At 61.0% G+C, this 54,827-nt stretch carries 61 protein-coding genes, 1 tRNA gene and 1 pseudogene; 12 read left to right on the top strand and 51 right to left on the bottom strand.

Annotated features, from left to right (window positions below):
* The first annotated feature begins 168 nt into the window (after positions 1 to 168).
* A tRNA-Arg gene (locus ACIQ2A_RS04425) sits at positions 169 to 245 on the top strand.
* Here ACIQ2A_RS04425 and ACIQ2A_RS04430 read toward each other — a convergent pair.
* Positions 216 to 389 carry a hypothetical protein gene (locus ACIQ2A_RS04430; protein ID WP_398476182.1) on the bottom strand — a complete coding sequence of 58 codons (174 nt, stop codon included), beginning with the start codon at positions 387 to 389 and terminating at the stop codon, positions 216 to 218. The two genes, ACIQ2A_RS04425 and ACIQ2A_RS04430, sit on opposite strands and share 30 nt — an antisense overlap.
* Positions 390 to 717: 328 nt before the next feature.
* The gene (locus ACIQ2A_RS04435) at positions 718 to 1,053 is read right to left on the bottom strand and encodes a hypothetical protein (protein WP_398476184.1); all 336 of its coding nucleotides are present in this window, start codon (positions 1,051 to 1,053) and stop codon (positions 718 to 720) included.
* Positions 1,054 to 1,620: 567 nt separating this feature from the next.
* Here ACIQ2A_RS04435 and ACIQ2A_RS04440 point away from each other — a divergent pair.
* The gene (locus ACIQ2A_RS04440) at positions 1,621 to 2,412 is read left to right on the top strand and encodes a hypothetical protein (protein WP_398476186.1); all 792 of its coding nucleotides are present in this window, start codon (positions 1,621 to 1,623) and stop codon (positions 2,410 to 2,412) included.
* 857 nt (positions 2,413 to 3,269) lie between these two features.
* Positions 3,270 to 3,983, top strand: a complete 714-nt coding sequence (locus tag ACIQ2A_RS04445) for a response regulator transcription factor (RefSeq protein WP_398476350.1) — start codon at positions 3,270 to 3,272, stop codon at positions 3,981 to 3,983.
* 181 nt (positions 3,984 to 4,164) lie between these two features.
* On the opposite strand, the gene ACIQ2A_RS04450 is transcribed toward ACIQ2A_RS04445, so the two are convergent.
* From ACIQ2A_RS04450 to motA, 36 genes are all read right to left on the bottom strand, one after another.
* Positions 4,165 to 4,617: a hypothetical protein gene (locus ACIQ2A_RS04450; protein WP_398476188.1), complete on the bottom strand. Its 453-nt coding sequence runs from the start codon at positions 4,615 to 4,617 to the stop codon at positions 4,165 to 4,167.
* Complete coding sequence (locus ACIQ2A_RS04455; RefSeq protein WP_398476190.1) at positions 4,614 to 5,093, bottom strand: hypothetical protein; 480 nt, start codon at positions 5,091 to 5,093, stop codon at positions 4,614 to 4,616. The genes ACIQ2A_RS04450 and ACIQ2A_RS04455 overlap by 4 nt, the downstream gene beginning before the upstream one ends.
* Positions 5,094 to 5,126: 33 nt before the next feature.
* Positions 5,127 to 5,582 (bottom strand): rod-binding protein, encoded by a 456-nt coding sequence (locus ACIQ2A_RS04460; RefSeq protein WP_398476353.1) that lies wholly within the window; start codon positions 5,580 to 5,582, stop codon positions 5,127 to 5,129.
* Positions 5,583 to 5,609: 27 nt separating this feature from the next.
* The gene (locus ACIQ2A_RS04465) at positions 5,610 to 6,005 is read right to left on the bottom strand and encodes a hypothetical protein (protein ID WP_398476192.1); all 396 of its coding nucleotides are present in this window, start codon (positions 6,003 to 6,005) and stop codon (positions 5,610 to 5,612) included.
* Positions 6,006 to 6,008: 3 nt separating this feature from the next.
* Positions 6,009 to 6,755, bottom strand: a complete 747-nt coding sequence (gene fliR, locus ACIQ2A_RS04470; protein ID WP_398476194.1) for a flagellar biosynthesis protein FliR — start codon at positions 6,753 to 6,755, stop codon at positions 6,009 to 6,011.
* Complete coding sequence (flhA, locus tag ACIQ2A_RS04475) at positions 6,752 to 8,839, bottom strand: flagellar biosynthesis protein FlhA (RefSeq protein ID WP_398476196.1); 2,088 nt, start codon at positions 8,837 to 8,839, stop codon at positions 6,752 to 6,754. Before flhA ends, fliR begins: the two co-directional genes overlap by 4 nt.
* A 75-nt stretch (positions 8,840 to 8,914) precedes the next feature.
* On the bottom strand, positions 8,915 to 9,181 hold the full coding sequence (fliQ, locus tag ACIQ2A_RS04480) for a flagellar biosynthesis protein FliQ (RefSeq protein ID WP_398476198.1): 267 nt from the start codon (positions 9,179 to 9,181) through the stop codon (positions 8,915 to 8,917).
* Positions 9,182 to 9,184: 3 nt separating this feature from the next.
* On the bottom strand, positions 9,185 to 9,598 hold the full coding sequence (gene flgD / locus ACIQ2A_RS04485) for a flagellar hook assembly protein FlgD (RefSeq protein WP_398476200.1): 414 nt from the start codon (positions 9,596 to 9,598) through the stop codon (positions 9,185 to 9,187).
* A 16-nt stretch (positions 9,599 to 9,614) separates the two neighbouring features.
* Positions 9,615 to 10,025, bottom strand: a complete 411-nt coding sequence (flbT, locus tag ACIQ2A_RS04490; protein WP_398476355.1) for a flagellar biosynthesis repressor FlbT — start codon at positions 10,023 to 10,025, stop codon at positions 9,615 to 9,617.
* An 8-nt stretch (positions 10,026 to 10,033) separates the two neighbouring features.
* A complete protein-coding gene (gene flaF / locus ACIQ2A_RS04495; protein WP_398476202.1) occupies positions 10,034 to 10,381 on the bottom strand; it encodes a flagellar biosynthesis regulator FlaF in 348 nt (115 codons plus the stop codon).
* A gap of 40 nt (positions 10,382 to 10,421) precedes the next feature.
* Entirely contained in the window at positions 10,422 to 11,465 is a 1,044-nt protein-coding gene (locus ACIQ2A_RS04500; protein WP_398476204.1) for a flagellar hook-associated family protein, read from the bottom strand.
* Positions 11,466 to 11,470: 5 nt separating this feature from the next.
* Complete coding sequence (flgK, locus tag ACIQ2A_RS04505; RefSeq protein WP_398476206.1) at positions 11,471 to 12,940, bottom strand: flagellar hook-associated protein FlgK; 1,470 nt, start codon at positions 12,938 to 12,940, stop codon at positions 11,471 to 11,473.
* Positions 12,941 to 12,972: 32 nt separating this feature from the next.
* A complete protein-coding gene (locus tag ACIQ2A_RS04510; protein ID WP_398476208.1) occupies positions 12,973 to 14,217 on the bottom strand; it encodes a flagellar hook protein FlgE in 1,245 nt (414 codons plus the stop codon).
* 3 nt (positions 14,218 to 14,220) lie between these two features.
* The gene (locus ACIQ2A_RS04515; RefSeq protein ID WP_398476210.1) at positions 14,221 to 14,901 is read right to left on the bottom strand and encodes a transglycosylase SLT domain-containing protein; all 681 of its coding nucleotides are present in this window, start codon (positions 14,899 to 14,901) and stop codon (positions 14,221 to 14,223) included.
* Positions 14,819 to 16,060 carry a flagellar hook-length control protein FliK gene (locus ACIQ2A_RS04520; protein WP_398476212.1) on the bottom strand — a complete coding sequence of 414 codons (1,242 nt, stop codon included), beginning with the start codon at positions 16,058 to 16,060 and terminating at the stop codon, positions 14,819 to 14,821. The genes ACIQ2A_RS04515 and ACIQ2A_RS04520 overlap by 83 nt, the downstream gene beginning before the upstream one ends.
* A complete protein-coding gene (locus ACIQ2A_RS04525; protein ID WP_398476214.1) occupies positions 16,057 to 17,241 on the bottom strand; it encodes a chemotaxis protein in 1,185 nt (394 codons plus the stop codon). The genes ACIQ2A_RS04520 and ACIQ2A_RS04525 overlap by 4 nt, the downstream gene beginning before the upstream one ends.
* Positions 17,238 to 18,551, bottom strand: coding sequence for a MotB family protein (locus ACIQ2A_RS04530; protein ID WP_398476216.1), 1,314 nt, complete (start codon positions 18,549 to 18,551; stop codon positions 17,238 to 17,240). The genes ACIQ2A_RS04525 and ACIQ2A_RS04530 overlap by 4 nt, the downstream gene beginning before the upstream one ends.
* Before the next feature lies 1 nt (position 18,552).
* Positions 18,553 to 19,236: a hypothetical protein gene (locus tag ACIQ2A_RS04535; RefSeq protein WP_398476218.1), complete on the bottom strand. Its 684-nt coding sequence runs from the start codon at positions 19,234 to 19,236 to the stop codon at positions 18,553 to 18,555.
* Positions 19,233 to 20,876: a flagellar basal-body MS-ring/collar protein FliF gene (gene fliF / locus ACIQ2A_RS04540; RefSeq protein WP_398476220.1), complete on the bottom strand. Its 1,644-nt coding sequence runs from the start codon at positions 20,874 to 20,876 to the stop codon at positions 19,233 to 19,235. Before fliF ends, ACIQ2A_RS04535 begins: the two co-directional genes overlap by 4 nt.
* Before the next feature lie 130 nt (positions 20,877 to 21,006).
* The gene (locus ACIQ2A_RS04545) at positions 21,007 to 22,305 is read right to left on the bottom strand and encodes a flagellin (protein ID WP_398476222.1); all 1,299 of its coding nucleotides are present in this window, start codon (positions 22,303 to 22,305) and stop codon (positions 21,007 to 21,009) included.
* Between the two features lie 224 nt (positions 22,306 to 22,529).
* Entirely contained in the window at positions 22,530 to 23,264 is a 735-nt protein-coding gene (gene fliP, locus ACIQ2A_RS04550) for a flagellar type III secretion system pore protein FliP (protein WP_398476224.1), read from the bottom strand.
* Complete coding sequence (locus ACIQ2A_RS04555) at positions 23,261 to 23,743, bottom strand: flagellar basal body-associated FliL family protein (protein WP_398476226.1); 483 nt, start codon at positions 23,741 to 23,743, stop codon at positions 23,261 to 23,263. Before ACIQ2A_RS04555 ends, fliP begins: the two co-directional genes overlap by 4 nt.
* Before the next feature lie 12 nt (positions 23,744 to 23,755).
* The gene (gene flgH, locus ACIQ2A_RS04560) at positions 23,756 to 24,451 is read right to left on the bottom strand and encodes a flagellar basal body L-ring protein FlgH (protein ID WP_398476358.1); all 696 of its coding nucleotides are present in this window, start codon (positions 24,449 to 24,451) and stop codon (positions 23,756 to 23,758) included.
* Between the two features lie 5 nt (positions 24,452 to 24,456).
* Entirely contained in the window at positions 24,457 to 25,134 is a 678-nt protein-coding gene (locus ACIQ2A_RS04565; RefSeq protein WP_398476228.1) for a MotE family protein, read from the bottom strand.
* Positions 25,135 to 25,201: 67 nt separating this feature from the next.
* On the bottom strand, positions 25,202 to 26,302 hold the full coding sequence (flgI, locus tag ACIQ2A_RS04570) for a flagellar basal body P-ring protein FlgI (RefSeq protein WP_398476360.1): 1,101 nt from the start codon (positions 26,300 to 26,302) through the stop codon (positions 25,202 to 25,204).
* Positions 26,302 to 26,766 (bottom strand): flagellar basal body P-ring formation chaperone FlgA, encoded by a 465-nt coding sequence (flgA, locus tag ACIQ2A_RS04575; protein WP_398476230.1) that lies wholly within the window; start codon positions 26,764 to 26,766, stop codon positions 26,302 to 26,304. Before flgA ends, flgI begins: the two co-directional genes overlap by 1 nt.
* Before the next feature lie 24 nt (positions 26,767 to 26,790).
* The gene (gene flgG, locus ACIQ2A_RS04580; RefSeq protein ID WP_398476232.1) at positions 26,791 to 27,579 is read right to left on the bottom strand and encodes a flagellar basal-body rod protein FlgG; all 789 of its coding nucleotides are present in this window, start codon (positions 27,577 to 27,579) and stop codon (positions 26,791 to 26,793) included.
* Positions 27,580 to 27,588: 9 nt separating this feature from the next.
* Entirely contained in the window at positions 27,589 to 27,915 is a 327-nt protein-coding gene (locus ACIQ2A_RS04585) for a flagellar hook-basal body complex protein FliE (protein WP_398476234.1), read from the bottom strand.
* Between the two features lie 2 nt (positions 27,916 to 27,917).
* Positions 27,918 to 28,334, bottom strand: coding sequence for a flagellar basal body rod protein FlgC (gene flgC / locus ACIQ2A_RS04590; RefSeq protein WP_398476236.1), 417 nt, complete (start codon positions 28,332 to 28,334; stop codon positions 27,918 to 27,920).
* 11 nt (positions 28,335 to 28,345) lie between these two features.
* Positions 28,346 to 28,723 (bottom strand): flagellar basal body rod protein FlgB, encoded by a 378-nt coding sequence (gene flgB, locus ACIQ2A_RS04595; RefSeq protein WP_398476238.1) that lies wholly within the window; start codon positions 28,721 to 28,723, stop codon positions 28,346 to 28,348.
* An 85-nt stretch (positions 28,724 to 28,808) separates the two neighbouring features.
* Positions 28,809 to 29,888 carry a flagellar biosynthesis protein FlhB gene (flhB, locus tag ACIQ2A_RS04600; RefSeq protein WP_398476241.1) on the bottom strand — a complete coding sequence of 360 codons (1,080 nt, stop codon included), beginning with the start codon at positions 29,886 to 29,888 and terminating at the stop codon, positions 28,809 to 28,811.
* Positions 29,889 to 29,900: 12 nt separating this feature from the next.
* Positions 29,901 to 30,935, bottom strand: a complete 1,035-nt coding sequence (locus tag ACIQ2A_RS04605) for a flagellar motor switch protein FliG (protein WP_398476243.1) — start codon at positions 30,933 to 30,935, stop codon at positions 29,901 to 29,903.
* Positions 30,936 to 30,947: 12 nt separating this feature from the next.
* Positions 30,948 to 31,337, bottom strand: a complete 390-nt coding sequence (gene fliN / locus ACIQ2A_RS04610; RefSeq protein WP_398476245.1) for a flagellar motor switch protein FliN — start codon at positions 31,335 to 31,337, stop codon at positions 30,948 to 30,950.
* Between the two features lie 35 nt (positions 31,338 to 31,372).
* On the bottom strand, positions 31,373 to 31,651 hold the full coding sequence (locus ACIQ2A_RS04615; protein ID WP_398476247.1) for a hypothetical protein: 279 nt from the start codon (positions 31,649 to 31,651) through the stop codon (positions 31,373 to 31,375).
* The gene (locus ACIQ2A_RS04620; protein ID WP_398476249.1) at positions 31,632 to 32,564 is read right to left on the bottom strand and encodes a FliM/FliN family flagellar motor switch protein; all 933 of its coding nucleotides are present in this window, start codon (positions 32,562 to 32,564) and stop codon (positions 31,632 to 31,634) included. Before ACIQ2A_RS04620 ends, ACIQ2A_RS04615 begins: the two co-directional genes overlap by 20 nt.
* Positions 32,564 to 33,469, bottom strand: a complete 906-nt coding sequence (motA, locus tag ACIQ2A_RS04625) for a flagellar motor stator protein MotA (protein WP_398476251.1) — start codon at positions 33,467 to 33,469, stop codon at positions 32,564 to 32,566. The genes ACIQ2A_RS04620 and motA overlap by 1 nt, the downstream gene beginning before the upstream one ends.
* Before the next feature lie 148 nt (positions 33,470 to 33,617).
* On the opposite strand from motA, the gene flgF reads away from it, so the two are divergent.
* The 3 genes from flgF to ACIQ2A_RS04640 all read left to right on the top strand — a co-directional run bounded on the left by flgF (position 33,618) and on the right by ACIQ2A_RS04640 (position 39,110).
* Complete coding sequence (gene flgF, locus ACIQ2A_RS04630) at positions 33,618 to 34,391, top strand: flagellar basal-body rod protein FlgF (protein ID WP_398476253.1); 774 nt, start codon at positions 33,618 to 33,620, stop codon at positions 34,389 to 34,391.
* Positions 34,392 to 34,418: 27 nt separating this feature from the next.
* A complete protein-coding gene (fliI, locus tag ACIQ2A_RS04635) occupies positions 34,419 to 35,750 on the top strand; it encodes a flagellar protein export ATPase FliI (RefSeq protein ID WP_398476255.1) in 1,332 nt (443 codons plus the stop codon).
* A 141-nt stretch (positions 35,751 to 35,891) separates the two neighbouring features.
* A complete protein-coding gene (locus ACIQ2A_RS04640; protein WP_398476258.1) occupies positions 35,892 to 39,110 on the top strand; it encodes a tetratricopeptide repeat protein in 3,219 nt (1,072 codons plus the stop codon).
* 179 nt (positions 39,111 to 39,289) lie between these two features.
* On the opposite strand, the gene ACIQ2A_RS04645 is transcribed toward ACIQ2A_RS04640, so the two are convergent.
* Positions 39,290 to 39,742, bottom strand: coding sequence for a DUF4174 domain-containing protein (locus ACIQ2A_RS04645; protein ID WP_398476260.1), 453 nt, complete (start codon positions 39,740 to 39,742; stop codon positions 39,290 to 39,292).
* A 229-nt stretch (positions 39,743 to 39,971) separates the two neighbouring features.
* Here ACIQ2A_RS04645 and ACIQ2A_RS04650 point away from each other — a divergent pair, with 229 nt between their 5' ends.
* Positions 39,972 to 40,190, top strand: coding sequence for a hypothetical protein (locus tag ACIQ2A_RS04650; protein ID WP_398476262.1), 219 nt, complete (start codon positions 39,972 to 39,974; stop codon positions 40,188 to 40,190).
* 23 nt (positions 40,191 to 40,213) lie between these two features.
* Here ACIQ2A_RS04650 and ACIQ2A_RS04655 read toward each other — a convergent pair whose 3' ends face one another.
* Together ACIQ2A_RS04655 and ACIQ2A_RS04660 are read right to left on the bottom strand one after the other, a co-directional pair.
* Positions 40,214 to 41,365: a diguanylate cyclase domain-containing protein gene (locus ACIQ2A_RS04655; RefSeq protein ID WP_398476264.1), complete on the bottom strand. Its 1,152-nt coding sequence runs from the start codon at positions 41,363 to 41,365 to the stop codon at positions 40,214 to 40,216.
* A gap of 163 nt (positions 41,366 to 41,528) precedes the next feature.
* Entirely contained in the window at positions 41,529 to 41,858 is a 330-nt protein-coding gene (locus ACIQ2A_RS04660) for a GCG_CRPN prefix-to-repeats domain-containing protein (RefSeq protein WP_398476267.1), read from the bottom strand.
* Positions 41,859 to 42,204: 346 nt separating this feature from the next.
* Here ACIQ2A_RS04660 and ACIQ2A_RS04665 point away from each other — a divergent pair.
* Positions 42,205 to 42,876: pseudogene (locus ACIQ2A_RS04665) on the top strand (spermidine synthase); the annotation flags it as partial.
* A gap of 299 nt (positions 42,877 to 43,175) precedes the next feature.
* Here ACIQ2A_RS04665 and ACIQ2A_RS04670 read toward each other — a convergent pair.
* Positions 43,176 to 44,171 (bottom strand): Bug family tripartite tricarboxylate transporter substrate binding protein, encoded by a 996-nt coding sequence (locus tag ACIQ2A_RS04670; protein ID WP_398476269.1) that lies wholly within the window; start codon positions 44,169 to 44,171, stop codon positions 43,176 to 43,178.
* Between the two features lie 226 nt (positions 44,172 to 44,397).
* Between ACIQ2A_RS04670 and ACIQ2A_RS04675 the strand changes: the two genes are divergently transcribed.
* A complete protein-coding gene (locus ACIQ2A_RS04675; RefSeq protein ID WP_398476271.1) occupies positions 44,398 to 45,975 on the top strand; it encodes an AMP-binding protein in 1,578 nt (525 codons plus the stop codon).
* A 123-nt stretch (positions 45,976 to 46,098) separates the two neighbouring features.
* On the opposite strand, the gene ACIQ2A_RS04680 is transcribed toward ACIQ2A_RS04675, so the two are convergent.
* On the bottom strand, positions 46,099 to 47,190 hold the full coding sequence (locus tag ACIQ2A_RS04680) for an HD-GYP domain-containing protein (RefSeq protein WP_398476273.1): 1,092 nt from the start codon (positions 47,188 to 47,190) through the stop codon (positions 46,099 to 46,101).
* Between the two features lie 216 nt (positions 47,191 to 47,406).
* Here ACIQ2A_RS04680 and ACIQ2A_RS04685 point away from each other — a divergent pair, with 216 nt between their 5' ends.
* Positions 47,407 to 47,766 carry a hypothetical protein gene (locus tag ACIQ2A_RS04685; protein ID WP_398476275.1) on the top strand — a complete coding sequence of 120 codons (360 nt, stop codon included), beginning with the start codon at positions 47,407 to 47,409 and terminating at the stop codon, positions 47,764 to 47,766.
* Between the two features lie 114 nt (positions 47,767 to 47,880).
* Here ACIQ2A_RS04685 and ACIQ2A_RS04690 read toward each other — a convergent pair whose 3' ends face one another.
* From ACIQ2A_RS04690 to ACIQ2A_RS04700, 3 genes are read right to left on the bottom strand one after another with little or no spacing between them, the layout of a single operon-like run.
* On the bottom strand, positions 47,881 to 48,558 hold the full coding sequence (locus tag ACIQ2A_RS04690) for a class I SAM-dependent methyltransferase (protein WP_398476277.1): 678 nt from the start codon (positions 48,556 to 48,558) through the stop codon (positions 47,881 to 47,883).
* A 3-nt stretch (positions 48,559 to 48,561) separates the two neighbouring features.
* Positions 48,562 to 49,455, bottom strand: coding sequence for an NAD(P)/FAD-dependent oxidoreductase (locus ACIQ2A_RS04695; protein WP_398476279.1), 894 nt, complete (start codon positions 49,453 to 49,455; stop codon positions 48,562 to 48,564).
* Positions 49,445 to 49,909 (bottom strand): Rrf2 family transcriptional regulator, encoded by a 465-nt coding sequence (locus ACIQ2A_RS04700; protein WP_398476281.1) that lies wholly within the window; start codon positions 49,907 to 49,909, stop codon positions 49,445 to 49,447. The genes ACIQ2A_RS04695 and ACIQ2A_RS04700 overlap by 11 nt, the downstream gene beginning before the upstream one ends.
* A 248-nt stretch (positions 49,910 to 50,157) precedes the next feature.
* Between ACIQ2A_RS04700 and ACIQ2A_RS04705 the strand changes: the two genes are divergently transcribed.
* On the top strand, positions 50,158 to 50,829 hold the full coding sequence (locus ACIQ2A_RS04705; RefSeq protein WP_398476283.1) for a dienelactone hydrolase family protein: 672 nt from the start codon (positions 50,158 to 50,160) through the stop codon (positions 50,827 to 50,829).
* Between the two features lie 161 nt (positions 50,830 to 50,990).
* On the opposite strand, the gene ACIQ2A_RS04710 is transcribed toward ACIQ2A_RS04705, so the two are convergent.
* The 5 genes from ACIQ2A_RS04710 to ACIQ2A_RS04730 all read right to left on the bottom strand — a co-directional run bounded on the left by ACIQ2A_RS04710 (position 50,991) and on the right by ACIQ2A_RS04730 (position 54,480).
* Positions 50,991 to 51,995, bottom strand: a complete 1,005-nt coding sequence (locus ACIQ2A_RS04710; RefSeq protein ID WP_398476285.1) for a Bug family tripartite tricarboxylate transporter substrate binding protein — start codon at positions 51,993 to 51,995, stop codon at positions 50,991 to 50,993.
* 283 nt (positions 51,996 to 52,278) lie between these two features.
* Entirely contained in the window at positions 52,279 to 52,929 is a 651-nt protein-coding gene (locus ACIQ2A_RS04715) for a polysaccharide biosynthesis/export family protein (protein ID WP_398476287.1), read from the bottom strand.
* A gap of 129 nt (positions 52,930 to 53,058) precedes the next feature.
* Positions 53,059 to 53,715, bottom strand: coding sequence for a peptide-methionine (S)-S-oxide reductase MsrA (gene msrA / locus ACIQ2A_RS04720; RefSeq protein WP_398476289.1), 657 nt, complete (start codon positions 53,713 to 53,715; stop codon positions 53,059 to 53,061).
* Positions 53,716 to 53,819: 104 nt separating this feature from the next.
* Complete coding sequence (locus ACIQ2A_RS04725; RefSeq protein WP_398476291.1) at positions 53,820 to 54,134, bottom strand: hypothetical protein; 315 nt, start codon at positions 54,132 to 54,134, stop codon at positions 53,820 to 53,822.
* A gap of 88 nt (positions 54,135 to 54,222) precedes the next feature.
* On the bottom strand, positions 54,223 to 54,480 hold the full coding sequence (locus ACIQ2A_RS04730) for a hypothetical protein (protein ID WP_398476293.1): 258 nt from the start codon (positions 54,478 to 54,480) through the stop codon (positions 54,223 to 54,225).
* On the opposite strand from ACIQ2A_RS04730, the gene rpsT reads away from it, so the two are divergent.
* Entirely contained in the window at positions 54,473 to 54,739 is a 267-nt protein-coding gene (gene rpsT / locus ACIQ2A_RS04735) for a 30S ribosomal protein S20 (RefSeq protein ID WP_398476295.1), read from the top strand. The two genes, ACIQ2A_RS04730 and rpsT, sit on opposite strands and share 8 nt — an antisense overlap.
* Positions 54,740 to 54,827 lie beyond the last annotated feature (88 nt).

Below are 54,827 nucleotides of genomic sequence, written 5' to 3' on the forward strand. Positions count from 1 at the left end.
AATGGCGCCCTACGGCGCCATTTTTCGTATCTATCGCCTACCTGCGACACGCAAAGCGAGAACATGCTGCAGCGCCCACCTGAAGGGGATAGGCAGCCAGAATTTGACCTCTGGAAGCCCGGCCGGCCGTTGCCGCTGCGCATCCGATCGGCTACATCATGGCCAATCGCACCCGTAGCTCAGCTGGATAGAGCGTTGCCCTCCGAAGGCAAAGGTCACACGTTCGAATCGTGTCGGGTGCGCCATTCGCTTTCAAAACCGCGAATACCGGCATCAGCGATGCGTCCCTGCGGTGACTTCTTCCAGCGTGGCGCTGCATAAGCTTTCGACAGGTTGTCCATCCGGTCGTGTAAGCCAAGGTTGTCGAGACCTTTACCAGCCACAATCATGCAAAAGGCCCGGCCTCAGGCATATCTTCACCGAGCCCTATCGACCTTAGAAGTATTTGATCACTCCGAAAGCAGCGACTGAACTCTGTTGTAAATCGGCCTATCACGCTCACGAGAGCCACGCGCCCAGAGTATTGCGATCCTCGAACGCATCTCAAAGAACTGCTTCAGATCAGCGACAATTGCCGATCCACCAGACTATCAATGGCTTGCCAGCCCCCGTGCAATGCTGGCCATCGAAACGATCGCCAGCGCCAAGCAATAGCCCGGCCGCGCGGCACCTGGGCGCCCGCGCTCCACCAGAGGCGCGTTCGCAACGCGCTCAACGTCACGACTGATCGATGGGCCCCTCGTCGGGCAACTCGTGGGCGCTTTTTTCCTTGTTGCGAAGTCGCTCTTCCTGCACGCGGATATTATGCATGAGCGCCGTCAACCGCCGCCCGGTAATCGGCTGACCATCCCCTTGCGTCACACCTTGCGCTGCGAGACCCGCGGCGATTTCGGTCCATGTCGCACCATCCTCGCGATGCATGCGTTCCAGTTCATGGCGATTCCTCCGAATAATTTTGGTCGCACCTGATTTAACTTTTCCGATTGGCGAATCCTGCCGCTCGGCTTTCAGCGATTTCACGTAATCGCGCAAACGTTCCAGATCGATACTCATGAGCCCGGCAATAAGGTTCGTTTATTAATACGTCGCTTCTCTGTTCGATGAATAGATCCTGCCAACTCGTTATCGTGATTTGGCAGATTAGATTCAACGTTTTGAACCACGACGCGATTCGGTAGGTTTTCAAACGATGCCATCCGCGCCGGATGGCCTTTTAAAGATCGCAATCGATTTTGTTTTCCGAAAATTAGATTTGATTGAAAAGAACCACGTTGATCGTATCAGTCCAACTATTCACACAGTTCTGGCATTTCACCTCCAGCGTCACGCGACTGGTGAAGACCACACATATACCACACAAAATTCACGCATGACCTCACTATCTTGACGCATCTCCGCGCGCGAACGCCAGTCAACACTCTGCGTCGTCTGCACCAATTTTGAGCTGCTTCACGCTGCTTGCAGGCAGACGCTTTTCGCTTTCGTGTGGCCACCCTCAACTGCTCCACACAAGCTACGCTTGATACATCAATGCTACCGCATCGCGATCTGTCGGTCGCGGGCAATGCAAGAAGCCATATAATGATGTCTCGAACGACATCCGATCTCCGGTCAAAGACCGTGGACAAAAACGAAGCGGCGAGTTCGTCAGCGCGCACCACGCCGGCGACGAGACCGCATGTTGCGGCAGCCGCAGCAATCGACGAACTTCTCGCGAATGAAGCTCGCGCGAGTCTTCGACGGACACGCGAAGCACTGCGCGAAGAACCACCCAAAGCGAGGATACGCATCAACGTGCCACCGGCGCGCATTGTCGCAAAACCTTTACAATCACCTGCCTGGAAAGCACCGTTCTTCTCGCTGGCCATGGTTGTGGGCATTTCCACGCTGATATCCGCGGGCGGACTCGCCTATCTGTTCCTGCGCCCACAGATGGCCCGTAACGTCTCTGAAACCGAACTCCGCAATCTGCGCGACTCCGTCACTCAATTGCGTCGGCAAGTCGCAGACCTATCCTCCAGCACGGCAGCAATCCGCACAGCGAACGCATCGAAGCCGACTGTCGAACGTGTTGCAGTCCGCGATGTCGAGCGGGAACCACCGGCGCAACGCACGAGGACCACACGCGCTCCTGACGACGCTCTCACAAACGCATCACCCAACCACACACCCGAATTCACGGGGTCGCTGCAAACCGCCATCGCACAGACGACGAGCACCGCACGCGGCACAATCGAAGGCTGGTACATTCGTCGCGTCTATGAAGGAGTGGCAGTGCTTGAAGGAAAATCCGGAGTTATCGAGGTGTCGCCAGGACAGGACGTTCCGACACTCGGTCGGATTCAGGAAATCAAGAATGACGATGGCCACTGGCAAGTCATAACGAGCAAGGGAATCGTCTTCGGCCGATGAGCCAGACGCCGTTATTTACAAGTAAAACGCAACGCACAGGCAGGACGCTAGCGATGCATGGAATGAAAAATAAGCATGATGCCGACGCTTACGGCATCTATTCAGTCGCGACCGTCCGCACGGTAAGCGCCCGCAGCATGGCCTCTGCGATACATGCAACAGCAGCCATGCATCATAACATCTGCGCATTGCGCGACATTTCGTGAGCAACGAATGATCGGCGCGACATCATGTCCGTTTCTCTCCACTGCAAATCACGCATGGACGAGCGCTCATCAGCATAACGTCTTTGAGTGTGACTCTGACATCAACTATCCACCGTCGATTTCTGGGAATGCGTTGCTACGCATCACGCCACTTCGTGCATCCGAAATGAATTATCCACTTATTCATTCAAGCAAAGGGCACGATCGGCATTGACGACTCTTTGCAAATCTTCGCGGGTCAATTACTTGATGATGAGGTACCATCTTGACGTATTGAGTGAAGTGAGTCCTGCACGGTTCGGATCGGAAGATCGCTACACATGCCAAGCCGTTCGCTTGGCGACAACGATCGCTCGCCCGACCTTTGTATATGCTGACGAGGCCGGGGCATGAGACGTTATCTCACGCCCTTCAAATGAGAGGGAGCTCTCAGACCGATCGAGCTAACAATCGAGAGCAGGCAGCCGACCGCATCATTTGCTCCTAACCCGGTAAAAGCGACCCGGACTTCGGAGCATTGTCGGCCCGCCTCTCGACAGAGTTTTCTCGATCTCCAAGTAACTGTTGTGTTGCGTCTTCAAGACAAAAATGGGGCGAGTACGCCTAATTCGACCCCATGACGACATTCAGGCGAACACGCAGGGGATTAAAATGTTTGTTGTGATTGATGACCGAGAGGGCGTCACGCAAGGCTACGCGGCCGGGTTTGACCGCGAAGGCGTCGTTTCTATTGGCTTTACATCCACCGACTTCCGCGATTGGCTCGAAGGCGCTGTTGGCAATGATCTGACTGCCATCCGCGCTTTTCTGCTCGGCGACTGCCCGGATCGCACGAGCATCCCGTCGAGCATTCGCAATCGATCGCGCGCGCCGATCATTGCGCTCAACAGTCTCAAGCACCTCAAGCAGACCATCGAGCTATTCGAAGCCGGCGTGGACGACGTCGTCCATGCACCAGTCCACGTCAAAGAGATCATGGCGCGCACGGCGGTGATCCGCCGCCGCAGCATTGATCAGAATGAACCAGCCCAGACCAGCATCATCCGCGTTTTCCTCGACGGACGCGATCCGGAAATCGCTGGACGGACGCTGGCTCTCCCGCGCCGCGAATTGCGCATTCTCGAACACCTGGTCGGCCATCAAGGCAAGTGGCTGACCAAGACCCAGCTCTTCAACGCGGTCTATGGTCTGTTCGATGCGAGCTTTGATGAGAACGTGATCGAGAGCCATGTGAGCAAACTGCGCAAGAAACTGCGCGATCACCTCGGTTTCGATCCGATCGAATCGAAGCGCTACATGGGCTATCGGCTCGACGACATGAAGTCTCGCGCCATCGGCGAGATGCCGGTCTCAAGAGCCAACTGAGGCTCAAGCCTCCCGCGCAAGAGGACGCCGACCACCGGCGTTGGCGTCCACCGCCGCCTCTCCAACTCCCGCTGATGGTTGGGAGACATCTGCGCGAAGAGAAGTACCACACAAATACCACGCTATATCACATCAGACCACTCGATCATCCATTGGATGCCATGCGGCACGCTGTCGATCGTCAGCGGCGCAGTTGGTCCTTCGATACATAATTGAAATCCTGCACCAGAACTTCCTGAAGAGCATCGACCTCCAGCCGTTTATTGACCTGCATGCGCACAGCCCGCGCGAATTGCGCCAGGTCGTAGCGAGCGAGGTTCTTGAAATCGAGCTTCTGATCGCTGTAGAGCGTGCGGAAGGCTTCATCGACGACGAACGGCTCTGGTGGAACGGGCAGCTGACGCAACACTTTCGCGTCGGCCGTGAAAACGAGCTGGGCAATCACATATCCCTGCACATTGCCCTCGGCGATCATCGGCACATTGATCACCTTCACTTTTTCATAGACGAGCCCTTCAGGCTGTTCCTGCTTCGCTGGCAACGCTGCCGCACTTTCCTTCCAGTACGAAATGCCAAGGCTCGTTCCGACGGTCACCAGACAGGCCCAGACGCCCGTCACCAGCAGCTTCATCATGAGTGGATCCCCGGCAAGGCGCGCGAATAGGTGCCGTCGGATTCGACGTCCTGTATCGACTTCGCAATGATGGCCGATACTTCGCGCACGGCATCCAGATGGATCTGCAACGCGGCCTGATTGCGGATCAGACTGGCTCGCAGATGCGTCAGTTGCGGCGTCACGCGCGGATCGACCTTGACGTCAGAGGTCAACCGGATTGCGCGCGTAAGTTCGAGCAGACCGCGATTCTTGCGCTGGCTGAACGTGTCGAAGTCGACAACGGCGCGCGATTCGAGTTTCGAGGTCTCCTCGTCGATCGTCGCCTTGAGGCGCTCGATCGCGATGAGTGCGTTACTTTGCGTGCCGAGCCAATCGGCTGGCGTGCCCGCCTCTTCTACGTGAGGGTCTATTGCCGCTTGCACCTCGGAATCCGGACGCGTGAGTGTCTGCCCTGTGAGAGCCAGTGATGCATCCTGCTGATTGATCTGTTCCATGTCTTGACCTGCTGTCATGGCCATCATCGGCCGTTATGCTTCAGTGCCCGGTGTTGCGACCGCGCGTGATTTCGCCAGCTGCTGGGCAATGCCAATGCCCTTGCCTTTCGCCATCTCATTGCCGATCTGTTCGGCCATCATCGAACGCCAGATATTGCCGGCGCTGCCTTTGCCGAACACTTGCTCCGCATCCTTGGGAAGCATCGATTCAACGAACATCTGCAGGACAAACGCTTCAAACTTCCGATAGACGCCGTGACTGCCCTCAGCCTGACGAATGACAGGCGTCGTCGGGACCGGTTCGCCCGCGGGAATCGCCGACGCTTGCGCCTGGCCCGCCGTAAATTCACCCTTCAGCGTCGATGCGAATTCGTCTTGCTGTGCCGGCGTCATGCGTTCAAGCCGATGAATCGCACTGCGCTGGGCGACCGGATCGGCCGCATTGATGACATCCGTAATCAGATCGTTTGCGACTGCGGCGACCGTCATCTCGTGCTCCAATCAAATCTGGTTAAATCATGTAGTCCGCAACGAACGACGAACCGCCTTGTCGATCTCGTCGAGCAGGCGCTTTTCGTCTTCCTTCGACATATGGGTCGCAGCGTCGTGAACAAGGCGCTCCACATGCTTCAGTTTGCGTCCCTCGGTCCGGGCATACTCGGCCAGCCGATCCTTCATTTTCGCGACTGCACCTTGCTCGACGCTTGCGGCACGCAGGCTGCGGCCCGCCGTATGAACCAGCAAATCCGGAAGTTTGCTCTCGTCGTTGAACGCTTCGAGGATACGTCGCTGCTTGTCCTCGAGCTCGGTTTCGCGGGCCTGGCATTCCATCAGGTGCCACTCGGCAATGCGATGGAGCCGCGCCTGGACGGCGGCGATGCGGCGGATCTTGCGGTCTCGCTTCTGCATCATGTCTCAGCCCGCCAGCCAGGCTGCAAATGCGATACTGAATTGCAGGATCAATTCGCGGCATGTGAGATAAAGCAGCATCAGACCGCCCATCAGAACGAATGGCAGCGATATGAAGTAAACGGGGATGCTCGGCGTCAGCTTGTTGGCGAGGCCGACCGCGAAATTGACGATCACGGCATAGACGACGAACGGGCTAGCGACCCGCAGCGCCAGCGTGAACGCCTGGGACAGATGATCGACCAGTTGCGCCAGCCCGCCCTCCGCGCTGATCCCGGTGGCTGGCAACCAGATCTGGTACGACCCGATCAAGCCTCGCAACAGCTCCCAATGCTGCCCGGTGACGAAGAAGATCACCGTTGCAGTCAGTGTAATCAACGGCACAAGCGCGGGAACATGTTCGTTGTCATCAGAGACACTCGGCATGGTCAGGCCGATGCCTGATGCCATGAATGTCGCCATGGTTTCGAGTGCGGCAAAAAACATGCGCGCGGTGAGGCCGATCACGAGGCCGACAAAGAGCTCCGAGCAAATCAACCGGATCAGATCCGACGCCGCAGCACCTTCGACCGCAGGACGAACCGATGGTTCGAGCAGCGGGGTCAGCATCAGTGTCACGCTGACGGCAAGGAACAGGCGCACCTGGGTGGGGATATTGACGCGCGAATAGCCCGGCGCCACCATCATGCACGTCCCGACACGGCAGAAGATCAGAAAGGTCGCCAGAATCGAGACGGAGATGCTGGCGATCAAGACACGGCCCCGAGCGATTTGACCTCTGCGCCGCGCGCGATCTCCACATGCGAGAGCACCGGCAGTGTCGGGAACATGCGTTCGGTGATCATCCGCACATAGGGGCGAACGTCGGGCGGCGCGACGAGAACAGCGGTATCGCCATTGCTCGCAGCCTTGCGCACCGCGACCGAGACATCATCCGCGAATTGCTCGACAAGTCGCGGATCCGCGTCGAACTCCACAATCTCCCCCTTGCCGTCGCGCTTGAGGCTCTGATGAAAAGCGAGATCCCAGCGATTGCCGAGACGCAACACCTTGAGTACGCCATTGTCGGCAAAGTCGCCGCAGATCTGCTGCGCGATCCGCATGCGAACATGTTCGGCGATCTGCTCCGAGCGCCGCACATGCGGAGCTATCTCGGCGATAGCCTCAAGGATCAGGTGCAGGTTACGGATCGAGACACGCTCGGCGAGCAGGATCTTGAACACCGCCTGCAGCCCGGAATACGAGATCTGGGACGGCACCATATCCTCGACCAGCCGCTTGTATTCGGGGTCAAGACGATCGATCAGCGCGCGTGTGTCCTTGTAGGTCAGCAGCTGAGCCAGGTTGCTACGGACGACCTCGCTGAGATGTGTCAGCACGATCGAGATATTGTCGGCGATTTTGAAGCCATCCTGCTTGATCTCGTCCACGAAAGCCTGGGGCACCCACATCGCTTTCATGCCGAACGCCGGTTCGATCGTCTCGTCGCCCGGCACGTCAGGCCGGCGATCGCCGTCGAACAGAACCAGTGATTCGCCGATGCGCAGTTCGTGATGCGCCACGATCGTCCCGTAGATCTTGATCCGATACGACTTCGCCCCGATCGATAGATCGTCGGTAAGTTTGATTTCAGGGACAACGAACCCGTATTGCGACGCGAAACGTCGGCGAACCTTGGCGACGCGATGTGCCAGTTCGCCATGCGCATTGAGCATCTGGATGGCCAGCTGGCTGCCGACGCAGAGTTCGACGTCGGACGTCTTGAGCAGTTCCTTGACCGAATCCTTGGCTTCGATCTGCGCTTTTTCCTGAATCTGGGCACGCTTCGCCTGTTCCAGCTTCTCACGCGCCGCCTGTTGGCGCGGCAGCGAGAAGCTCAGGAACCCCATGATGGTGCCAAGCAACGCAAATGGCAGGAATGGCAATCCCGGCAGAAGACCGAGCGCAAACATCATCAGCGCCGCAACCGATTGTGCACGCGGATAGCTGCCGAGCTGCTTCAACACGGTCTGCTCAGCCGATCCGCGCGTTCCGCCCTTCGAGACGAGCAAGCCGGCAGACAGCGAGACGATCAGCGCGGGAATCTGCGAGACAAGACCATCGCCGACCGAAAGCTTGACGAAAACGTCGGCGGCGCGCGACAGCGGCATGCCGTGATCAGTGACACCGATGATGATGCCGCCGAAAATGTTGATTGCCGTGATGATCAGACCCGCAATGGCATCGCCTCGGACGAATTTCGATGCACCGTCCATGGCGCCAAAGAACGAACTCTCTTCTTCCAGCTCACGCCGGCGCGCCTGCGCTTCCTTGTCGTCGATCAAGCCTGCTGAGAGGTCGGCATCGATCGCCATCTGCTTGCCGGGAATGGCGTCGAGCGTGAATCGCGCGCCGACTTCGGCGATACGGGTCGCGCCCTTGGTGATCACGACGAAATTCACCGTCACCAGGATCGCGAAGATGATCAGGCCGATGACGAAGTCGCCACCCATCACGAATTTGGCAAAGCCCGCCACCACATAGCCCGCCGCATGCTCGCCCTCGCCGCCATGCGAGAGAATGACGCGCGTGGTGGCGACATTCAACGCGAGACGCAGGATTGTGGCGATCAGAAGGACCGTGGGAAAGGCCGAGAAATCCAGCGGCCGTTGGATCCATAGCGACACCATCAGGATCAAGGCTGATAATGCGATGGAAAAAGAAAGCCCGACATCGATCAGGAAGGTCGGGACCGGCAGGACCAGCATCACCAGGATGGCGACAATGCCGAAAGCAAAGGCCACATCCGTACCGATTCGCCGTTCGCTCGGGAGGACGGAGATCGTTACATCGGCCATGACGCTTCCTGCGCAAATATCATTGCTGCATTTTGCAGCGCCGACCTTGCGCGGGGATGGTGGGGAGAAGCGTGGCTAGAAGCCCCGTTCGATCCGGCCGTAAAGCACCTCGGTGAACGCGTAGATATGCGCGCCCATGAAGGTACCGCTCACGGCGCAGACGATCAGCATCACCACGATCTTCGGGATGAAGGTGAGCGTCATCTCCTGCACCTGGGTCAGCGCCTGCAGCAGCGCAATGATGATGCCGACCAACATCGCCGCGCCCACAGCCGGCCCGGCAGCGACGATGATGGTCCAGATCGCCTGCTGGGCGATATCGAGGGCGTCGCGCTCGTTCATGGCTCAGCTGATCGTAATGCCGGCGCCGAGGGCGACCTTCACGCCATTTTCGAGCGTCGCCACCGCGCCGCCCGAAATGATGGTCACTTCCTTGATCTTGCTGCTGGTGGTCTGACCGCTCTCATCGGTGAACGATGCCGTGCGACCGATCAGGCCCTCCGCCTGCTGGATGGCGCTGGATGACAGAAGGCTGTCGAGCTTGGCATTGGTCTGCACGGCCTGCTCGACCGTCGAGAGCTGCGCCAGCTGGCTCATATATTCGGTCGAGTCGGTCGGGTTTGTCGGATCCTGATTGCGCATCTGGGCAATCAGGAGCTGCAGAAATCCGTTGTAATCGATCATCCCCGCCGATTTGGACGACGACGTTGCAGTCGTGTTCGTCGTGGAGCTGTTTGTATTGACGCCGTTGACTTCCATATCCGCTTCTCCGTTGTCAGGCGACTGCCACTGGGAGCAACATCTCTGCGCTGGTCAAAATCGACTGCTCGATCTCGAACAGTGACCGGATTTTACGCAATGCCTCGTAGTAGCGCTTGGCTTCGACCAGCGTTTCGACGCTATCCAGGCCGCTCAGCAGCTCGGCATTGTCGGCCGCCGCATAGAGCGCGCAGCGCTGATGCCCGAAAACGGATTTCGCCTGTTCGAGATCGCCCGGGCTCATTAGCATCAGCTGCACGACGAAATAGAGCTGACGCATCGGTGTCGTTGCGTCCTCGACTTGCATGACCTGACTTTCAAGCAAGAATGTCACGTCGTTGATCAATTCCAGCGTAACCTTGCGATCGACACGCAGCACTGCGCCATTGACGTAGATCTTCTCGCCAGAACGCAGCGAGATGCACATGGGCTTCTTCATCCGAGCGAATCCCGGATCGCGACATTCACGGCGACGAGATCGGCGACATCGCTCAGCTGCCCTTCGCGATTGCGCTCTGCCTCCTTGACGACCCAGAGACCGATCGAGATCAACTGGGCGCGCAACTGCTCGGGCAGGCCATTGCGGGGATTCGACAGATCCTGAACGAAGAACGACCACAGATCGCGGATATAGAGAAACGCATCGGTCTGCTCAGGCAGCGAGAGTTGGCCGGCTTGCATTTTCTCCAGCAAGACGATGCCGTGATTGAGCGCCCTCCGCTCGCGCGAGCGAGCCTCGAATCCGCTATCCTCGATTTCCGCGTCGTAACTTGCCAATGTCATATCGAACGACAACCCGCTGCTGGTGGAACAATAATACTAATCAAAGATAGTTCAGGATGCTGAGCCGCTGGATCTGCGCGGTCAGCGCATGAGACATTTCCAACTGGTTTCGAAGACTGGTGACCCGGACCGACGCCTCTTCCGGATCGACATTCTCCATCGCGTTGACCTGCTTAATCACAATATCGCTTTGCACCTTCAGCCGGCTCGTGGCGTTGGTGGTCTGTTCCTGCGAGGTACCGAGCCGCGCGCCGACGCTGGCGAGATCCGCGACAGCGCCGGCCACGAGCAGCAAGGCTTTGTCCGTGATCGTCTGGAACGTGGTCTGATTCATCTGCTCGACACCGAGGCCGGACAGCATCGTGTAGGCCATCGCCAGCTTGCGAAACGCGACATCATTGGCGCTGGCGGATGAATCGATCGTCTGGGTCGTGGAAATACGGCTGCGCATGACCTGATCCGAGGCGACCGACCAGTTGGTCCCCCAGGCGGGATCGGCAAATTCGGTCGCGAATGCGTTGTCGAGAAACGTTTCCATGTCCGCTGGCAGGATGCTTTCGGCCCCCGCCGCGCCCGGCGCAAATCCGAACTCTGCGGTGAACGCCGCATCGATCGCCGTCTTGGTCGCCGACCCATTCTCATACGGCGTCATTGGCTCTTGCGACGAATTGATGCCGCCGAACAGGAACTGGCCATCCATCGAGACATTCAAGGTCGCCAGCAACGACTCCAGGTTCGACGTGGCCGACTGAGCGATGATGCCGCCGCCATTCGCCGAATTTCGCGCGGCCAGCAGATCTTTCTGGAAATTCTGCGCGATCTCGATTGTCTGCGACAAGCGCTCCTGTGCGACCTCCAGCCGCGCACCAACCAGCACATTGGTATCGACCAGCTTGTCGATCTCCTGCAGTTCTGCGCGCAGCGTTACATTTCGTCCGGTCAGCGCGCCAAGTTCCTTGCCCACGTCGTCGAGCCGGCCGGTGGTCGCTTCCTTGACACCCTTCGCGATGGCGACCTGGCTTTTGGACGCCGAAATGCGCAACGTTGTCGCGATGGAATTCGACGAGATGAATGTCGCAGCCATTTCAGTTACCTCACCGCCTGGAGAAGATTTTGCAGCATCTGGTCGATCGTCGCGATCAGCTTTGACGTTGCGGAATATGTGCGCTCGACCTGCAGCATGAATGACATCTCGTCGTCCATATTGACGCCGTTGACGTTCGACAGTGCATCGGCGCTGCGTTCCAGCAGCGTCTGATTGTAGCTCGCTTCGGCGGCCACGGTCTTGCGCTCGGCTTCAAGCCAGCTCACGGATGAGCCTGCGAAATCGATCAGGGTGCCGCTGGGCTTGCCAAGGGCATTCGGATCGAACGGGCGAACGGCGCCCATCTCATCCACGAGACCCTGGATACGCGCGAAGAAACCTGCTTCACCGCCGGCATTGTAGACATAGTCGGCGCCATTGAGTCCGCCGTCTCGGATCAGTGTGGGATCACCTCCCAGAGCCTGATCGACGAGATCCGTGACCCGAATGGTGCCAGCAAGGCCGGGATTGATAGTGCCCGCCACCGGCATGGCCGGGCCGCCGCCATAGGTGAAGAGACCCGTGCGATCCGGCCCGCCGCCACCCGTCTGATCCCGCTCGGCGAATATCTCGATCACACCGCGCGCAATTTCGTCGAGCTGGTTCTGATAGGTGACCATCTTGTCGTCGCGCAGCGTCGCAAGACCCGCCAGTTTGCCCGAGCTGATCGGCATCACCGAATTTGGTCCGGTGACTGCAACGCCGTCGATGACGACCGCGTTGCCCGTCATGGCGGCCGTGTAGGAATTGGTCGGCTCGAACGCGACCGTTCGCGCCGTTCGCTCGAACAAAGTCACGCCGGAATCGGTATAGATGACCATGTCGTTGTTGCTGCGCGTGGCGAACGTAACACCGACTTCCTGCGACAGTTTCGAAAGAATGCTGTCACGGGTGTCGAGATAGTCGGTGACATCAGCACCGGCAGTCGTTCCCTTCACGATCGCCGTGTTGACCTGCTCGAATTGCGCCAGCAACTCGTTGATGGTCCTGACCGACGTGGCCATCTCCGCATCTGCATCGGCTCGCGCCTTCTGCACGGTTGTCGTTGAATCGTTGAGCGCAACGGCGACGTCCTTCGCCGCCTGCACGGCTGACTGCGCAAATGTCACATTGTCCGGCGCCGATGTGTATTGCTGCAGGGCGCTCTTCAATTTGGCGAGTTGCGCAGCAGCGGATTGATCGAGTTCAGGATCATCGATCGTGACCGCTGCGACTTTTTGCAGACCGTTGTAAAGCGCGTCCTGTTGGGCCGTGTTGGCGACAGCCTTGACCACATTGTTGAACAGCCCAGCGCTGGCAGCGCGCTGGATGCCGTTGACATAGACGCCACTTCCCGGCTGCGACACGATCATCGCATTCTTGCGCGAATAGCCCTCCTGCTGCGTTCCCGCCACGTTTCGCGAGATAACAGAGGACTGGACACCCGCGGCCATGAGCGAGGAGCGGGCCGAGCTGAGCGCGATCGTGAGTGACATCGTGGACCTCCGTCAGAATTGACGAGCGACGGTTAACGCTTCAGGTTGACGAGAACGTCGAGCAGGTCGGCGCCGGTCTGGAACACCTTGGAATTCGCGGTGTAGCCGCGCTGCGATTCGATCATTGACGTCAGCTCGTTGGCGAGATCGACATTTGATGCTTCGAGCGCTTCAGGCTTGATGGTGCCGAGGCCGCTGCGGCCGGCAAAATCCACCTGGATGTTGCCGGAATTGATGCTGACCGAATAGACGTTGCCAGCTTCCGGCGAAAGATTGTCCGGGCTCGGCACAGTGGCGAGCGGAATTTTGTAGGTCGCAAGCCGGGTGCCGTCATCGAAGATCGAATACATCGTGCCATCGGATGCGACTTCCACGCGATCGAGACCACTTGGCGCATTGCCATTGGTGGTCGCCTTGAACTGGAATTCCTCGGCCACCTGAGTGAGATTCGCCATATCGAACGTCACTGCAGAGCCGCCCGGAATGGTGAACGTCATCGAGTTGGCGCTGGCAGCATCGAGCCTGCCCTTTCCCGTTGCGCTGACGTCGAAAGTGAAGGTTTCCGTCGATAGCGGCGCGCCGGCATAAGGGAAGCCACCACCAGCTGCAGCGTCAGCGCTGTTGTAGATTTCCACGTCCCAGGTATTGGCGGCCGTCTTGAACATGTACATGTCCAGCTTCACGGCGTTGCCGATATTGTCGTAGGTAATGAGCGATGTTTTGGACGTGAAGTTTGGCGCGCCAGCGGTGATGGCCGCATTGGCGTCCAGATTGGCGCCGTCAAGCTTGGCCTGAGTGGTCGGATTACCGACCAGCGTTTGCTGCGCGATGTTGACGACCTCCAGATTACCGAGGCCGTTGGCCACGACATCCGGTACCGCTCCATTCTGGACATTATAGCCCATCAGATAATAGCCGGACGTATTGTAGAGATTTCCTTGACCATCCGGAACAAACGAACCCGCGCGAGTTAGAAACGGCGTACCGCCTGCATCGCTGACGATGAAGAAACCATTGCCCTGGATCGCGAGATCAGTCGCCGACGTCGTGTAATTCATCGTTCCGGGATCGGAGATCGCGTAGCGAACCTGCGTCTCGACACTGCCCGAATTGTAGTTGCCGCTACCGCTGCGCAGGATGAGCGACGAGAATTCCGTCGAGGCGCGCTTGTAGCCGGTCGTATTCACATTCGCGATGTTATCAGCGACCGTCGCGAGTTTGTTCGATTGCGCGTTCATGCCGGAGCCACCCGTGCGCATAACACCATACAGACTCATCGATCATCCTCCGTTTGACGTGGGGGTATTAGAGTGGAGATTGCTTGTGCGGGGCTGGCGGTTATCCACAGGCTGCGGCGCCGCTGTTCGGTTCGCACAAAAGCTGCGTGCATTGCTCGTCCATGATCCAAAGCCACTCGCAACGAGACTGCCGATTACGCTACAAATGTAGCGTTTTTGACCGATGACGTTGTTCGGCCCAGCATTGTAGCGGGCGACAGCCATCGTCCAGTTGCCTTCGCGGTTGCGCAGTTCCTTGAGAAAGCGCGCGGCGTAATCGACGTTACGAGCTGGATCCAGCATCGCTTCGAGACTGGAGAATTTATCGCCGTGATAGTGATGGTTGATCTGCATGCAACCGAGATCCACCAGCTTGGCGCCCTTGCGCTTCTCGTCGATGAAGCGTGCGACAGCATCGCGCGTGTCGGTGGCGAGAACGGTTCTTCCGTCGACATTAAGAGCATAGGGATTGAGCCTCCCCTTCCGCCCGGTCTCGCTGAGACCGATCGCGTAGAGGACACCGAGCGGCACGCTGTGACGGCTCGCGGCGCGCGCCATTTCGCGTTCGCACGGGCCTTCTGCTCGCGCGGCTTCCGAAATGCTAGAGGTAAACAGTGCTGCTGCGAATGTTGCGACCAGCTTGATCCTGGCTGCGTTCGGAGGCCGACGCGTGAGATTGGTCATGATCCTGCCTGTTCTGTCGCGCACCGCTTTGGCCGTCACCGGATGACCGTCCCGAGGATCCACCATCCGTCTGCGAGCCATTCGACGACTGCATCGAGCCACGCTGATCGGACGATGTCTGTTGTTGCTGCGACTGCGATTGGCCGTTGTTCATGCTGCCGTCGGGCGTGCGCGTATGATCGATGGCGGCGATATCGAAGCTGTATCCGGCAGCTTGCATCGCATCGGTCAGGGCACCACGCTCCTGGCGCAGAAGCTGCGTGGTCTCGAGGCGATCGGCAGTCAGGTGAACCTCGACGGAATCGCCGGCGAGCCGCATCTTGATCGTCACCGACCCGAGATTTGGTGGGTCGAGCTCCAATGTCATCATGCGCACCGGGCGGCTTTCCGCCGCTTTCGCAGCGTCATGCGACGGTGTTTCGGTGGCCTGCGCACCTTCGGGCGCCGCCACGGCCGGAAGATCGCTCGCCATGCGATCAACGATCTTCTGCAGCGTCGTCACTTGCTGCACCGGCTCGAAATGGGTCTCCTGCTCGCGAACGACAGCTTTCGCGATCGACGTCGGCTTCGCATCGGCAGCTTCAACAGTGACGGTGAACCGTTTCGATCCCGGCTGATCAATCTCTGAGCTATCGATATCCGTCGCACTGACGATGTCTTTTGGATCCGGCAACTGATCGCTGCTCGCATCGATCTGCGGCGCAAGGGTCTTCGCCGCTGACTTTTCACCCTGCGCGCCATTCTGCTGGGCCTGATCGAGCCTGGACATCACCGCGCCGATGGCCGCAGTTGGATCGCGCCAATCCTGGGCCGTCGGTGATGCCTGCTTGCCCTCGTCAGCGGTCTTGGCGCCGTCTTCGTCCTTCTCCACGCTCTCGCTCGTCGCCGGCTTAGGTTTGGCGTTGCCGGTGAGTTCAGCCAGAATAGCCGCCGCTTCCAACACTGGCGTGGCGGCTGTCGTTACATGGCTGGCATTCTTGTCGACTTTGGTGACAGCAGCCGACGGCTCCTTGGCGACCTGTCGCATCTGCTCGCGAAAATGCTCGGCTTTCTCTTTCCCGTCCTTGGCATGCAGCGCATTGGCCAAGCCGCCCTTCCCGCCCGTCTTTGCAGATGCGAGCTGGCGAAACGCTGCGGTCAGCATATCGGCCTGCTTCATCGTGTCGTCTCCTTCAGTTGTTCTTGCGACTGATCGAGCAGCTTCTGTGCCTGATCGACCACGGCGAGCGATTTGGTGAAATCGATCCGCGGCCGCATCACCGTCATTGGACCGGTGTCACTAACGGTTTTTGCAGCCTCCGGCAGCGCCTTGCGGACATTGAGACCAATCGCGAGCGCAGCCGCCTGGATCTCCACATCGCGCTCGGAGAGCTTGCTCTTGTCGATCTTTTCAAGCTCTGCAATTGCCCGGCTGTGATCGGGCGTCACGACGCGAGCAGCAGCATGATAGAGATGGGCACGAAGGCGCTCCGGGCTGCCTTCTTCCGACAACAGGGCAACATGCTTGGCTGCGAGCAAGGCCATCTCCGGCTTGCCCCGGATCAGCGCGGTGCGCGCGATCAGCAGATACAGCCCACGCTGGGCGGTTGGATCGAGATGATCAAGCACCGCAACCAGGCGCGGAAACCGATCTGGCCGCTGCGCGAAACTGAATCGGGCGACCGAGAGCGCAAAACGCTGGCGGAAATTTCCCGCATAGATCGAATAGCGGTAGCGGCGGAAATAGCGGACGGCGAGTGCCTCGAACTTATCGAAATCGTCGTCCTGGCCGACGATGAAAATCTCCCGCCGCAACGCTGCTTCTTCCACCAGCGTACCGGGCATCATCAGTCGCACGTCGTCGAGCAATGCGATTGCGGCTTTCGGATCGTCCTGCGCGACCAATGCCGACTGCACCAGCGCAAGCTCCGCCCCGAGCGTGGCCGGCATGTTGCGCGGCTTGATCTGGCCAAGCTTGGCTTTCGCCTCATCGGTCCGGCCATCCACATAAGCAAGGGCGCCATCGACGATGGCTTCATCGATATTCAGCACATTGCGGGACCGAAGCGAGGCGATCACTTGCGGCGTCCCGCCGCTCAATAGATATGTCACCGCTGCGCGCGAATTGCGCGGCTCCTTCCAGAGCGCGGCATCGGCTTTCAGGAAGCTTTCGCCGATGCGCTTGAGAAGCGCAGGCTGCGCATTATGCGCCTCAAGATCGCCGCGCGCGATCTGGTCCTGCAACATCTGCAGTGACCTTACCATCTGATACGGCTCGCGGACCGCCTCAGCAGCCGGCTGCGCATGGGCGCTGCCAATGCACATCGTCAACGCCACCGCGATGGTCCGGCATGAGGTCATAGCGTCGGTGCACGGATCAGAATTTCGATCCGCCGATTCTGCGCTGCCAGCGGATCACTCTGGTTCTTGAGGCGACGATCGGCATAGCCCTCGATCCGCTCCACGCGCGCCGCATCGAGGCCACCACGGACCAGCATGTGATAGGCCATATGGGCACGCGCGGTGGAGAGCCGCCAGTTGTCGTATTCAGCAGTCCGAAACACACGCGCATCGGTGTGCCCGCGTAGGACGACCTGGCCGCGATTCTGGGCGATCATCGGCGTGATCTTGTCCAGCGTGCGAACCAGGCCAGCCGTCGGCTCGGCCGAACCATTGGCAAACATGCCGTAATTCGCATCATCGGTCAGGTTGATGAGCAGCCCTTCAGGCGTTTCGCGCACTTCGGCAACAGGATGAGCTGCGCCGAGCGTAGCGAGCACCGCGGAGATGGCCGACTGAAGCTTCGCTGCATCGGCCTGTGTGGTCTTGGCACTCTGCGCTTGAGGCTTGTCGGACACCGTGACGGGCTTGTCTGCCGTCGCGGCCTGCTTTTGCTCAATCGTGGCATTCGGCTTCGCAGCATCATCGGAGAAAAGACCGACCGGCTTCGGTATAGCGGGCTTGTCAGCCTTCGGCGGCGTCTCGCTGGTGCCGGACATCTCAGGTACCGGCGTTCCCGTTGCATCCGGCTTGGGATCAGCCGGACGCTGCTCCTGCCCTTCGGTGATGGCGGCGATATCCTCGCCGTAAGGCAGGCTGCCCGCCTCCTTGCGCCCCGAGGGCTTCTTTTCGAGCGCGGAAATCGATGCCATCGGCCAGTTGATCGGATCGAAGGGATCGCGATAGGCCTCTCCGCCCTTCAGGCCTTCCTTACGCGCCGGATCGAGCGCGCCGCTGGCCTGTCCGGCACGCGGCGGACCGCCAGCAATCTCCGTCAATACGGCATAGGGATCGCGAAACAACACGGCATCGCCATAGCGGGGCTGCGGCTGCTGCGGCTGCGTGACCTCGGTCGTCGGCTCACCTGGCTCCGGCAATGGCGACTTGCTGCTGCCCTCCGTGGCCTTGCCTGGATCGACGCGACGCGCATCGTTGATGCCTTTGCGATCCGGTGTCGAGTCGGTCAGCTTGATCGGATTGAAGTAGGTCGCGACGCTCTCGCGTGCCTCCTGGCTGGTGACATTGATCAGCCACATCACCAGGAAGAACGCCATCATCGCCGTCATGAAATCGGCATAGGCGATCTTCCAGACGCTGTTCTTCGTCTCGGCCGCATCGAGCGAGCTGCGGCGACGAATGATTAGGATTTCTGTTGGTTGCTGATCGGCCATTTTAACTCTGGAGTGCCAGCTTCAATCGATCGGCCCAGGCTTTCAGCTGGGTTTCGAGCACCACCTGATCGATGGTGATCGACGCCTCGACCTCAGGGCCCGGACGCAATTCGATGGCGATGGCGCGCACGCCAAGCTTGGTGCGGATCAGATCGAGGAGTTCGGACGGACCGGTCAGACGCAGCACCGGGCGGCGCACGTCCGTCGTGATCGACGACAAATGCTCGACGAAGCTGCTCACCGCCTGTTTTTGCGCGGCATTGAGGATGATCGGTTCGAGAATCCGCGCCGCAACACCGGCAATCCTGCTCTGCAGTTCGTCACCGGTCTCTGTCACGTGAACGACCAGCTTCGCCGCAGTCTCATTGAGCAGCTGCAGACGCGCCTCGGCTGCCTGCTCTGCAAGCGCCAGTCGCTGCTGATCCAGTTGCTGCTCGAACTCGGCCTTCGCGCGTGCATAACCATCTGCCTCGCCGCGCTCGTAACCATCGTCTTCGGGGACGACTGCCTGGAGTGGCTGTTGCTGTGGCTGCGACGGACGCGGCTGCTTCTCCACCAGCGGCTGATACTGCGGGCGCCCGCCGGAATGGTGCAACTGATCGAACGGAACCACGCGGCTGCGCGGCTTTCCGGTCTCAGGCCGATCGAAGTCCGCGATCAGTCGGGCAACCTTCTCTGCGCTCATGCCGCCTCCTCCTGCCTAATCCATTGTTTGAGAATTGCTGCAGCCTGCTTCTCGTCGAGCTGGATAATCTGCTCCAGCCGTTTCTGCGGGGCGTTCTGAATACCGAGTGTCACATCCTGAACGAGATTGGGCGCAGGCTCGTTCGATAGCGCAGCGGCCATCGAGCCCGCCACGCCGCCACCACTGAGCAACGCATTTGCCTCGGCCTGGAATTGCGCCGCCTCATCCGTCTTGGCACTGGCCAGGATCGTGTTGATCGCCGGACGCAGACCGAACCAGATCAGCATTCCGGCCACCGCGAGAATCGTGATCGCGCTGACAAGGCTGCCCGCTTGGCGCATCATCACTTCCGTGAACGTGATGGACGGTACCGGCGCCATGTCACGCGCGCCTTCCATGAATTCGACGGCAGACACCTGGATCTGATCACCGCGTGGCTTGTCGATGCCCGCAGCGGTTGCCGCGATCTGAGCGATCTCGGCAACCTTGGCCTCAATCGCCGCATCGCTCGCCTTGTCACCGAGGCTGGCGACCAGGCGCGGGCGATTGACCAGCACCGCCAGGAACATCTTGTTCACCACATAGCCATCGCTGACCGTGGTCACCGTCTTCGATGACACTTCGTAATTGGTGATATCTTCGCGACGCTGCTTCTCATCACTGGAGTTCTTGGCCCCATTCGCATTCACCTGCTGATCAGGCAGATTCTGCTGGACCGTCGTCGGCTGCTGTCGATCGAGGCTCTGCGACGACTCCTTCTCACGAACTGCGCGGACCGACCGCTGCACACGCGAATCCGGATCGTAGACCGTTTCGTTCGTCTGTCTCTTGTCGGTCGATAGCTGGGTCGCGATGCTGACCTCGAAATTGTCGAGACCGAGATAGGGCGTGAGCGCCCGGCTGACGTTCTCCTGGATCGAGCGACTGACGATGCGCTGAAGGTTGGCCATGGTGGTCGGTGTCGCACTGAGCCCACCACCATCATCGTCGGAAAGCAGCGAGCCATTGCTATCGAGCACGGCGACCTTGTCCGCCGTCATGCCGGGGACAGCGGCCGCCACGAGGTGTCTGACCGACCGCGCCGTGCGGGCATCGGCAGGACCATCCGTTCTCAGCACGACCGAAGCCGACGGCGGCAATTGTTCGCGCCGAAACGATCCCCGCGCGGGGATCACGATATGAACGCGCGCAGCCTTGACGTCTTTGAGGACCTGAATCGTTCGCGCTATCTCGCCTTCGAGCGCCCGCACGCGCGTCACCTCCTGCATGAAGGAGGTCAGTCCGAGCGAGCCGATCTTGTCAAACAGCTCATAGCCACCGCTGGTATTGTTCGGCAGTCCCTTGTCCGCCAGCAATGTGCGGGCCTGGGCTGTTTGTGCGGGCCGAACATAGATGGTGTCGCCAGCGGCGTTGATGTCGAACGCGATATTGCCATCGCGCAATGCGGAGCTGACGCGCGTGACGTCTTCCCGGCTAAGGCCGGCATAGAGCGTATTGTATTCGGGTCGACTGAGATAATAGGCACCGCCGCCGACTCCGGCAAAAACGGCAACGCCGATCACCGCCAGCAGAATGAGACGTTTGGTGCCGAGCTCCAGGAGATTGTTCCAGAGCTTCTGCGCGTGCTGGCGATTGACCATCGAATCCTCTGCCGTACTTTCGACGCGATCATCGATTGCGAAGCTTGTCCGGGCGTTACGAGATCCTTAACGTGAAATGGCCGCGCTATTGCTAGCGCGGCCACCTCTACCAAGTCGCGCGCGCGAGCGATTAGCCGCGGAACAGCGACAGGATCGACTGGCTGCCTGCGTTCGCGATCGACAGCGCCTGGATGCCGAGCTGCTGCTGCGTCTGCAGAGCCTGGAGGCGGGTCGATTCCGCGTTCATGTCGGCGTCGACCAGCTGGCCGATACCGCGATCGAGCGAGTCGGTCAGAACCTTCACGAAGTCCTGCTGCAGGCCGATACGGTTTTTGATGGCGCCGAGATTGGTGGCGGCATCGGTGATCGTGGCGAGTGCGTCGTCCACGCCGGAGATGTAGGTTTCCAGCGCGGCGAGGTCGGTCTGGCTGTCCGTGAACTTCGAGATGTCCAGGTCGGCGACGCTGAATTCAGCCCAGGCGCCGTTCTGATACACGTCGTAGGTCTTGTCCAGAACGCCCTTCTCGGTCTTGACGGCAACGTCGGCCGCAGCCATTCCGGCGATGTTGGTCGCTGCAACGCCACCATCCGTGGTGGTGATGTCAACGGCCGTTCCGCTGGCGTTCTTGATTTCGATGGTTTCGCCATCGGCGTTGATACCGACGGTGAGACCTTCAACACCCAGACCCTTGATCGCCGAAACGATATCTTCGATCTTGGAATTCTGCGAAACATTGATCGTGGTGGCGACGGCAGTGCCACCAGCCGGCGTGACGGTGAAGGTGATCGTGCCCGTGGTGGTCGCCGGGGGGCCAGCAGCGCCAACGGTCGTCGGATCGAACGCGAGGGTCGCGTCGATGGCATTGCCGTGAGCCGTAATGAAGTCGGCATCCAGCGTCTTGTCGTAGAGCTTGATCGCGTCGAGGTCGACCGTCAGGGTATCGACCTTCACCACGCCATCGGCGCGGGAGAACGACGACACGACCGACTTCTGGGCGTTGTAGGTGGCCTTCTGCGAGTCGACCGAGATCCAGTTTTCACCGTTGAACACGGCGCTGTCGGCGGTGTTCTTCAGCTGCTTCTGGAGTTCGGTGATTTCCGACTGGATCTTTTCACGGTCAACGCCCGGCGTACGGGCAGCAACCAGCTTTTCCTTGATCGACGAAACGACGTCCACCGTGCCTTCCAGGCCGGTATACATCGTGTCGATGGTCGCGGCACCCAGACCGAGAGCGTCCTGAACGGCGCCCAGAGCCTGCACGTCCGAACGCATCGTCGTGGCGATCGACCAGTAAGCGGCGTTGTCCGAAGCGGTCGCGACGCGATAGCCGGTCGAGATGCGGTTCATCGTGGTGGAGAGGTTGGAGTTGACCGTGCGCAGCGTCTGCAGCGCGGTCATCGCCTGTGAGTTGGTCATCAAGCTAGACATCGTATGTCCCTTTATTCGATTTGAATGTTTGCTGGGGACATACCGGACTTTCACCGGTACGACAGGGCGGCATCATGCCTTTGGAAATGTCGATGTCTGATCGACCCAACCCGTCGTGAATTGCACGCTATCCGCCAAACCTTACCCAAAGCTGAAGTTGGCGAACAGCGGTATAGTTAACAGCGTCCATCCTTATCGATTCATTTCGATGACAAACGGATGAACTACAAGAACGATTTGACGAGACCGACGGCGAGCAAATTCCAGCCATCGATCAGCACGAAGAACAACACCTTGAACGGCAACGCGAAAACCGTGGGCGGCATCATCATCATGCCCATCGACATCGTGAGCGTCGCCACGATCATGTCGATTACCAGGAACGGCATCACGATGAGAAAGCCGATCTCGAAGGCACGACGAAGTTCGGAAACCATGAAAGCCGGAATAATGATTCGCAGATCGATACGTTGACCATCGAGCTTCACCTTCAAGCTCTCCGCTGCGAGATTCTCGAAAGTCTGCAGGTCCTTCTCGCGCACATGCTGCAGCATGAACTCGCGAAACGGATCGGTGATACGCCCATAGGCTTCCTGTTCACTGATCTCGTTCTTCATCAACGGCTGGATGCCGTTCTGCCAGGCACGATCAAATGTCGGCGCCATGACGTAGAAAGTGAGAAACAGCGCCAGGCTGATCATCACGATGTTCGACGGCGTCGTCTGCAGGCCCAGTCCCGTGCGCAGAAACGACAGAGCGACCACGAATCTGGTGAAGCTGGTCACCATGATCAGCAGCCCCGGCGCCAGCGAGAGCACCGTGAGCAACGCCACCATCTGGATGATGCGACCGCTGGCGCTTCCCTCGCCTTGCGGCAGCAGGGTCGACAGATCGGGAATCTGCGCCATGGCTGCCGTCGGCAGCATCACGGCGACCAGGATCAGAAACGCACGCGTCATTGCACCACCAGCGTTTCGATAATCAGCTCACGCACCTTGCCGCCCGACCGCGTCACCGCGCGCTCGTTCAGGTCCTCACGCAAATATTGCAGCCCCCGTGCCCCCTCGATCTGGTTCGGTGTGAGGGTGCGCAAATAAGCGACAATATCCTCGCCCACCTTTGCGGTCAGCGCATGTGATTCCTCGTCATTCAGCTTATCGGTGACGATCGAGGCTTCCATCCTGATCCAGGAGTCCGGAGGCGCCGCCAGATTCGTCGTCACCGGCGCGATCTTGCGTAACCGGTCGCTGGGATTGAATGCTGAAATCACCGGTGTTTCGACCACTTCCTTCCGGCTATCGACAAGGCGGTCGACGGTCGCCAGCATATGAAAGCTGGCGAGCGTTCCCGCACCGGCAGACAGTCCGGTCACAACCACCAGCGCGACAATCCATTGCAGACTGCCGCGTCCCTGCCCGTCATTGTCCACATCAGCCATGGTCGATCCTCATCAGAACGGCGCGACCTGATCGTAGACCTGCTGGCCCCAGTTCGGCTGCTGCACTTCCATGATGCGACCGCGGCCACCATAGGAGATGCGCGCTTCGGCGATCTTCTCGTAAGGAATCGTATTGTTGCGGGCCACATCGATAGGCCGCACGATGCCGCCGACATTGACGATGCGCATCTCATAATTGACGCGCATTTCCTGCGACCCGCTGATCAGGAGATTTCCGTTCGGCAGGACGTCGACCACGACGGCTGCGATGGAGAACCGCACCTCTTCCGCACGATCGATCTTGCCCGATCCCTTGCTGGAGGATTGTGAACTCACATTGGCATCGAAACTTCCAGCCGAGATCCATTTTGCGACATCGGCGGCATAATCGGTGCCGAGCTTGACCTGTGAATCCCGCGACCTGTCCGTCTTGTTGTCCAGAATGGCCTTGTCGTTCATGACGACATTGACCGTGAGAATATCACCAATGCGGGTCGCACGCGGATCGCGATACAGATCCTTGCGCTCGTTCCAGATCGAATGTTGGCCCGTGCCGCGATAGGCCCGCTTCTCCATGGGAATTCCGCGCGCATCCACCTGCAGGCCTTGGCCGACCGGAGACATGTTAGGCGCCTGGCCGATCTCGGCCAACCTGTTGGCACAACCGGCGAGACCGGGTAGCGCAACAGCAACAAGCAGAACTCTCAGCAGCTTCATTTCCTGGGTTTCCCGTCGTCGGTACGACGCATGCCGGCAAGCGTATCGGCGAGATGCGCGCCACGTGCCGGTTCCATCTCGTTCAGGATCGAACTTGCGACCCTGACCTTTAGTTTGGCGAGAACCGCGGCGGCCGTGTCGTCGGCCATGCTGGCGATCTGCTGGGCGGCAGCTTCCGGGTTCATTCGCGAATAGATTTCGACGACGTTTTCCTCGGCCTTCTTGAGGAAATCCTCGCGCAGCTTCAACCACTCTTCATATTCGGCGCGCTTCGCTTCGAGCTCGGCGATCCGCTGCTTCAGCTTCACTTCCGTCGCTTCGAGCTCTTTCTGCTGCCAGGCGACGCGCGCGTCGAGCGCCTGATCCGTGATGTTGCTGCAGAAGCGCGCGACGTCGGATTCCTGTGTCGGCGCTGCCGCTTCTTTCTTGTCGACCGATCCCGTGAACAGCGGCGCTTCGGTCAGCGACTTCGCAGCCGGTTCAGGCTTGGTTGCCGTTTCTGGTTTAGCCGCGACCTCCGACTTGGGTGCCGGCTTCTGGCGCTGTGGCTGTGCCGTGCGTGTGAATTCCGCAAGATTGAGCGGCTTCGATCGCTGCACCGGCTCTGCCAGTGCGACATCCAAGGAGACTGCTGCAGCGATGGTGCAGATCGACCAGGTTACGGCGCGCGTCATTCGTGCTCTCGTGAATCGGTTAAGCAAGCGTTGCACCTTCAGCCTTGTGCGACGCTGACCCGGCCCGCTATTGAATGACGAGTTCGGCCTGCAGCGCGCCGGCAGCCTTGATCGCCTGCAGGATCGCAATGATTCCTTGCGGCTTCAGCCCGATCTGATTGAGGCCGCGCACGAGGCGCTGCAGGTCCGTGCCGCGCAGGATGGCGACCTTCGCGCCATTCTCGTTCGCCTCGATGAATGTTTGCGGCACCACCACCGTCTGGCCGTTGCGCGCAAACGGATTGGGCTGCGAGACGATCGGCGCCTCCGTGATGCGGACCGACAGATTGCCGTGCGTCACGGCCACGGTGGAGATCTGCACATTGCGGCCGATCACCACGGTTCCAGTACGTTCATCCACCACGACACGCGCCGGCGAATCCGGCTCGATCAGCAACTCCTCGATCTCTGCAATGAAACGCACGGGAGGTGCAGATCGCGGCCGCTGCAGCATGACCGTGCGATAGTCGCGCTCGAAAGCAATATTCGTCTGGTAGCGACCGCGGCCATGCGCGTTGATTGCATCGATAATTCGCGTGGCCGTCGCATAGTCCGGATTCTTCAATTCGAGCGTCAGCGAATGCATGTCGCTGAAATTGCCCTTCACTTCGCGTTCGATCAGCGCACCGTTCGGAATACGGCCAGCCGTCGCGACGCCTGCGCTGACGGTCTGGGCGGCGCCTTCCACATTGTAGCCGCCGACGGCGATCGCGCCCTGCGCCACCGCATAGGTCTCGCCATCGGCGCCGCGCAGCTGGGTCAGCACCAGCGTGCCGCCGAGCAGCGACGATGCGTCGCCCATGGAGGAGATCGCCACATCGATGCGCGACCCGCCTGCCGCGAAGGGCGGGAGATCGGCGGTCACCATGACGGCGGCGACGTTGCGCGTCCGCAGCTGGGTGCCGCGGATATTGATGCCCATATTGTCGAGCATGGATTGCAGCGACTGCTCGGTGAAGGGCGCGTTGCGCAGCGTGTCACCGGAGCCCTTGAGGCCGATCACCAGGCCGTAGCCAACGATCTGGTTCTCGCGCACGCCCTTGAGGCTCGCGATATCCTTGATACGTACGGCGGCTTCCGCCGCCGAGACCGACAGCGCGAGAAGCAGCCCGCAAAGAAGACGCAGCATCATCCGTTCTGAATCCGCACTGATCCGTCCTGCTGGACGATGCCCCGGATGGTCACGCCGGTATCGAGATTGCGCAGCTGCACCACCATGCCCGGACTGCCCGACTGCAGCGACGTCGCATAGGTGACGATGACAAGGCCATCGTCTTCCACCAGCACCTTCACAACGGCGCCGCGGGTGACCGCCTTCTGGTCTTCGAGCCCGTTGATGGGAATGAGATGTCCGGCGAGTAGCGTGCGCCGGGCGGTGCGACCGGTCAGCGCGGCCCGATCGTTGATGAACGCGCTCGCGCCCTGGATATTGGGCGCGAAATTGCGGTCCATGATCATCTCGTCCTTGATCACGTCTCCTGGATAGATCGTCGTTGCCGGCACCGGATACTTGACCGGCTCTTCCGCCGCCACGGCATCGCCCGCGAGCATGGCGCCCGCGAGCACGATGGAAACGATCTTCAGGACGCGCATCGGACGCAGCTCCGGCATCATGCGTTAGCGAAGGCCCTTCGAGACGGTGGAAGCCATCTCGTCGGCGGCCTGGATGACCTTGGAGTTCATCTCGTAGGACCGCTGCGCCGATATCAGCTCGGTGATTTCCTTCACCGGATCGACATTCGAGTTCTCGAGATAACGCTGATGCAGCTTGCCGTAGCCGATGTCCCCGGCGAAGCCGACGACCGGCACGCCCGACGACAGCGTTTCACGATAAAGGTTGCCGCCGAGCGGTTCGAGACCGGATTCATTGGCGAAGTTCGCCAGCTGCATCTGCCCGATCTGAACCGGCGCGACTTCACCATCGATCTTGGCGTAGATCTGTCCGGACTCGTTGATGATGACATCCACCGCATTCGCCGGAACGACGACCGCTGGATTCACCAGATAGCCGTCCGGCGACACCAGCTGTCGGTTTTCATTCAGGTTAAACGCACCGGCACGCGTATAGAGCGTCTCCCCATTGGGACCTGCGATCTGGAACCAGCCGCGCCCGTTGATCGCGAGATCATAGGTGTTGCCGGTCTGCGCCATGGCACCCTGGATGTGCAACTTTCGCACGGCGGCGGAGCGCACGCCGAGGCCGAGCTTGGCGCCTTCCGGCACGGCACCTTCGCCGGCGCGGTTCGGCACGCCCTGCGCGCGGTCGATCTGGTAGAACAGATCGGTGAATTCCGCCCGCGATCGCTTGTAGGATGTGGTGTTGATGTTCGCGATATTGTTCGCGATCACTTCCACATTGAGTTGCTGCGCACCCATGCCGGTGGCAGCGATAGCAAGTGCTCTCATGATCGAACCTCAAATCGCCATTCGGCTGACTTCTTGATAGGCCTGAACGACCTTGTCGCGGACAGCCACCGCCATCTGCAACGACCGTTCCGCCGACATCACCGCTTCGACCACTTTCTGCGCCGAGAGCTTACCCTGGATGGACTGGATCGAGGCGGCTTCGCCAGCCTTCATCGAGCCGATGGAATCCGCTGCGACCTGTTCCAGCACATTGTTGAAGCCCATGCCTGCGGAAGCGGGCTGCGCCGTCGGCACCGCACTGCTGGTCTTGAAGACGTCGCTCGTCTTTGCGAGTTCGCCAGCGCTGCTGACAACCGACGATACGGAATCAAGCATATTCAGCTCCTCAGGAGATCGATGGTCATCGACACCATCGAGCGGACTTGTTTGATGACCTGCAGATTGGCTTCATAGGATCGGTTGGTTTCCCGCATGTCGCCCATCTCGATGAGCGAATTCACGTTGGGAAACTTCACATAGCCCGACGCATCCGCCGCAGGATGTCCGGGTTCATAATCGACGCGGAACGGCGCCTGGTCGGTGCCGATGTCCTTGACCTTGACCATGCGCACACCGGCCGCGCGATCCATTTCTGCCGTGAACGTCGTGGTCTTTCGGCGATACGGATCAGAGCCAGGCGTGCGGCCTGTCGCATTCGCATTGGCGATGTTTTCCGACACGACGCGCAGACGCGTGGACTGCGCTTCGAGGCCGGAGCTCGCGATCTGAGTCGATGCCTGCAATGGATCGATCATGGCTTTCTCCGTCAGGACTTCATGCTGGTCATGAACATGCGATGGAAGGACTTCACGATCGCCGTATTCAAGGAGTAGTCGCGATTGATATCGCCCGCCTTGAGCATCTCCTGTTCGAGGCTGACCGAGTTGCCGGAATGCACCGTCTCCCAGGTCTTTTCCTTGCGCATGGCCTGCGCTTCGACGCGCGATCCAGTGGTGATATGCATCGGCGACGTCACCGTCACCGGCACCACTTTGGCATCGAGGATCTTGTTGAATGGCTCGATATCCCGGGCACGATAGCCCGGCGTATTGGCATTGGCGACATTCGCCGAGACCGAGGCCTGTCGCAGTGACAGCCATCGCTCATGCGACGAGGCGAGGTCCATTAGATAGACGGGTCCCACATTGTCCCCACGGTTCAAGATTCGTTAGTATTGGTTTACGGATGGAAACTTGTCTGGGGCTTGAGGTGCGCGACCGGGCACACGCTCATGCATTCTTCTTCTGCTGCTTGCGCGAGTGCAGGAAGTAGATGATCTCCGCAACGGGACGGAAGAACTCGGCCGGAATCATGCGATCGATCTGCGCGACGTCATACATCGAGCGCGCCAGTGCCTTGTCCTCGACGACAGGCACGTCATTCTTCTCGGCAATTTCCCTGATCTTCAACGCGATCAGATCCTGCCCCTTGGCTAGCACCGTGGGTGCCGCATCTTCGCCTTGCGTATATTTCAACGCGATTGCGAAGTGAGTTGGATTGGCGATCACCAAAGTTGCCTTGGGCACCGCGGCCAGCATCGTGTTGCGTGCACGGTCGCGCGCCAGCGAGCGCATGCGAGACTTGAGGATGGGATCACCTTCAGCCTGCTTGAACTCATCCTTCACTTCCTGCTTGGTCATGCGCATTTCGCGTCGCCAGTGGAAGCGCGCCCAGACCAGATCGAGCGACACCAGCACGATGGTGGCAATGCTGATCGCCGAGACGAGACGCATCGCCGTCGTCAGGACGAGCTCCGGAACGGCAGTCGGATCGCTGAACAATGCATTCACGGCCACGGCCTCCTCTGCGCGCAGGACGATCGACACGACCAGGCTGATGGCGATGAATTTGAAGACCGATTTGGCAAACTCGACACGTCCCTGTGCGCCAAAAATCCGCTCGAAGCCTTTCATGATCGAAATACGTTCGAGTTTCGGTTCGATACGATCGAACACGAGTTGCGGTGCGTTTTGCAGGAACGACGACGCCAGACCAGCCAGCAAGAGAACAATGACGATGGGAATGATCAGCTCCGCCATGGCCATTCCGACTGTCGAGAAGAACGCAACTGCATCCGCGCTGTTACGAAGGCGGATACCCGATGGATCATCGAGCAGTCTGGCGAGCGAATAAGTGAGCTTCCGCACATTGTCGGACATCAGGAAGCTCATGATGATCAATAGCGCAAGCATCGAGGCGAAGATCGGCGCTTCACGCGAAACAGGGATTTGCCCCTTCTCGACGGAGTCACGGACCTTCTTCTCGGTCGCCTCTTCTGTTTTGCTATCCTTTTCGGGCGCCTCGGACACTGCAATCTATCTTCAGGTGAAAAATGGCTGGTCGTCCTGATCGGGATTGAGCTCGATCTCGCCGCGGCCGGCCATATCGAGCGCAAGATCCGTAATCGCGCGACGTGCATCGAGAATTTCGCGCTGGTTGGATGGAATTCCACTCGACAATTCGTGCTCGACCAGGCGGCGGGTACGTCCCGCCAGCGAGGACAGGATGAGTTCGCGGAAACTGGCTTCCGACCCCTTCAGCGCCATCACCGTCCGATCGGTCGGCACCTGATCGAAAATCAGCATGCGCGCCTTTGCTGTCAGCTTCACGATATCGTCGAAGGTGAAGAGCATGCCCTTCAGGATTTCCGCCGACTTCGGCCGCGATTCCGTCAGGCTCTTCAGCGACTCCTCCATCTGCGCGCGCTCCATCTTGTTGATGATGTCGGCCATGCGCGGATAGGTATCGGACGCCAGGTTGCGGGCGAAATTGATCATGAAGTCTTCATGCATCGTCTTTTCGATGATGCTCATGGCATCCTCGACCACCGGTTTGAGACTGAGCATTCGTCGCATCAGGTCATGGCGGATATCAGGCGGGAGGTGGCTCATCACCCGCGCCGCGCAGGCCGGCTTGACGCGCGATAGAATGAGCGCCGCGGTCTGCGGATGCTCCTTCAGCAGGTAATTTGCAAGCAGACCTTCGGAGACGAGCGAGATGCGCTCCCACACCGATTTGGTCTTGTTACCCAGCACTTCGGATATGATGTCTGTGATCTGATCGGGCGGCAGAACGCCGTTCAGAAGCTTCTCGAGTTCACCGACCGTGCCGAAGATATTCGGCCCTTGCGAGAAGTTCTGCGCGAACTCCTCGATGATCGCTTCCAGCTCCGATGTCGAGATCGGCTTCAGTTCCGCGGCAGCCCGCGTTACGAGCTTGATTTCGTCGGGATCCAGTTCCTTGAGGATCCCCCCGGAAAGGTCACGGCCCATGGCCAGCAGAAGCACAGCAGCCTTCTCCGTGCCGCCGAGAGGCTTTACGGAGGTGCTACGCTTGACGGGTGCATTGAATGCCATGGGTGGGACCTATCAGGCGTCCGGATCTCCGGCCATGCCACCGACGATTTCCGTCAGCGACACGCCGAAACGCGAATTTTCATCTTCCACCACGACCACGGCGCCACGCGCCACGATGCGGCCATTGACGACCACCTCGACCGGCTCGCCGACACGATGATCGAGCGGAATCACAGCGCCACGGCCAAGCTTCATCAGATCGGCCACCGGCATGGTGGCGGAGCCGAGCAGCACCTGGACGGTGACGGGAATACGCAGGATCGGCTCGATATTCGTCAGTCGACTGGTCTCTTCGGCCGCGCGGGCAGCGAGATCCGCCAACTTGCCGAACGACGTATTCTCAACACCGAGCGCGTCGGACGTCGCCGTGGCCGCCGGATCTGCTTCGTATGATTGCTTCATGGTCCCCTGCCTTCTGAAAATGAATTCGGACTAGCTCAAGCCGGATTGGTGTTGCGCGCATCGATCTCGGCGATCGTCCGTCGCGCTTCGTCGATCTTGTCGCCGAGCGCATGGACCATCTGCCGTCCGTCTGAGCTGAATTCGCGCACCATCAGGACCATGTCATCGACCGTCTCGTTGGTCTTCTCGAGTACAGCCGTGAACTCGCTGTGATGCGCGCGCAACCGCACCAGTTCACGATGCATCTTGGTGACGCGGACGCTTGTGAACAGCAGCGCGGCGAACAGAATGATGTCAACGACTGAGGATATCATCGATGAACTCCCGCTTCTGATCCCCGGACTCCTTGACCTGCAGCGAATAGACGCCGTTCATCTGGCCAAGCTGGCACCAGAACAGCCGCTGCTCGTTGCATTCGAGCCGCACCAGCGTGTCCGGCGTGGCATTCAGCTGCAGCACCTGGCCGACCTTGAAATTGGCGACCTCGCCGAGCGTAAACTGCCGCTCCTCCAGGATCGCCTTCAGCGTGACTTCGGTGCGCTTGATCTCGCTATGCAGCTGGCGGCTCCACTTCGGATCGGTCGATGCCGATTCGCCGGAGACGATCTGCGACATCGCGGTGCGGATCGGATTGAGCGCCGCATGCGGAATGACGATGAACATCTCGCCGCCGCGATCGAGCCCCTGAAGCAGGATCTTGGAGCAGACCGCCATATTGTTGAGACGGCCGATCGCCAGATAATCCATGCGCGTTTCGACGCGCTCCAGATTGAAGGTGACTTCGGTCGCTCGCTCGAATGAGGATTGCAACGCCTTGCCGAAGCGCTCGAACAGCGCTTGCGCCACGTGCAGCTCCACATTCGAGAACACACGCGGCATGTCGAGCGGCGGCTCGCCGCCATCGGCCCCGAAAAGAAGTTCGATCATCGTATAGACGAAATCGCGATCGAAGCCGATCAGCACGCGCGCGTCCCATGCCTGCGCATAGAACACCGCGGCGATTGCCTCGCCCTCGTGGCGGTCCAGAATATCCGACAACCGCTCGCTGCCGACGCTCATCAGCGAGAAGTACGATTGCGACGGCGACATCGAGCGCAGGCTTTCCGCGCACAGATTTGTCATCGTATCGAAGATCACATGCAGCATCGGCATGCGTTCGACGGAAATACCCGCAGCGCCGAGAAGCTGGTCTGATCCCTGATCGCGGCCTGCCTTGACGTCCGACATCAACCGCGTGCTCCTGCTTTAGCTGGCGCCTCGGCCGCATCGGCCTTGGGCGGGCCGCCATTGATTGTCTCGCTCTCCACCACATCGATGGACGGACGATCGGCCGGACCGATCATCTTGCGACCATGCTCGATCGCGATCTGCGGCAATGCGCCGTTCATGAAGGCCAGCAACGACTGCTTGACGATCACATACATCCGGGCGCGCTGCTCACGCACCATCTTCACCTTGAGCGCCAGCGGCGCGACGATACCGTAAGACAGGAAGATGCCGACGAAGGTGCCGACCAGCGCGGCGCCGATGAAGCCACCGAGCAGCTTGGGCGACTGATCGAGCGCGCCCATCGCCTTGATGACGCCGAGCACGGCGGCGACGATGCCGAGCGCGGGCAGCCCCTCTGCGATCATCATCAGCGCGTTGTACGGCTTCAGCTTGCTGCGAACGATGGTTTCGATTTCCTCGTCCATCAACGCCTCGATCTCATGGGTGCGCGCGCTGCCCATGACGATCAGGCGGAAATAGTCGCAGATGAATGCCGTCAACGGCTCGTTCGCCAGCACGGTCGGGAACGACGTGAAGATTTCCGAATTCGGGGGATCGTCGATATGCGCCTCGACCTCGTTGCGGCCCTTGTTGCGCACCTCGCGCATCAAGGTGTGCATCAGCCCGAGCAGATCGAGATAATGCCGCTGCTTGGGCACATCGACCGTAATCGCCTGGATGGTTGCCTTGCCTGTGTCGATCACGGTTTTCCAGGGATTGGCGACGACGAAGGTACCGGCCGACATCCCCATGATGATGACGAATTCCCAGGGCTGCCAGATCACCGCGAGATGCCCGCCCATCGCAACATAGCCGCCGATCAGACTGGCGAGTGTGATGATGACACCAATGAGAACGTTCAAGCGCACCGCTCCAATTTGAGGATGCCCCCGTGTAGGCAGTGATGCTTGCACGAGGCTGACATGCGCCGGTTCCGGCCAGCCCCGGACAAGCCTGCTCGCCGAGTTTCACATCCAGTCGCGCATGCGAAGCTGAAACCCGGAATCCAAGATGCAATCTGCGCTCTATGTCAGCCTTTCGGCCCAGGTCTCGCTCGAAAAGCGGCTCACCACCATCGCCAACAACATGGCGAATATGAAAACGGCGGCGTTTCGCGCCGATGCCGTAAAATTCGAGACCGCGATGTCACGCGCCGCCACCCAGCCGGTCGCGTTTTCCTCGCCCGGCGAGAACTTCATCTCGCGCAAGGAAAGCGCCGTCACGCAGACCGGAAATCCACTTGATGTCGCGATCGCCGGCAACAGCATGGCCGCTTATCCCGGCGGCCCCGATCCCGGCGCCACCACCTGGATGGCGTTCCAGGGTCCCACCGGCACGGTCTATACCCGCGACGGCCGCATGCAGATGGACATCAACGGCCAGCTCCGCAATCTCGCCGGCTTCCCTGTGCTCGACTCCGGCGGTACACCGATCATGATCGATCCCGATGGCGGCCCGGTGACCATCGCGCGCGACGGCACCATCGCCCAGGGCGTCAATCAGGTCGGCCAGCTCGGCCTGTTCGATATCGCCTCGGATGCGAAGCTGGAGCGGTTCGGCAATTCCGGCGTGATCCCGGACAAGCCGGCCACCGCTGCGCTCGATTTCGTCACCGTCGGCTTCCAGCAAGGTTTTGTCGAAGGATCGAATGTCGATCCGCTCTCCGAGCTCACGCAGATGATGATGGCGACAAAGACCTTCCAGAATGTGAGTTCGCTGATCCAGGATTCCGAGAGCTCGGTTCAGAACGCCATTCGCACCCTCGGCGATCCGGCCAAGGCCTGACGCTGACTGCAAGGCTGGGAGTTTCAGATGAACGCGCTCGAACGGCTCGAATCCACCATCTCGGTGCTGCGCAAGGATGTGCCCGTGGTCCGCGTCGGAGGTCTCGTCTCCGAGGTGACCTCGACGCATTTCCGCGTGGCCGGCCTCGCGCGCCACGTCAAGCTCGGCGAACTGATCGGACTTGAGATCGACAAGCGGGTTCATCTCAGCGAGGTCGTGCGCATCGATAGCGACGGTGTCACCGCCAAACCGTTCGAATCGAATATCGCGGCCGGCCTCGGCCTGCCGGCCTTCCGCATGCCGCCAAAAGCGCTCACACCGCATCCCGGCTGGAAAGGCCGCGTCATCAACGCGCTCGGCGAACCGCTCGACGGCCTCGGCCACATGCCGGTGGGCGACCGCGCGATGCATACGGATAGCGATCCGCCGCCGGCCTTGAAGCGCGCGCGTGTCACCGCCCCCTTGCGCACCGGCGTCAAGGTGATCGACCTCTTCACGCCGCTCTGCAAGGGCCAGCGCATCGGCATCTTTGCCGGCTCCGGCGTCGGCAAGACGACGCTGCTCTCGATGCTGGCCCGCAGCACCGGCTTCGACACCGTGGTCACCGCGCTGGTGGGCGAACGCGGCCGCGAAGTGCGCGAATTCCTCGAAGAGTCGCTGGTGCACCACAAGACGCGCGCCGTCACCGTGGTCTCCACGTCGGACGAAAGCCCGATGATGCGGCGCCTGGCGCCGAAGACGGCCATGACCATCGCCGAATATTTCCGCGATCGCGGCGAATCCGTCCTGCTGATCGTCGATTCCGTGACGCGCTTCGCCCATGCCTCGCGCGAAGTGGCGCTGGCCACCGGCGAGCCCGCCATCGCCCGCGGTTATGCGCCGAGCGTGTTCAGCGAATTGCCTCGCCTGCTCGAACGGTCCGGTCCCGGCCTTGAAGGCCGGGGCAACATCACCGGCGTGTTCGCCGTGCTGGTGGATGGCGATGATCACAACGAACCCGTGGCCGACACCGTGCGCGGCACGCTGGACGGCCATATCGTGCTCGATCGCGATGTCGCCGATCAGGGCCGATATCCCGCGGTGAATGTCCTCGCCTCGGTCTCGCGTCTCGGCCAGCATGTGTGGTCGCCGGAGGAAGCGACGCTGGTGCGCAAGCTACGCGCCATGATCGCACGCTTTGAAGATACGCGCGACCTGCGCCTGATGGGCGGCTATCAGCCCGGCCGCGACGCCGAACTCGATCAGGCCGTCAATCTGGTGCCGAAGATCTACGATGTGCTTGGCCAGCTTCCTGCCGAGCCGCCTTGCGACGAACCGTTCCAGGAACTGCTCTCCGTCATCAAGAGCGCGATTGGCTGATCGCGCAGCGTCTCCTTTCATCCAACTGTCGTCATTCGCGGCGCGCTCTCATGGCGCGCCGCGTTGCATGGCTCGCGCCATGTTGCGGCCTCAGATGACCGCGATGACGAAAGGAATGCAGATAAAGGGAGCGTTCGAGGCATGCGATTCAGCCGGACCATCCGTTTCGCTTTTGTCGTCGCTATCAGCCTCTCAGCTATCCCGCCGGGCAATGCCGGCCAGCAGGACATGCTGGCGCTCATGCAGCGCATCACGGCGCTTGCCAAGGAGGGCCGCTATGGCGATGCCATTCCGCTGGCCCGCAAGCTCACCGTCGAGGCCGAAAAGACCGCCGGCCGCCAATCGCCGCTGACGGCCACCACTTATGTCGTGCTCGCGCAGGCCCTGCAGGCGCAAGGCGAACTCACCGAGGCCGAAACCAATCTGCGCAAGGCGCTGGCCATCCGCGAAAAAGCGATGGGCCCGACCCATGCGGAGGTTGCTGCCGTGCTCGGCCAGCTTGGCCAGATCGCCTTTGCACGCGACCGCCTGGCGGACGCCGAGCACTATGCGCAACGCGCCGTCGCCATCAATGAGCGCAGCTCCGGCGCCGACAGCACGGCCACCGCATTATCGCGGATGCAGCTCGGCAATATCCGCCATCGCCAGCTGCGCGAGGACGAGGCCTTCGAGATTTTCAGCCGAGCGCTGGCGAGCTTCAAGGCGGCCGGTGCGCAAGCCGAGATCATGGTGCCGGTGGCGCTCAACAACATGGCCGAAGTCGCCAAGGCGCAAGGCAAACTGCAGATCGCCGACGACCAATTCCGCGAAGCCCTGGCGCTGCAGCAAAAGCTGCACGGCCCGGACAATCTCCAGGTCGCCGCGACGCTCAATAATCTCGGCGAACTCCGCCGCATGCAGGAGCGCCTGCCGGAGGCCGAAGACCTCGCCCGCCGCGCTCTCGCGATCCGCGAAAAATCCCTCGGCCCCGATCACGCCGATGTCGCCGCCAGCCTCAACAATCTCGCCATCATTTTCACCCGCCAGCGCCGCGCCACCGAGGCCGAAGGTCTGCTGACCCGCGCACTGGCGATCCAGCAGAAATCCTTCGGCCCGGATCACCCCAATGTGGCCATTGCGCTGAACAATCTCGCCGAAGCCAAGTCCGGTGCCGGCCAGAAGAAAGAAGCCGAAGAGCTGTTCCGCCGCTCTCTTGCCATCCGCGAGAAGAGCGCCGGCCGCGACCATGCCGAAACTGCGACAGCCATCGACAATCTCGTCAACCTGCTCACGAACGATAACCGTGCCAGTGAGGCCGAACCTTTGGCCCGTCGTTCGCTTGCGATCCGCGAAGCCGCCCTCGGCCCGCGCCATCCGCGCGTCGCGGGCAGCCTCAACAATCTCGCGGTGGTGCTCGATACGCTCGGCAATGCCCATGAATCCGAACCGCTGCTGAAGCGTGCACTGGAGATCCGCATCGCCACCCTCGGCGACGGCCACCCCGATGTCGCCAACAGCTACAACAATCTCGGCGCCCATTATCTCGATGTCAGGGACTGGCAGCAGGCCAACGACGCCTTCGCCCGCTCGGCAGCGATCCTGATCGCGCGCAACGCCACCGATGCCGGCGATGCGTCACCCGGCAGTGATCTCGGTTTCAAGGACGGCACCAATCCCTTTCCCGGTGCCATCGTCGCCGCCTATCAGCTCGCCGACGCCGCGCCGGCTCAGCAGGTCGCCTTGCGGGCACAGGCCTTCGACAACGCACAACGCATCGGCGACGAACAGGCGGCCAAGGCGATTGCCGGCATGTCCGCCCGCGTCGCGGCCGGTGGTGGTGATCTCTCCGCCAAAGTGCGGCAGCGACAGGATCTCGCCGATCAGGCTGTTGCCAACGATCAGCTCTTGATATCAGCGCTCTCGCAGCCGGCGTCCGCTCGCAATCAGCAGACCGAACAAGCCATCCTCACCCGTGCCGCAGCAATCACGAGCCAGATCAAGGATCTCGACCGCACCATCGCCGCGCAATTCCCGGATTACGCGACATTCGTCACCCGCACGCCGATTGCGCTGGCGGATGTGCAGAAGCAACTTGGTCCGAAGGAAGCCCTGCTGCTCTTCACCACCACCGAGCGTTTCACCTTCGTCTGGACGGTGACCAAATCCGATATCCGCTGGCATGCCGCACCGCTCGGCGCAAAGCAGCTCACCGACACCGTGCGCATCCTGCGCTGTGGTCTCGATGACGAAGCCTGGCTCGGCAAGGCCAGCGACTGCACGGACAAATACGGCTTGAAGAAGCCACCGGGCGGCGGCCAGCTGCCGTTCGACAATGACCGCGCCTATGGCCTCTATCACGCGCTGCTCGAGCCGGTCGCAAAGGAGATCGACGGCAAGGAACTGATCCTGGTGCCATCCGGCCCGCTGGCGACGCTGCCATTCCAGGTGTTGCTCACCGAGCGCCCGCCGAATGGGCCGCAAGCCTTTGCCGATATGCCGTGGCTCGCCAAGCGCTTTGCCAGCACCGTGTTGCCGTCGGTGTCGAGCCTGACATCGCTGCGCCAGGTGGCAAAATCGAGCCGCGCGCAAAAGCCCTATATCGGCATCGGCAATCCCCTCCTCGATGGCGGCGATGCCGAGCGTGCAAAGCTGGCGCGCCAGTTCCAGAGCTGTGCGGCGATCATGGAGGCGCGGCAGGACCAGCTTGCCCAGCGCAAGGTGCAGGCCGCCTTCTCCCTCACCGGAGGCACTGCCGATCTCGACCAGCTCAAGCGCCTCGCACCGCTGCCGGAGACAGCCATCGAGCTCTGCGCCGTGGCCGAGCGCTTCTCGCCGGTGCGCGGCGACGTCTATCTCGCCAGTGCGGCTACCGAGACGAATATCAAATCGCTGAATGCTGGCGGACAGCTCGCGCAATATCGCGTGTTGCATTTCGCCACCCATGGCGCGCTGGCCGGCCAGGTCCGCGGCACCGTCGAGCCCGGCCTGATCATGACGCCGCCGCAACAGACCTCGCGTGATGATGACGGCTATCTGTCATCCTCGGACATTTCCGCCCTGAAGCTCGATGCCGATTGGGTGGTGCTCTCGGCATGCAACACCGCGGGCGGCGACAAGGCCAATAGCGAGGCTTTTTCAGGCCTTACCCGCGCCTTCTTCTATGCGGGCTCGCGCGCGCTGCTGGTCACCCACTGGCCGGTCAATTCGCAGGCTGCGGTTATCATCACCACCGGGACCACCAATGCGCTGGCGACCCAGCGCGATCTCGGCCGTGCCGAGGCATTCCGCCGCTCGCTGGTCAATCTGATCGGCAAAGGCGGCGCCTATGCACATCCCAGCGTCTGGGCGCCCTTCGTGCTGGTGGGGAATGGCGGGGCTTAGCGCCTTTTCAATTTAAGACGACGCACCTTCTCCACTAACTCTCCCTCATCCTGAGGAGCCGCGCGTTTGCGCGGCGTCTCGAAGGATGGGCGACACACGCCATGGTTCGAGACGCGCGCCAATGGGCGCGCTCCTCACCATGAGGACGGTGGTAGTCTCAATTCAGAACGCTCTAATAATCAGCCGCCGGCCCGGCTCTGCTTCTGCATCTCGTCCCGGCGCATCGGCATCGCATCGATACGGCCGAAGATGTCCTGAGCGGCAAGCGGATCGTTGGCGGCGAAAGCAGTGTTGCCGTCCTTGCCGACAAGGAAGACACGGAATTCATTGCCATCGGTCGCGAGCCGCTTGCGCAACTGGCGGGCTTGATGCCCGTCGCCCACCGCTTCCATCAGCACGATATTGCGCTCGAACATGCCGCCCGATGCAGCTTCCAGGTTCCGGCGTTGAACACGCAGCTCGCCGTCTTGCGACGATGGCGCGACCAGGACCAGTACACGGCTCTTCCAGCGCAGGCCGGCCAGCGGATCGGCTTTGGCCGGCGTGGCCATGGCCAGTGCGGCACAGGCGCTGACAGTCAGAGCAATAGCGGTACGACCGCCCAAGGCGGTGCGACGAAAAAAACGGTTCATGGCGATGTCCCCTGCCGTCATTGCGGCATCTCCTGCGCCCGCCTCCAAGCATGACGCATTTTCAACCGGCTTACACCGCCTTTGTTTCATTCCCGCGTCAGCACGAAACAAAAGGCCGCATCGACGAAGCCGTTTTCGGTTGCGACGCCAACGCCCGGAAACCCGACATGGTTATCAAGCCATCCAACGACGCAGCGGACATCGCCGCAGACCTCAGATGGAGACAGCCATGCGGACCCTCAGCTTCATTCTCGCTTTCGGCTTCGCTTTCGCCGCTCCCGGCGTCAACGCAACGGCGGAAAGCAGCCTGCCCGGCGCCGGCACCTTCACCTATTCGGGCGCGCAGCTGGAGACGACCACCACCGTTGCACATCTGACGCTGACACCCCGCGGCAGGCAGTTGCCAACGAATGCGCAGGGCAGTGCGAGCAATGTCGCCCGTGGCTAATCAACACTGACGGGCTGGATCGTCTAGCCGACGTCCCGATGGCCACCGGCATCACCGCCAATGTCCTCATCCGACCATTTCCAGCGTCCGCCGCCTGCCCGCTTGGCCGCATAAAGCGCCCGATCGACCTGTTCGAGCAGGTCCGACGTGGTCGCTTCCGGATGATCCATCGCAGCGGTCACGAGAATGCCGGCGCTGGCACCGACACGGATTGCGATGTCGCCGACCAGATAGGGCATCGACAGCTCCACCACCGCTTCCCGCGCCAAGGACAGCGCCACTTCGCGGCCGAGATCGCCGCCCTGCACCCGCTTCAGCAACATGAATTCGTCGCCGCCAAAGCGGCACGCCATGCCGTCATCGCCCATGCATGCGACCAGCCGCGCGGCGACCTGTCGCAGCAATTCGTCGCCGGCATGGTGGCCATGGCGGTCGTTCACCGGCTTGAAGCCATCGAGATCGATGGCCACGATTGCCACATGGCCGCTGCCATTTTGCAGAGCCGAGACAAAAGCCGAGCGGTTCGGCAGGCCGGTGAGAAAGTCCTGGTTGGCCTGCCGCGCCAGTGCCTGCTTGGCTTCGAGACGCTCGATGAAGGCAGTGCTGAGATGGCGCGACGCCTCGCGCAGCGTCAGCCAGAACAGGAACAGCATGGTGGCGCCGATGGAATAGGACGCCTCCGGCCGCATGAACGCGCCGGTCACGATGGGCCCGAACAGCAAGGCCGCCGTCAGCAGCACGATCCAGGGGCGGATCGCCGCCCGCGACACCATGCCCACGCAAAACGACATCGCCAAGCCGAAAGCGAGCCAGGCTCCCGGCGCATCGCCGAGTTGCAACGCCCGGAATGACAACATGCCGAGCGAGGCGCCGAACGCGGCTGCGCCCGCGCCGTAGAGCCGCTCCCAGCGCACGACTCCGGCATCCGAGGCATCAGGCCCGCGCGACTTGTAGAGCTGCAGGCTGACGATCCGGCATGCTGCGGTGATGAAGACGAAAAACGAGATGATCGAATAGACGAGATCGCCGCTCATCCAGGCGAGCGCAACGCCGCCGATCACCGACGTCAGGCTGATCGCGGCAACCTGTGGCAATGCCGTATAGAGCAGCTCGACCAGCTCGCGCCGGATCTGCGGACTTGGATGGCGGAAGTTGGAACGGACAAGGCGCTGCATGGCGCCGGAACATGCCACCGGATCCCTAACAACGGGTGCTCAAGGGCGTGAAAGTGACGGGTTACGCACAACAAAAAGGCCAGCCTCGCGGCTGGCCTTGATGGATCGATCGACAGCCGATCCCACCCTGCGCCGTGCGAGCGCAGTGTGTCGGTTGCTCGACTTATGGCTTGTAGCCGCCACCCGGGAGCGGGCCGTGATACGGCGTGTTACGGCAATGGCCCCACGGACCGCGCCAGTAGCCGGGAGGGCAGCCGTTGCCGGCAACCGGGGCTTCCTGATAGTAGCCGCCCGGAAGCGGACCGTAATACGGCGTGGTGCGGCAACCGCCCCACGGACCGCGCCAGGCATTGGGACCGCAGCCGCCGGACACCTGGATCACCTGCGCTTCAACAGCGAGGCTCTGGCCGATCATCGGCGCAGCACTGGCCTGCGTCGAAACGATGAACATGGCGACAAGGCACGCCGCCATGACGTGAAGTAGCTTGGTCATTCTATTCCTCTTTGATTGGAGACAATCATCAGCCCCGACCAATGCACTTCCCGTTTGCGACGGTTGCTACTTGAAAGTGCGTTTGTCTGCGATCTTGCATAGAACCCCATTTTACCTTTGGCAATTGCGATCAGCGTGTTCCGCTGCGCAACTCCATCGGTTAGTTATCTGGCCGTTAAGAAGCAGCGTTCGCGCTGCGCACTGGCGCCGATGCTGCGTCACATGCTCGCATCGCAAGCTTGTTCGTAGCTGATTGCTGAAGAACTTCGTGACAACTGCACGAATCTGGAACCAATCGAATCTGCTGCTACAAAAACGAAACCCGCACTGCTGCTGAAAGATCATCGTGCTTCCCTGGAAACTGATCGACACCACCGACGTGCCCGATGGCAATGTGCCGCTGCGCCTGATGCAGCGCGGCAAGGAGTTCACCATCAAGCTCGGCCAGAACGAGCTGATGAGCAGCCGTCTCTACGGCTCCGAAGAGGCACTGGCGACACTGACCTGTTTTCGCCTCAAGGATACGAAAGCGCCGAAGCTGCTGATCGGCGGCTATGGCATGGGCTTCACGCTGCGTGCGGCACTCAAGGTGCTGGAGCCGAAGGCGAAGGTCACCGTCGTCGAATTGCTGCCCGCCATCGTCGCATGGGCGCGCGGGCCGATGGCCGAGCTCACCGGCGACAGCTTCACGGATCCGCGCGTCAGCATCGTCGAGGGCGATGTGGTCAAGGCGATCTCATCGGCACGGGATAGCTACGATGCGATCCTGCTCGACGTCGATAACGGGCCGGAAGGCCTGACGCGCAAATCCAATGACGCGCTCTATGATCTCTCCGGCCTGCATGCGAGCCTCAACGCGCTGCGCCCCGGCGGCGTCCTTGCGGTGTGGTCTTCGTTCCCGCATCCGAAATTCACCACCCTGCTGCGCAAGGCCGGCTTCGCCACCGAAGAGATTCCGATCCGCGCCGCCGGCCCCCGCGGCGGCGCCCGGCACGTGATCTGGCTGGCGACCAAACCGAAGATGGCGCCTGCGAAAGCAGCCAAGCCGACACCTGCGAAACCTGCTGTTGCGAAAGCCAGGGTAGCGAGCAAACCACCGACAAAGCGCAAGCCAACTCCGGCCAAGAAGAAATCCTAAAAGCAAAGAAAGCCCGCGACCTCGGTCGCGGGCTTCTTGATTGAGACCTACAAACTCCGCCCTCATCCTGAGGAGCGCGCTCTTGCGCGCGTCTCGAAGGATGGCAGTACGCTCGGAGCCCAGCCATCTCATGGTTCGAGACGGCGCCAAGAGGCGCCTCCTCACCATGAGGGCCGGAGTTAATCGACCTTGAGATTGGCGGCCTTGACCACCTTCTCCCACTTCTCGGTTTCGGCCGCGATCATCTTGCCGAAGGCTTCCGGCGGCCCAATCAGCGGATCACCGCCGAGATCGATCAGCTTCGCCTTGATCGCCGGTTCAGCCAGCACTTCGTTCACCGCGGCATTGAGCTTGGCGATGATCTCCGGCGGCGTCTTCTTCGGCGCGCCCATGCCGAACAGTGCGCTGGCTTCATAGCCCGGCACGGTTTCAGCGACGGTCGGGACGTCCGGCAGCAGCGCCGACTTCTCCGTGGTGGTGACGCCGAGCGCGCGCAGATTGCCCGAGCGGATGTGCTGGATGATCGACGGCATATTGTCGAAGATCACCTGCACCTGGCCGCCGGTCATGTCGGTGATGGCCAGCGCAGCGCCGCGATAGGGCACGTGCTGCATCTTGGCGCCGGTCATCATCATGAACATCTCGCCCGACAGATGCACCGAGGTGCCGTTGCCGGAGGAGGCCATGTTCACCTTGCCCGGATTGGCTTTCACATAGGCGATGAATTCGGCGACGTTCTTGGCCGTGATGTCCTTGTTGACGGTCATCACATTGGCCGTGCGATGGAAGGCAGCGACCGGCGCGATATCACGCACGAAGTTGAAGCTCAGCTTCGAATACAGCGTGGCATTGATGTAGTTGGCCGGATTGACCAGCAGCACCGTGTAGCCATCGGGCTCCGCATTCACTACGGACTCGGTGCCGATATTGTTGCCGGCGCCCGGCTTGTTCTCGATGATGAGTTGCTGGCCCAGCTTTTCCGACAGCCGCTGGCCGATGAGGCGAGCCAGAATGTCGGTGGCGCCGCCGGGCGGATAGCCCACGACGAAGCGGATCGGCTTGTTCGGATAGGTCGACGCCTGCGCCAGAGCGGCGCTGGTGGGCACGAGAGCGGATGAGACGAATGCGGAAAAGCCAAGCGCGATCAGACCGATCGCGGCGCGACGAGAAGCCATGATTTTTATTCCCTCCAGCTGCCGCAACTTGGCGCGCGGTCAGCGTGTGTGTTGAATGGACAACACCCGTCTGTAACAAACAATTCGACTATCGACCAGTGCGGCATTACCTGCGGCGGCCGCGGATATTTGCCTGCGGCGCCGCGCGATGGCACAACATCACGACAAACAAAAACAACAAGGAAGCCGCGACGCGCATGCCCCGGCGGTTTCCGCAGGAGGACACATGCCCAATCCCGCCCTCGCGCCCGGTTCGATCAGCCCATTCGACGGCATGGATGTGCCCTGGCTGCTGCGCATGCGCGCCGAGACGCGGCGCGATCATCCCTTCATCATCTGGTCGCCCTTCGATGCGCCCGCGCGGCCCTGGACCTATGGCGAATTCCACGAGCGGGTCGGCGCGCTGGCCGCCGGCCTCGCGAAGCGCGGCATCAGGCAGGGTGATTATGTCCTGATCCATCTCGACAATTGCGTCGAGCAGCTCCTCTCATGGTTCGCCTGTGTCGAGCTCGGCGCCATCGCCGTCACCACCAACACCCGCTCCTCCGCCGCGGAAATCGAATATTTCGCCGATCATTGCGGCGCCGTCGCCGCGATCACCCAGCCATCCCTTGCCGAACTTGTCGCGGGGAATTGCAAGAACCTGCGCTGGATCGCCGTCACCTCGCACAATGCCGGCACGCCTGCCGATTCCGGCATCAAGGCCGAGCGCTTTGAGGCGCTGTTCGCCGACAGCGCCGATCGCCCGCGCCGGTCGATTGATCCCTGGGCGCATTGCAGCGTGCAATATACGTCCGGCACGACGTCACGCCCGAAGGCCGTGCTGTGGACCCATGCCAATGCGCTGTGGGGCGCCAAGATCAATGCATCCCATCAGGACCTGCATGCGTCCGACACGCATTTGACCTATCTGCCGCTGTTCCACACCAATGCGCTGGCCTATTCGATGCTGGCGACGCTGTGGGTCGGCGCCTCCATCATCCTGCAGCCGCGTTTTTCGGCCAGCCGGTTCTGGCCCACCGCGCTCACGCATCGCGCCACCTGGCTCTCCACCATCCCGTTCTGCATGAAGGCGCTGCTCGAGCACGAGGTGCCGAAACAGCATCACTTCCGCATGTGGGGTGCCTCGTTCTGCGATCCGCCGGCCTTTGCCAAATTCGGCATCAAGATCATCGGCTGGTGGGGCATGACCGAAACCATCACCCACGGCATCATCGGCGAGGTCGACCAGCCCAACACGCCCATGGCCATCGGTCGCACCGCCGCCGAATACGGCATCCGCATCACCCGTAACGACGGCACGCCCGTCGAGGTCGGCGAGACCGGCAATCTCACCATCCTGGGCACGCCGGGCCTGACGCTGTTCAAGGAGTATCTGCACAACGAGGCTGCCACGAAAGACAGCTTCGATTCCAATGGCTTCTTCATCACCGGCGATCGCGTCACGCTGCTGGAGCGCGGCTATATCAAATTCGGCGATCGCGCCAAGGACATGCTCAAGGTCGGCGGCGAGAATGTCGCCGCGTCGGAGATCGAGCAGGTGGTCATCACCGTGCCCGGCGTGCGCGAAGCCGCCGTGGTCGCGAAGAAACATCCGATGCTGGATGAGGTGCCGGTGGTGTTCATCATCCCGCACGCGGGCGTCACGAATTGTCCGCCGGCCCTGCATGACAACGTCATGTCCGCCTGCAAGAACGGTCTCGCCGATTTCAAGGTGCCGCGCGAGATCCACTTCGTCGACGACATGCCGAGATCGACCCTGGAGAAAGTGGCGAAGGCGGAGTTGCGGAAATTGCTGACTTAGCCACCGCGCTCCGCTCGTCATCCCCGCGAAAGCGGGGATCCAGCAAACGCAGATTTCGGCGAGCAAACGCAGACAGCAGTGTCTACGGGATCGCCCGGTCAAGCCGGGCGATGACAGAAAGGGCTAGATCCCCAGCGCCACCGGGCGAAACGCCTGCAGCAACTGCTGGTCGATCTTGTCGCCCATCTGCTCCATCATCTCGAATGCCTTGGCATGGGTGAACGGCATGCGATAGGCGCGCCTCTCGACCAGTGCGGCATGAATATCCACGATGGTCATCAGCCGCACGATGTCGCTGATCTGGTCGCCGGCAAGGCCATCGGGATAGCCGGAGCCATCGAGAAATTCGTGGTGATGCAACACCACGTCGAGCATTTCGCGCGGGAACGAGCCTTGCGCCGCCAAGGCCTCGAAGCCGAGCCGCGGATGCTTGCGCACTTCCAGCGTCTCTTCTTCCGTCAGCTTGCCGGGCTTGTCGAGAATGGCGACCGGAATGAACGCCTTGCCCACGTCATGCACCAGCGCCGCACGGGTCAACCGGCGCTGGTCCTCGTCGCGCATGCCGAGATGCTGCGCGAAGGCGACGGCGAATCCGGTGACAAACAGGCAATGCCGATAGCTGTGATTGTGATGGCGTCCGACGGCGGCCAGCCATTCGCGCAGTGACGAGCGCTTGATCGCTTTGATGATCAGGCTTTCCGCCTGCATCACATCGCTGAACGACAGCGGCACGCCGGCCGGAATCTTCTCGAAGATCTTGACGATGACCGCATGCGCCGCCTCGACCCCACGATTGAGCGTCTTGCCGCGCGCGGCAAAGTCTTCGTCATGCGGCCCCGGAAAGGCCGCGCGAATACGCTGCAGCACGCCGCGCGCATCGAACGGTCGCGCAATGGTGTCGGTGGCGCCGAGCGCCCAGGCCTGCATGGCGCCGTGATGCATGGAATCGGCCAGCACGAACAGCCGCGGCATTGATTCATAATTCTTGTGGCGCAGCCGGTTGCGCACGCGCTGCACGGCTTCGGCCGAACGCAGATTGATATCGACCACGATCCCCGACAAATCGCGCGACGGCGCCTCGGGAATGCGCGTCGTCGGCACGACGTCGACATCCCCGACCGTGGCCAGGATGTGCGCCAGTTCTCGCGACTGGTCATTGCTATCCGATGCCAGCAGCAGGCGGCGACGGGGCGATGAATGGGATGCGACGCTCATTTGTCCTCGTTCACTTGCAGCGTCCGGCTGCACAAGCGGGGACAGGGATACCTCGAAATCCGGTTCCCGAAGCTTAAAACCTAGCGTTAACAATCGGTATCAGGGCGGCTGCGAAGCCTGTTCGCGCCGTTATCGATAGCGATCCGTCAAAGCGATGGATAAAAATTGAGACGATCCGCCTTGCGCGACACACGGATTCGCAGAGACACTGGCATCATGACCCATCGCATCCACCTGGCCGCCATGTCTCTGGCAGCGTTGCCCGCCCTCTGGGTGATGGCGACAACCACACCTGTCACGGCGCAACCATTGGTGCCGGTGGATGCGCCTTTCGCGGCGACGCTGTCCAACACCACGCCCCTTGCCTTCGGCATGCCGGCAGATGCCGCCGCACACGCGCTCGGCGTGCCGCTGACCTATCTGAAAGGCCGGCCGGGTGATGAAATATTCCTCGCTTATCGCGACATCGGCGGCAGCGGATTGTTCCCGCGCAAGGACCGGCTGTTTCTCCAGTTTCGCAAGGGCCGCCTGACCGGATGGAAAGGCGACTGGGGCCAGAACTGGATGTGGGAGTAACGTATAGCTGTGGCCGCAGGGCGGATGAGGCGAAGCCGTAATCCCGGCCGAAGTCATGGTTGAAACTCCGCGGCGGATGACGCTGCGCTCATCCGCCCTACGGCTGCGAACTTCTCACGCCCTTGCCACCCATCCGCGAAACGTCAATGCCGCGTAGAACAACGCCACATCGCTAAACCCGGCCTCGCGTAACAGTGTCTCATCTTCTTGCGGCGACAGCGCAGGCAAATGCTCCTCGAGCGCGGCTGGCATGGCTGCCGCCTGCTTCGCTTCGACACCGCTCAACACAGCAAAAGCCGCAAAGCGTGATAGCCAGCGCCGCCCTTGCTCGCCTTTTGGATAGCTATGATGCGCCACCACGAAAGGCGCGCCCGGCTTCAGCCGTCGCCGAACCTCCCGCAATGTCCGCAACCGTTCGTCCCGCGGCAGGAAATGAAGCGTCAGCAGGCATGCCGCACCATCGAATGGCCCGAGCGGCGCTGCGTCGATTGTGCCTTCGACCAATTCAGCGTGCGACTGCAACGGCCCCAATGTCGAACGGGCCAGATCCAACATTCCAGCCGATGGATCGACGCCGAGCAGTCGCCAGTCCTTTTGCGCCTCGGCAAACAGCTTCAGCTCCAGCCCGCCGCCGGCGCCCAGCACCAGAATATCGGCTGTGTCCGGCACGCGCTCCGCCAGTAGCAACTGCGCCATGCGCTGCAGATCGGTGAAGCCCGGCACCTGGCGCTTGGCGCGCTCGGTATAGCCCGCCACCGCCGCGGGATCGTTGAATGTCTGCGTCAGGCTCATGATTCAGCCGAACACAAGAGCCCGATGCGCGGAGGTTCCTGCGTTGACGCCATCGGCCGCTGCCCAGGTCACACTATGCGGCGCCCGCGCGATATCTCCGGCGGCGTAAACGCCAGGCACGGTCGTCATCTTGTCCGCGTCGGTTTTGATCATCGGCCCCATCGGACCATCCTCAATCATCACACCGAGTTGCTCCGCCAGCGGTGACGACAGGCAAGACTCCGGCGCTATATAGAGTGCATCCGCCGCGCTCCGCCGGCCGTCGTCCAGCGCGATCGCCGACAGCGCCGTGCGCTCGCCTTCTAATCCGATGACTTTCGCCGCCTCCACCCGCACGCCACGGCGCGCCATGGTCTCCACGCCTTCGGCATCCAGCTCATGCCCGTTGAGATAAAGCGTCACCGGTCCCCATTCCGCGACGATGGACGCCTGATGCACCGACATCGGCGTGCGATACAGCACCCCAAGCTGGCGATCGCTGAATTCGATGCCATGGCAATAGGGACAATGCAGCACCGTCTTGCCCCAGCGCTCCTGAATGCCGGGAATGGGCGGCAGCGTGTCACGCAGGCCAAAGGCAAGGATCACTTTTCGCGTGGCCAGCGCTTCGCCATTGCCCAGCACCACCGAGAATCCATCTGCGGCGACGCGCGCATTGGTGGCTTCGCCCTCGATCATTCGCACGCCGGGATAGGCTAGAACCTGTCGACGCGCCGTGGCGAGAATCTGCTGCGGATCGCTGCCGTCATGGCCGAGAAAACCGTGCGAGGCATCCGCGAACCGGTTGCGCGGCTGCCGCGTGTCGATGACGACAACATTGCGACGCGCCCGCGCGAGATAGGTCGCCGCAGCGAGGCCCGCAAAGCCTCCGCCCACGATGATGGCATCAGTCGTCATGTGCTTTCTCCAGCTTGAACTTGTCGCGTTGCCCCTTGAACCGCGCATTGAAATCCGCGCTCAGCATGGCGAGCGTGACTTCACCGAAGCGGCGCAGCAGCAGTTCCTCGGCCTCGTCGAAAGCCTTGCCCAGCGCGGCATTCACGGCCTGTTCCACCAGGCAGCCTGGCATGTCCGTGCGATTGCCCATGGCCAGGATGTCCGGCTCACCCAGTGCCTCATAAATGTCGCGCAACGTCACCTTGTTGAGGTCACAGGCGACCCGCCAGCCGCCACCGTGGCCCTTCTCGGAACTCACCAGCCCCTGCTCGCGCAGACCGGCCATGATCCGCCGGACCACAACGGGATTGGTGCACATGGCCCGCGCCAGGGCTTCGGAGGTCTTGGGCGTATCGTCCTCGGCCATGTGCAGAAGCACATGGAGGACGCCGGACAGGCGGCTATCTCGTCTCATGTAACTTCATATGATGCGTGATATGGAAACTGTCAAGCCGTGCCCGTAGGATGGGTTGAGCGCAGCGAAAACCCATCAACCGAACGATGCTGCGAACTCCGCTGATGGGTTTTCGCTCCGGCGTGATGCGCCTGCGCTCAACCCATCCTACGGTTCCTGCATCCCACCCTCGCCAAATCTTGAGTGGACCCGCGCCGCCCCGCGCTTCAAACACACCGCACCCAACCAACAACGAAATGGATAAGCCCGTGGGACAAGACATTACGCTGACCGCATCGGACGGCTTCAAGCTCGGCGCCTATCGCACCCAGCCGGAAGGCAAGCCCAAAGGCGCTGTGGTGGTGATTCAGGAAATTTTTGGCGTGAACAGCCACATCCGCACGATCTGCGATCGCTTCGCCGTGCAGGGCTATGTTGCGATCGCGCCGTCGATCTTCGATCGCGTCGAGCCCAATTTTCAGTCAGGCTATTCAGCCGAGGAAGTCGCCATCGCGCGCAAATTTGTCGCCAATCCGGATTGGGCGGCCTTCCTGCGTGACACGCAGGCCGCGATCGATGCGGTGAAGGATGCCGGCCCGGTCGGCATTATCGGCTTCTGCCTGGGCGGCAGCATCGCCTATGCGGCCGCGACCAAGCTCGACGGCCTGAGCGCCGCCATCGGCTATTACGGCGGCGCCGTGGTGCGCTTTGCCGATGACAAACCGAAGGTGCCGGTGCAGCTGCATTTCGGCGAGAACGATCACGGCATTCCGCTCAGCGATGTCGAGACCATCAAGGCCAAGCGGCCAGAGGTCGAGGTGTTCGTCTATGACGGCGCCGAACACGGTTTTAATTGCGACCAGCGGGCGAGCTACAACAAAGCAAGCGCGGATGTCGCGCGCGAGCGAAGCCTGGCGTTCCTGGCGAAGCATTTGAAGTAAGCGGCGCGCTGCGCTGCTCCACACCACTCACTGTCATCGCCCGGCTCAACCGGGCGATCCAGTACACTCGGCCGACAGTGCTTCATCGCCAATTCTGCGTTCACTGGACCACCCGCTTTCGCGGGTGGTGACAGTTCGTCAGCATTACGAAAGCGGGCGTTTTACTCCCCCTTCACACCAGCCGTCTTCGCCACAGTCGCCCAACGCTCGAAATCCCGCTTCAGCGTCTTCTCGAACGACTCCGCACTATCCCCCACCGGCACCAGATTCACCGCCTGCAACCCAGCGGTGCCTTCTGGTGAATTGATGATGCGGCCAAGCTCCGCCGACAGTTTGTCGACGATCGGCTTTGGCGTTCCCGCCGGCACGAACACACCGACCCAGCCTTCCGCCTCGAAGCCCGGATAGCCGAGTTCGGCCATGGTCTGCACATTCGGCAGCTTCGGCTTGCGCTTCTCGCCGCCCACAGCGAGCGGGCGGATCTTGCCGGCTTCGAGCTGCGGACCCGCCGTGGTGAAATCGAGGAATGCCGCGGTGACCTGATTGCCGAGCAGATCGTTGAGCAGCGGCGAGGCGCCACGATACGGCACATGAGTCATGTCGATGCCGGTATTCTTCTTCAGCAGCTCGCCATAGAGATGCGAGGTGGTGGCATTGCCGAAGGTGCCATACGGATATTTGCCGGGGCTCGCTTTGGCGAGATCGATCAGTTCCTTCACCGTCTTCATCGGCTGCTGGTCGGGCACCACCAGCACGATGGGCGAGATCGCCACCTGCGTGACCGGCGCGAGATCCTTGAACGCATCATAAGGCAGTTTCGACATCAGGCTCGGCGCCTGGATGATCTGCGTGATGGCAATCAGCACGGTGTAACCATCCGGCGTCGCCTTGGCGACGAAGTCGTTGCCGATCACACCGCCGGCGCCCGGCTTGTTCTCGACGGTGACGGTCTGCTTCCAGGATTCCTGCAGCTTCTGCGCAAGCAGACGTGCGGCCACATCGGTGGCGCCGCCCGGCGCGTAGGGGACGACAAAATTGATGCGCTTGTCCGGATAGGATTTTACGGCGTCCTGCGCCTGGGCCGGCAAGGCGGACATCACCAAACTGGTTGCGCCCAGCATCGTCAAGGCAAGCGCGCGTCTGGTCATCGTCGAAGCGATCGTCATCGTTTCCCTCATCCTGAATGTTTTTGGCGCGGACAAGCGTCCGCACATGCGAGTGATCTCGCTCAGGTCTTCATACAGGAAGAAACTTGGTTCGGAACGGGACCTTGCGCGTAAACGCGAACCTGCGCGAAATCATCGCAGCATTTTTGTTGCTGTATGATGTCAGCCATTCCATCCCATAAAAAAATCGCCTGCAGGATGCCCCCTGCAGGCGATTTTGCATGATCATGAATCGGCGCGCGGATCGGCCGAGGCCACTATCCGCGCGACGCGATTGCGACGATCAAAACCAGCGTTCGCCGACCATCACCGTATCGCCGGGATCGACCGCCGTGCCGAGCGGCACTTCGGAGCGATACGATCCTTCCGGGCGATTGTGAGTCAGCATGACCGCATCGCGCTTGGCGCGCGGTGAGAAACCACCGGCGATGGCGACGGCGCTCTCGACGGTCATGTTCGGCACGTAGGGATATTGGCCGGGAGCAGCGACTTCGCCGAGAATGAAGAACGGACGATAGGTCTCGATCTCCACCGCCACCGACGGTTCGCGGATGAATCCATTGCGCAGGCGGCCGGTGATGGCGGCAGCCAGCGACGCCGGCGTCATGCCGCGCGCGGGCACGCGGCCGATCAGCGGCATGGTGATCGCGCCGCCGGCATCGATCGCATAGGAATTGGTGAGGCCTTCCTGCCCGTAAACCACGACGCGCAGCTTGTCGCCGGCATCGAGCTGGTACTGCGCATCATATTTCGAGGAAGGCACGGCATAGGCGACGGGCGGGCCCGAGCGGTTATAAGCGAGCGTGTCGAGAGACGCCGGCGCGGCCACCACGGCGACGGGGCCAGGTCGGCGCATGCAGCCGGTCATGGCGAGGGCCATGGCGGCAACGATCAATGGCAGGCGTAACGCGCGAAGTACGGGCACTGGACTCATCCCTCATAGAGACCATCCGGTTGTGCGCCCTTATGGTTAACATATGGTTGTCAGTACCGCTCAAAGCCACGCAAAAGCCCGCCTCCGAATGGTTCGGAAACGGGCTTTTTATCGGTGTTTATCTGCCCTTTAGGCGCTGACGCCGACGCCGATCGGGCACGACACGCCGGTGCCGCCGAGCCCGCAATAGCCACCCGGATTCTTGGCGAGATATTGCTGGTGATAGTCCTCGGCGAAATAGAATTTGTCGATCGGTGCAATCTCCGTGGTGATCGCACCATAGCCTTTGGCATCGAGCGCCTTTTGGAAGGTGGCTTCGGATTCCTTCGCCGCCTTCAGCTGCGCATCGGAGAAGGTGTAGATCGCCGAGCGATATTGCGTGCCGATATCGTTGCCCTGCCGCATGCCCTGGGTCGGATCGTGATTTTCCCAGAACGTCTTCAGCAGCTGCTCGTAGGAAATCTTCGTCGGATCGAACACCACCAGCACCACTTCGGTATGGCCGGTCAGTCCCGAGCACGTCTCTTCATAGGTCGGATTCGGCGTGAAGCCGCCGGCATAGCCGACCGCGGTCGTATAGATGCCATTGCCGAGCTCCCAGAACTTGCGCTCCGCGCCCCAGAAGCAGCCGAGCGCAAACACGGCCTGCTCGAGACCGGCGGGGTAAGGCGGCAGCAGCTTGCTGCGGTTAACGTAATGGGTGGTCGCGGTCGGTATCGGCGTAGCGCGGCCGGGCAGAGCGTCGGCGGCGGGAACCATGGCGACGGGTTTGCGCGTGAACAGCATCGGTCGTCTCCTGCGTTTTTCTTCACCCTATATGGGTATCTTCGCGAGAAATGGCAGATCGTTACGCCGCTGAGATGCCACATAGCTGCCGCAAGGAGGCCGCATCAATTTCGCGAATAGCCGATCAAAGGTCGGCGCGGACGGCACAAAAGCATCAGCAAAATGCCGAGGATTCCCATCACAGCCCAGGACGGCTGATCGAGCAGCAATTTCAGGCCGCCGCGCAGCCACGGCGCATCGGCATCGATCATCGCAAGAAAGCTGCGCTGGCTGGCCTGATTGATATCGTTCCAGAATTCGCCGAGTTTGGTCAGCCGCAGCGCCTGATCGGCGATCGAACGAGCACCGTCATAGACCAGGAATACGAAACCCGCGGCCAGCAACAAAAGCCCAATCAGGCGGAAAAAACCGCGGATCATCCGAATCCCCTCATCGCTCGTCCTCTCGGCAATAATGGCTGGAAACGAGAAATTCAACCGTTACAGCCACTTAACGAGGCGAGACAGCTCATTTGCCGCGCATTGGCGGTTTGAGAAATCGTTGACGCTGCAAAACACGGCCTCTATAAGAAGCGCCAAAGGCGGTGGGCGCGATCCCGCCGCCGCTGTTCTTTGAGCGGCGCGCCTCAAGAGCGAATAGCCGCTCCGGGGATAGCATTTCAGGAACACCCCGGAAACAGATCAGCGTTGGCCGCATCGGGCGGCAAACGTCAATCAGCCCGGCGCCCGGACGGGTCGCTGCTGAAGGATATTTGAGAATGGCCAATACGACCTCCGCCAAGAAGGCGACCCGCAAGATCGCGCGCCGCACCATCGTCAACAAGTCGCGCCGCACCCAGATGCGTTCGGCCCTCCGCACCGTTGAAGACGCCATCAAGACCGGCGACGTCAGCGCAGCGAAGGAAGCGATGAAGGCTGCCGAGCCCGCCTTGATGAAGGCCGCTCAGCAGAACATCGTTCACAAGAACCTGGCCAGCCGTAAGGTTTCGCGCCTGACGCACCAGATCGCGAAGCTCGCTCAGTAAGCGACATCAAGCATACGACTTCGAAAAGCCCGGCCTTCGCGCCGGGCTTTTTGTTTGCGTCACGTCGCGCGCGACATACTTTATGTGC

Source organism: Tardiphaga sp., from assembly GCF_044336785.1.
Lineage (GTDB): Bacteria > Pseudomonadota > Alphaproteobacteria > Rhizobiales > Xanthobacteraceae > Tardiphaga.

Excerpts from the sequence above, each read along its gene's own strand:
- ACIQ2A_RS04700 (WP_398476281.1), bottom strand. The coding sequence starts at position 49,909 with ATGAGACGAGATAGCCGCCTGTCCGGCGTCCTCCATGTGCTTCTGCAC.
- ACIQ2A_RS04535 (WP_398476218.1), bottom strand. The coding sequence starts at position 19,236 with ATGAGCGCAGAGAAGGTTGCCCGACTGATCGCGGACTTCGATCGGCCT.
- msrA (WP_398476289.1), bottom strand. The coding sequence starts at position 53,715 with ATGCTGTTCACGCGCAAACCCGTCGCCATGGTTCCCGCCGCCGACGCT.
- flgC (WP_398476236.1), bottom strand. The coding sequence starts at position 28,334 with ATGATCGATCCATTGCAGGCATCGACTCAGATCGCGAGCTCCGGCCTC.
- ACIQ2A_RS04435 (WP_398476184.1), bottom strand. The coding sequence starts at position 1,053 with ATGAGTATCGATCTGGAACGTTTGCGCGATTACGTGAAATCGCTGAAA.
- ACIQ2A_RS04680 (WP_398476273.1), bottom strand. The coding sequence starts at position 47,190 with ATGAGCGTCGCATCCCATTCATCGCCCCGTCGCCGCCTGCTGCTGGCA.
- ACIQ2A_RS04450 (WP_398476188.1), bottom strand. The coding sequence starts at position 4,617 with ATGATGAAGCTGCTGGTGACGGGCGTCTGGGCCTGTCTGGTGACCGTC.
- flhA (WP_398476196.1), bottom strand. The coding sequence starts at position 8,839 with ATGGCCGATGTAACGATCTCCGTCCTCCCGAGCGAACGGCGAATCGGT.
- ACIQ2A_RS04565 (WP_398476228.1), bottom strand. The coding sequence starts at position 25,134 with ATGACGCGCGCCGTAACCTGGTCGATCTGCACCATCGCTGCAGCAGTC.
- ACIQ2A_RS04685 (WP_398476275.1), top strand. The coding sequence starts at position 47,407 with ATGACCCATCGCATCCACCTGGCCGCCATGTCTCTGGCAGCGTTGCCC.
- flgF (WP_398476253.1), top strand. The coding sequence starts at position 33,618 with ATGCAATCTGCGCTCTATGTCAGCCTTTCGGCCCAGGTCTCGCTCGAA.
- ACIQ2A_RS04515 (WP_398476210.1), bottom strand. The coding sequence starts at position 14,901 with ATGACCAATCTCACGCGTCGGCCTCCGAACGCAGCCAGGATCAAGCTG.
- flgA (WP_398476230.1), bottom strand. The coding sequence starts at position 26,766 with ATGCGCGTCCTGAAGATCGTTTCCATCGTGCTCGCGGGCGCCATGCTC.
- fliP (WP_398476224.1), bottom strand. The coding sequence starts at position 23,264 with ATGACGCGTGCGTTTCTGATCCTGGTCGCCGTGATGCTGCCGACGGCA.
- ACIQ2A_RS04510 (WP_398476208.1), bottom strand. The coding sequence starts at position 14,217 with ATGAGTCTGTATGGTGTTATGCGCACGGGTGGCTCCGGCATGAACGCG.
- ACIQ2A_RS04655 (WP_398476264.1), bottom strand. The coding sequence starts at position 41,365 with ATGCAGCGCCTTGTCCGTTCCAACTTCCGCCATCCAAGTCCGCAGATC.
- flgK (WP_398476206.1), bottom strand. The coding sequence starts at position 12,940 with ATGTCACTCACGATCGCGCTCAGCTCGGCCCGCTCCTCGCTCATGGCC.
- fliI (WP_398476255.1), top strand. The coding sequence starts at position 34,419 with ATGAACGCGCTCGAACGGCTCGAATCCACCATCTCGGTGCTGCGCAAG.
- flgD (WP_398476200.1), bottom strand. The coding sequence starts at position 9,598 with ATGGAAGTCAACGGCGTCAATACAAACAGCTCCACGACGAACACGACT.
- ACIQ2A_RS04530 (WP_398476216.1), bottom strand. The coding sequence starts at position 18,551 with ATGGCCGATCAGCAACCAACAGAAATCCTAATCATTCGTCGCCGCAGC.
- flbT (WP_398476355.1), bottom strand. The coding sequence starts at position 10,025 with ATGTGCATCTCGCTGCGTTCTGGCGAGAAGATCTACGTCAATGGCGCA.
- ACIQ2A_RS04645 (WP_398476260.1), bottom strand. The coding sequence starts at position 39,742 with ATGAACCGTTTTTTTCGTCGCACCGCCTTGGGCGGTCGTACCGCTATT.
- ACIQ2A_RS04715 (WP_398476287.1), bottom strand. The coding sequence starts at position 52,929 with ATGAGTCCAGTGCCCGTACTTCGCGCGTTACGCCTGCCATTGATCGTT.
- ACIQ2A_RS04455 (WP_398476190.1), bottom strand. The coding sequence starts at position 5,093 with ATGGAACAGATCAATCAGCAGGATGCATCACTGGCTCTCACAGGGCAG.
- rpsT (WP_398476295.1), top strand. The coding sequence starts at position 54,473 with ATGGCCAATACGACCTCCGCCAAGAAGGCGACCCGCAAGATCGCGCGC.
- ACIQ2A_RS04690 (WP_398476277.1), bottom strand. The coding sequence starts at position 48,558 with ATGAGCCTGACGCAGACATTCAACGATCCCGCGGCGGTGGCGGGCTAT.
- fliN (WP_398476245.1), bottom strand. The coding sequence starts at position 31,337 with ATGAAGCAATCATACGAAGCAGATCCGGCGGCCACGGCGACGTCCGAC.
- ACIQ2A_RS04460 (WP_398476353.1), bottom strand. The coding sequence starts at position 5,582 with ATGACGGTCGCCGCAGTCGCAAACGATCTGATTACGGATGTCATCAAT.
- ACIQ2A_RS04725 (WP_398476291.1), bottom strand. The coding sequence starts at position 54,134 with ATGATCCGCGGTTTTTTCCGCCTGATTGGGCTTTTGTTGCTGGCCGCG.
- ACIQ2A_RS04525 (WP_398476214.1), bottom strand. The coding sequence starts at position 17,241 with ATGACCTCATGCCGGACCATCGCGGTGGCGTTGACGATGTGCATTGGC.
- ACIQ2A_RS04640 (WP_398476258.1), top strand. The coding sequence starts at position 35,892 with ATGCGATTCAGCCGGACCATCCGTTTCGCTTTTGTCGTCGCTATCAGC.
- ACIQ2A_RS04520 (WP_398476212.1), bottom strand. The coding sequence starts at position 16,060 with ATGAAGCAGGCCGATATGCTGACCGCAGCGTTTCGCCAGCTCGCATCT.
- fliQ (WP_398476198.1), bottom strand. The coding sequence starts at position 9,181 with ATGAACGAGCGCGACGCCCTCGATATCGCCCAGCAGGCGATCTGGACC.
- ACIQ2A_RS04545 (WP_398476222.1), bottom strand. The coding sequence starts at position 22,305 with ATGTCTAGCTTGATGACCAACTCACAGGCGATGACCGCGCTGCAGACG.
- ACIQ2A_RS04660 (WP_398476267.1), bottom strand. The coding sequence starts at position 41,858 with ATGACCAAGCTACTTCACGTCATGGCGGCGTGCCTTGTCGCCATGTTC.
- ACIQ2A_RS04615 (WP_398476247.1), bottom strand. The coding sequence starts at position 31,651 with ATGATATCCTCAGTCGTTGACATCATTCTGTTCGCCGCGCTGCTGTTC.
- ACIQ2A_RS04695 (WP_398476279.1), bottom strand. The coding sequence starts at position 49,455 with ATGACGACTGATGCCATCATCGTGGGCGGAGGCTTTGCGGGCCTCGCT.
- ACIQ2A_RS04445 (WP_398476350.1), top strand. The coding sequence starts at position 3,270 with ATGTTTGTTGTGATTGATGACCGAGAGGGCGTCACGCAAGGCTACGCG.
- ACIQ2A_RS04710 (WP_398476285.1), bottom strand. The coding sequence starts at position 51,995 with ATGACGATCGCTTCGACGATGACCAGACGCGCGCTTGCCTTGACGATG.
- ACIQ2A_RS04555 (WP_398476226.1), bottom strand. The coding sequence starts at position 23,743 with ATGGCTGATGTGGACAATGACGGGCAGGGACGCGGCAGTCTGCAATGG.
- ACIQ2A_RS04585 (WP_398476234.1), bottom strand. The coding sequence starts at position 27,915 with ATGCTTGATTCCGTATCGTCGGTTGTCAGCAGCGCTGGCGAACTCGCA.
- ACIQ2A_RS04670 (WP_398476269.1), bottom strand. The coding sequence starts at position 44,171 with ATGGCTTCTCGTCGCGCCGCGATCGGTCTGATCGCGCTTGGCTTTTCC.
- ACIQ2A_RS04675 (WP_398476271.1), top strand. The coding sequence starts at position 44,398 with ATGCCCAATCCCGCCCTCGCGCCCGGTTCGATCAGCCCATTCGACGGC.
- ACIQ2A_RS04650 (WP_398476262.1), top strand. The coding sequence starts at position 39,972 with ATGCGGACCCTCAGCTTCATTCTCGCTTTCGGCTTCGCTTTCGCCGCT.
- ACIQ2A_RS04430 (WP_398476182.1), bottom strand. The coding sequence starts at position 389 with ATGATTGTGGCTGGTAAAGGTCTCGACAACCTTGGCTTACACGACCGG.
- flgI (WP_398476360.1), bottom strand. The coding sequence starts at position 26,302 with ATGCTGCGTCTTCTTTGCGGGCTGCTTCTCGCGCTGTCGGTCTCGGCG.
- flaF (WP_398476202.1), bottom strand. The coding sequence starts at position 10,381 with ATGACATTGGCAAGTTACGACGCGGAAATCGAGGATAGCGGATTCGAG.
- fliF (WP_398476220.1), bottom strand. The coding sequence starts at position 20,876 with ATGGTCAATCGCCAGCACGCGCAGAAGCTCTGGAACAATCTCCTGGAG.
- ACIQ2A_RS04620 (WP_398476249.1), bottom strand. The coding sequence starts at position 32,564 with ATGTCGGACGTCAAGGCAGGCCGCGATCAGGGATCAGACCAGCTTCTC.
- ACIQ2A_RS04500 (WP_398476204.1), bottom strand. The coding sequence starts at position 11,465 with ATGGCTGCGACATTCATCTCGTCGAATTCCATCGCGACAACGTTGCGC.
- ACIQ2A_RS04605 (WP_398476243.1), bottom strand. The coding sequence starts at position 30,935 with ATGGCATTCAATGCACCCGTCAAGCGTAGCACCTCCGTAAAGCCTCTC.
- ACIQ2A_RS04465 (WP_398476192.1), bottom strand. The coding sequence starts at position 6,005 with ATGATGCAGAAGCGAGACCGCAAGATCCGCCGCATCGCCGCCGTCCAG.
- flgG (WP_398476232.1), bottom strand. The coding sequence starts at position 27,579 with ATGAGAGCACTTGCTATCGCTGCCACCGGCATGGGTGCGCAGCAACTC.